The 54,981-nt window shown below is 61.9% G+C and carries 58 protein-coding genes and 1 tRNA gene (1 of these 59 cut by a window edge); 41 read left to right on the forward strand and 18 right to left on the reverse strand.

Annotated features, from left to right (window positions below; translation table 11 throughout):
- The 4 genes from GRI34_RS04970 to GRI34_RS04985 all read right to left on the reverse strand — a co-directional run.
- Nucleotides 1-201: the 5' portion of an acyl-CoA dehydrogenase C-terminal domain-containing protein gene (locus GRI34_RS04970; RefSeq protein WP_160594998.1), read on the reverse strand. The gene continues 1,605 nt to the left of window position 1, outside the view; the window shows 201 of its 1,806 coding nt (coding positions 1-201); the start codon lies at nucleotides 199-201; the stop codon falls past the left edge of the window.
- Nucleotides 202-263: 62 nt separating this feature from the next.
- A complete protein-coding gene (locus GRI34_RS04975) occupies nucleotides 264-719 on the reverse strand; it encodes a MerR family transcriptional regulator (RefSeq protein ID WP_160594999.1) in 456 nt (151 codons plus the stop codon).
- A 32-nt stretch (nucleotides 720-751) separates the two neighbouring features.
- Nucleotides 752-1,126: a phosphoribosyl-AMP cyclohydrolase gene (gene hisI, locus GRI34_RS04980; protein ID WP_160595000.1), complete on the reverse strand. Its 375-nt coding sequence runs from the start codon at nucleotides 1,124-1,126 to the stop codon at nucleotides 752-754.
- 345 nt (nucleotides 1,127-1,471) lie between these two features.
- On the reverse strand, nucleotides 1,472-2,260 hold the full coding sequence (locus GRI34_RS04985; RefSeq protein WP_234028150.1) for a ComF family protein: 789 nt from the start codon (nucleotides 2,258-2,260) through the stop codon (nucleotides 1,472-1,474).
- A 54-nt stretch (nucleotides 2,261-2,314) separates the two neighbouring features.
- On the opposite strand from GRI34_RS04985, the gene GRI34_RS04990 reads away from it, so the two are divergent.
- Nucleotides 2,315-3,073, forward strand: a complete 759-nt coding sequence (locus GRI34_RS04990; protein ID WP_160595002.1) for a methyltransferase domain-containing protein — start codon at nucleotides 2,315-2,317, stop codon at nucleotides 3,071-3,073.
- On the opposite strand, the gene ppdK is transcribed toward GRI34_RS04990, so the two are convergent.
- From ppdK to GRI34_RS05005, 3 genes are all read right to left on the reverse strand, one after another.
- Nucleotides 3,070-5,733, reverse strand: a complete 2,664-nt coding sequence (ppdK, locus tag GRI34_RS04995; protein ID WP_160595003.1) for a pyruvate, phosphate dikinase — start codon at nucleotides 5,731-5,733, stop codon at nucleotides 3,070-3,072. The genes GRI34_RS04990 and ppdK overlap by 4 nt on opposite strands.
- A 119-nt stretch (nucleotides 5,734-5,852) precedes the next feature.
- Nucleotides 5,853-8,195 carry a glycine--tRNA ligase subunit beta gene (gene glyS, locus GRI34_RS05000; RefSeq protein ID WP_160595004.1) on the reverse strand — a complete coding sequence of 781 codons (2,343 nt, stop codon included), beginning with the start codon at nucleotides 8,193-8,195 and terminating at the stop codon, nucleotides 5,853-5,855.
- A complete protein-coding gene (locus GRI34_RS05005; protein WP_160595005.1) occupies nucleotides 8,192-9,091 on the reverse strand; it encodes a glycine--tRNA ligase subunit alpha in 900 nt (299 codons plus the stop codon). The genes glyS and GRI34_RS05005 overlap by 4 nt, the downstream gene beginning before the upstream one ends.
- Before the next feature lie 192 nt (nucleotides 9,092-9,283).
- Between GRI34_RS05005 and GRI34_RS05010 the strand changes: the two genes are divergently transcribed.
- The 10 genes from GRI34_RS05010 to GRI34_RS05055 all read left to right on the forward strand — a co-directional run bounded on the left by GRI34_RS05010 (nucleotide 9,284) and on the right by GRI34_RS05055 (nucleotide 16,166).
- Complete coding sequence (locus GRI34_RS05010; protein WP_160595006.1) at nucleotides 9,284-9,604, forward strand: UrcA family protein; 321 nt, start codon at nucleotides 9,284-9,286, stop codon at nucleotides 9,602-9,604.
- Between the two features lie 68 nt (nucleotides 9,605-9,672).
- A complete protein-coding gene (locus tag GRI34_RS05015) occupies nucleotides 9,673-10,098 on the forward strand; it encodes a hypothetical protein (protein WP_160595007.1) in 426 nt (141 codons plus the stop codon).
- An 11-nt stretch (nucleotides 10,099-10,109) separates the two neighbouring features.
- Nucleotides 10,110-10,307, forward strand: coding sequence for a helix-turn-helix transcriptional regulator (locus tag GRI34_RS05020; protein ID WP_160595008.1), 198 nt, complete (start codon nucleotides 10,110-10,112; stop codon nucleotides 10,305-10,307).
- A 1-nt stretch (nucleotide 10,308) separates the two neighbouring features.
- Entirely contained in the window at nucleotides 10,309-10,947 is a 639-nt protein-coding gene (locus GRI34_RS05025; protein ID WP_160595009.1) for a hypothetical protein, read from the forward strand.
- A 33-nt stretch (nucleotides 10,948-10,980) separates the two neighbouring features.
- Nucleotides 10,981-11,898: a TraB/GumN family protein gene (locus tag GRI34_RS05030; protein ID WP_160595010.1), complete on the forward strand. Its 918-nt coding sequence runs from the start codon at nucleotides 10,981-10,983 to the stop codon at nucleotides 11,896-11,898.
- Nucleotides 11,898-12,779, forward strand: a complete 882-nt coding sequence (locus tag GRI34_RS05035; protein WP_160595011.1) for a TraB/GumN family protein — start codon at nucleotides 11,898-11,900, stop codon at nucleotides 12,777-12,779. The genes GRI34_RS05030 and GRI34_RS05035 overlap by 1 nt, the downstream gene beginning before the upstream one ends.
- Before the next feature lie 114 nt (nucleotides 12,780-12,893).
- The gene (locus tag GRI34_RS05040; protein WP_160595012.1) at nucleotides 12,894-13,592 is read left to right on the forward strand and encodes a 50S ribosomal protein L25/general stress protein Ctc; all 699 of its coding nucleotides are present in this window, start codon (nucleotides 12,894-12,896) and stop codon (nucleotides 13,590-13,592) included.
- A 113-nt stretch (nucleotides 13,593-13,705) separates the two neighbouring features.
- Nucleotides 13,706-14,701: an SDR family oxidoreductase gene (locus GRI34_RS05045; protein WP_160595013.1), complete on the forward strand. Its 996-nt coding sequence runs from the start codon at nucleotides 13,706-13,708 to the stop codon at nucleotides 14,699-14,701.
- Between the two features lie 45 nt (nucleotides 14,702-14,746).
- On the forward strand, nucleotides 14,747-15,319 hold the full coding sequence (gene pth, locus GRI34_RS05050) for an aminoacyl-tRNA hydrolase (protein WP_160595014.1): 573 nt from the start codon (nucleotides 14,747-14,749) through the stop codon (nucleotides 15,317-15,319).
- Between the two features lie 193 nt (nucleotides 15,320-15,512).
- Complete coding sequence (locus GRI34_RS05055; protein WP_160595015.1) at nucleotides 15,513-16,166, forward strand: cistern family PEP-CTERM protein; 654 nt, start codon at nucleotides 15,513-15,515, stop codon at nucleotides 16,164-16,166.
- Nucleotides 16,167-16,235: 69 nt separating this feature from the next.
- Here the strand turns inward: GRI34_RS05055 and GRI34_RS05060 are convergent, their stop codons facing one another.
- Entirely contained in the window at nucleotides 16,236-17,759 is a 1,524-nt protein-coding gene (locus GRI34_RS05060) for a tetratricopeptide repeat protein (protein WP_160595016.1), read from the reverse strand.
- Nucleotides 17,760-17,859: 100 nt separating this feature from the next.
- Between GRI34_RS05060 and ychF the strand changes: the two genes are divergently transcribed.
- The 5 genes from ychF (at nucleotide 17,860) to GRI34_RS05085 (ending at nucleotide 22,383) form a co-directional block, all read left to right on the forward strand.
- Nucleotides 17,860-18,960: a redox-regulated ATPase YchF gene (ychF, locus tag GRI34_RS05065; RefSeq protein WP_160595017.1), complete on the forward strand. Its 1,101-nt coding sequence runs from the start codon at nucleotides 17,860-17,862 to the stop codon at nucleotides 18,958-18,960.
- 16 nt (nucleotides 18,961-18,976) lie between these two features.
- Nucleotides 18,977-20,257 (forward strand): alkaline phosphatase family protein, encoded by a 1,281-nt coding sequence (locus tag GRI34_RS05070; protein ID WP_160595018.1) that lies wholly within the window; start codon nucleotides 18,977-18,979, stop codon nucleotides 20,255-20,257.
- Between the two features lie 65 nt (nucleotides 20,258-20,322).
- Complete coding sequence (locus tag GRI34_RS05075; protein WP_160595019.1) at nucleotides 20,323-21,132, forward strand: DUF1206 domain-containing protein; 810 nt, start codon at nucleotides 20,323-20,325, stop codon at nucleotides 21,130-21,132.
- 36 nt (nucleotides 21,133-21,168) lie between these two features.
- A complete protein-coding gene (locus GRI34_RS05080) occupies nucleotides 21,169-21,909 on the forward strand; it encodes a MauE/DoxX family redox-associated membrane protein (RefSeq protein ID WP_160595020.1) in 741 nt (246 codons plus the stop codon).
- 15 nt (nucleotides 21,910-21,924) lie between these two features.
- On the forward strand, nucleotides 21,925-22,383 hold the full coding sequence (locus tag GRI34_RS05085) for a MaoC family dehydratase (RefSeq protein WP_160595021.1): 459 nt from the start codon (nucleotides 21,925-21,927) through the stop codon (nucleotides 22,381-22,383).
- A 1-nt stretch (nucleotide 22,384) separates the two neighbouring features.
- On the opposite strand, the gene GRI34_RS05090 is transcribed toward GRI34_RS05085, so the two are convergent.
- Nucleotides 22,385-22,882: a hypothetical protein gene (locus GRI34_RS05090; protein ID WP_160595022.1), complete on the reverse strand. Its 498-nt coding sequence runs from the start codon at nucleotides 22,880-22,882 to the stop codon at nucleotides 22,385-22,387.
- The gene (gene mutL, locus GRI34_RS05095) at nucleotides 22,882-24,684 is read right to left on the reverse strand and encodes a DNA mismatch repair endonuclease MutL (protein WP_160595023.1); all 1,803 of its coding nucleotides are present in this window, start codon (nucleotides 24,682-24,684) and stop codon (nucleotides 22,882-22,884) included. Before mutL ends, GRI34_RS05090 begins: the two co-directional genes overlap by 1 nt.
- Before the next feature lie 195 nt (nucleotides 24,685-24,879).
- Here mutL and GRI34_RS05100 point away from each other — a divergent pair, with 195 nt between their 5' ends.
- From GRI34_RS05100 to ribH, 8 genes are all read left to right on the forward strand, one after another.
- Nucleotides 24,880-25,923 carry a rod shape-determining protein gene (locus GRI34_RS05100; RefSeq protein ID WP_090483000.1) on the forward strand — a complete coding sequence of 348 codons (1,044 nt, stop codon included), beginning with the start codon at nucleotides 24,880-24,882 and terminating at the stop codon, nucleotides 25,921-25,923.
- Nucleotides 25,924-25,937: 14 nt separating this feature from the next.
- Nucleotides 25,938-26,828 carry a rod shape-determining protein MreC gene (gene mreC, locus GRI34_RS05105; RefSeq protein WP_160595024.1) on the forward strand — a complete coding sequence of 297 codons (891 nt, stop codon included), beginning with the start codon at nucleotides 25,938-25,940 and terminating at the stop codon, nucleotides 26,826-26,828.
- A complete protein-coding gene (locus GRI34_RS05110) occupies nucleotides 26,828-27,379 on the forward strand; it encodes a rod shape-determining protein MreD (protein ID WP_160595025.1) in 552 nt (183 codons plus the stop codon). Before mreC ends, GRI34_RS05110 begins: the two co-directional genes overlap by 1 nt.
- Nucleotides 27,379-29,523, forward strand: a complete 2,145-nt coding sequence (mrdA, locus tag GRI34_RS05115) for a penicillin-binding protein 2 (protein WP_160595026.1) — start codon at nucleotides 27,379-27,381, stop codon at nucleotides 29,521-29,523. The genes GRI34_RS05110 and mrdA overlap by 1 nt, the downstream gene beginning before the upstream one ends.
- A complete protein-coding gene (rodA, locus tag GRI34_RS05120) occupies nucleotides 29,520-30,638 on the forward strand; it encodes a rod shape-determining protein RodA (protein WP_160595027.1) in 1,119 nt (372 codons plus the stop codon). The genes mrdA and rodA overlap by 4 nt, the downstream gene beginning before the upstream one ends.
- A 107-nt stretch (nucleotides 30,639-30,745) precedes the next feature.
- A tRNA-Lys gene (locus GRI34_RS05125) sits at nucleotides 30,746-30,821 on the forward strand.
- A gap of 109 nt (nucleotides 30,822-30,930) precedes the next feature.
- Nucleotides 30,931-32,169 (forward strand): 3,4-dihydroxy-2-butanone-4-phosphate synthase, encoded by a 1,239-nt coding sequence (gene ribB / locus GRI34_RS05130; protein ID WP_160595028.1) that lies wholly within the window; start codon nucleotides 30,931-30,933, stop codon nucleotides 32,167-32,169.
- A 6-nt stretch (nucleotides 32,170-32,175) separates the two neighbouring features.
- Nucleotides 32,176-32,598 (forward strand): 6,7-dimethyl-8-ribityllumazine synthase, encoded by a 423-nt coding sequence (ribH, locus tag GRI34_RS05135; protein WP_160595029.1) that lies wholly within the window; start codon nucleotides 32,176-32,178, stop codon nucleotides 32,596-32,598.
- Here the strand turns inward: ribH and GRI34_RS05140 are convergent.
- From GRI34_RS05140 to eno, 3 genes are all read right to left on the reverse strand, one after another.
- Nucleotides 32,595-33,686 (reverse strand): hypothetical protein, encoded by a 1,092-nt coding sequence (locus GRI34_RS05140; protein ID WP_160595030.1) that lies wholly within the window; start codon nucleotides 33,684-33,686, stop codon nucleotides 32,595-32,597. The two genes, ribH and GRI34_RS05140, sit on opposite strands and share 4 nt — an antisense overlap.
- Nucleotides 33,686-34,744: an aminoglycoside phosphotransferase family protein gene (locus tag GRI34_RS05145; protein WP_160595031.1), complete on the reverse strand. Its 1,059-nt coding sequence runs from the start codon at nucleotides 34,742-34,744 to the stop codon at nucleotides 33,686-33,688. Before GRI34_RS05145 ends, GRI34_RS05140 begins: the two co-directional genes overlap by 1 nt.
- 244 nt (nucleotides 34,745-34,988) lie before the next feature.
- Nucleotides 34,989-36,266: a phosphopyruvate hydratase gene (gene eno, locus GRI34_RS05150; RefSeq protein WP_160595032.1), complete on the reverse strand. Its 1,278-nt coding sequence runs from the start codon at nucleotides 36,264-36,266 to the stop codon at nucleotides 34,989-34,991.
- A gap of 172 nt (nucleotides 36,267-36,438) precedes the next feature.
- On the opposite strand from eno, the gene GRI34_RS05155 reads away from it, so the two are divergent.
- The 6 genes from GRI34_RS05155 (at nucleotide 36,439) to GRI34_RS05180 (ending at nucleotide 39,226) form a co-directional block, all read left to right on the forward strand.
- Entirely contained in the window at nucleotides 36,439-37,077 is a 639-nt protein-coding gene (locus GRI34_RS05155) for a hypothetical protein (protein WP_199800114.1), read from the forward strand.
- 21 nt (nucleotides 37,078-37,098) lie between these two features.
- The gene (locus tag GRI34_RS05160) at nucleotides 37,099-37,530 is read left to right on the forward strand and encodes a phage holin family protein (protein ID WP_160595033.1); all 432 of its coding nucleotides are present in this window, start codon (nucleotides 37,099-37,101) and stop codon (nucleotides 37,528-37,530) included.
- Nucleotides 37,523-37,834, forward strand: coding sequence for a hypothetical protein (locus GRI34_RS05165; protein ID WP_160595034.1), 312 nt, complete (start codon nucleotides 37,523-37,525; stop codon nucleotides 37,832-37,834). Before GRI34_RS05160 ends, GRI34_RS05165 begins: the two co-directional genes overlap by 8 nt.
- A gap of 60 nt (nucleotides 37,835-37,894) precedes the next feature.
- Entirely contained in the window at nucleotides 37,895-38,404 is a 510-nt protein-coding gene (locus GRI34_RS05170) for a hypothetical protein (RefSeq protein WP_160595035.1), read from the forward strand.
- A gap of 107 nt (nucleotides 38,405-38,511) precedes the next feature.
- Entirely contained in the window at nucleotides 38,512-38,742 is a 231-nt protein-coding gene (locus tag GRI34_RS05175) for a DUF4170 domain-containing protein (RefSeq protein ID WP_160595036.1), read from the forward strand.
- Between the two features lie 7 nt (nucleotides 38,743-38,749).
- Complete coding sequence (locus GRI34_RS05180; RefSeq protein ID WP_160595037.1) at nucleotides 38,750-39,226, forward strand: GNAT family N-acetyltransferase; 477 nt, start codon at nucleotides 38,750-38,752, stop codon at nucleotides 39,224-39,226.
- A 12-nt stretch (nucleotides 39,227-39,238) separates the two neighbouring features.
- On the opposite strand, the gene greA is transcribed toward GRI34_RS05180, so the two are convergent.
- From greA to carA, 4 genes are all read right to left on the reverse strand, one after another.
- Nucleotides 39,239-39,706 (reverse strand): transcription elongation factor GreA, encoded by a 468-nt coding sequence (greA, locus tag GRI34_RS05185; RefSeq protein WP_160595038.1) that lies wholly within the window; start codon nucleotides 39,704-39,706, stop codon nucleotides 39,239-39,241.
- 113 nt (nucleotides 39,707-39,819) lie between these two features.
- Nucleotides 39,820-43,143 (reverse strand): carbamoyl-phosphate synthase large subunit, encoded by a 3,324-nt coding sequence (carB, locus tag GRI34_RS05190; RefSeq protein WP_160595039.1) that lies wholly within the window; start codon nucleotides 43,141-43,143, stop codon nucleotides 39,820-39,822.
- Nucleotides 43,143-43,367 carry a hypothetical protein gene (locus GRI34_RS13265; protein WP_234028151.1) on the reverse strand — a complete coding sequence of 75 codons (225 nt, stop codon included), beginning with the start codon at nucleotides 43,365-43,367 and terminating at the stop codon, nucleotides 43,143-43,145. Before GRI34_RS13265 ends, carB begins: the two co-directional genes overlap by 1 nt.
- Nucleotides 43,367-44,551, reverse strand: coding sequence for a glutamine-hydrolyzing carbamoyl-phosphate synthase small subunit (carA, locus tag GRI34_RS05195; protein ID WP_160595040.1), 1,185 nt, complete (start codon nucleotides 44,549-44,551; stop codon nucleotides 43,367-43,369). Before carA ends, GRI34_RS13265 begins: the two co-directional genes overlap by 1 nt.
- 151 nt (nucleotides 44,552-44,702) lie before the next feature.
- Between carA and GRI34_RS05200 the strand changes: the two genes are divergently transcribed.
- From GRI34_RS05200 to GRI34_RS13190, 10 genes are all read left to right on the forward strand, one after another.
- Nucleotides 44,703-45,155, forward strand: coding sequence for a GatB/YqeY domain-containing protein (locus GRI34_RS05200; RefSeq protein WP_090482949.1), 453 nt, complete (start codon nucleotides 44,703-44,705; stop codon nucleotides 45,153-45,155).
- Complete coding sequence (locus GRI34_RS05205) at nucleotides 45,152-45,835, forward strand: hypothetical protein (RefSeq protein ID WP_160595041.1); 684 nt, start codon at nucleotides 45,152-45,154, stop codon at nucleotides 45,833-45,835. The genes GRI34_RS05200 and GRI34_RS05205 overlap by 4 nt, the downstream gene beginning before the upstream one ends.
- Nucleotides 45,836-45,867: 32 nt before the next feature.
- Nucleotides 45,868-47,769, forward strand: coding sequence for a DNA primase (gene dnaG / locus GRI34_RS05210; protein ID WP_160595042.1), 1,902 nt, complete (start codon nucleotides 45,868-45,870; stop codon nucleotides 47,767-47,769).
- 9 nt (nucleotides 47,770-47,778) lie between these two features.
- Nucleotides 47,779-49,785, forward strand: coding sequence for an RNA polymerase sigma factor RpoD (gene rpoD, locus GRI34_RS05215; protein WP_160595043.1), 2,007 nt, complete (start codon nucleotides 47,779-47,781; stop codon nucleotides 49,783-49,785).
- A 74-nt stretch (nucleotides 49,786-49,859) separates the two neighbouring features.
- Nucleotides 49,860-50,297 carry a ribose 5-phosphate isomerase B gene (rpiB, locus tag GRI34_RS05220; RefSeq protein ID WP_160595044.1) on the forward strand — a complete coding sequence of 146 codons (438 nt, stop codon included), beginning with the start codon at nucleotides 49,860-49,862 and terminating at the stop codon, nucleotides 50,295-50,297.
- Nucleotides 50,298-50,299: 2 nt separating this feature from the next.
- Nucleotides 50,300-51,613, forward strand: a complete 1,314-nt coding sequence (gene glyA / locus GRI34_RS05225; protein WP_160595045.1) for a serine hydroxymethyltransferase — start codon at nucleotides 50,300-50,302, stop codon at nucleotides 51,611-51,613.
- Nucleotides 51,614-51,624: 11 nt separating this feature from the next.
- Complete coding sequence (locus tag GRI34_RS05230; RefSeq protein WP_160595046.1) at nucleotides 51,625-51,849, forward strand: hypothetical protein; 225 nt, start codon at nucleotides 51,625-51,627, stop codon at nucleotides 51,847-51,849.
- A gap of 1 nt (nucleotide 51,850) precedes the next feature.
- Nucleotides 51,851-52,321 carry a transcriptional regulator NrdR gene (nrdR, locus tag GRI34_RS05235; protein ID WP_100258923.1) on the forward strand — a complete coding sequence of 157 codons (471 nt, stop codon included), beginning with the start codon at nucleotides 51,851-51,853 and terminating at the stop codon, nucleotides 52,319-52,321.
- The gene (locus tag GRI34_RS05240; protein WP_160595047.1) at nucleotides 52,308-53,039 is read left to right on the forward strand and encodes an RNA methyltransferase; all 732 of its coding nucleotides are present in this window, start codon (nucleotides 52,308-52,310) and stop codon (nucleotides 53,037-53,039) included. Before nrdR ends, GRI34_RS05240 begins: the two co-directional genes overlap by 14 nt.
- 75 nt (nucleotides 53,040-53,114) lie before the next feature.
- A complete protein-coding gene (locus tag GRI34_RS13190; protein ID WP_199800115.1) occupies nucleotides 53,115-53,339 on the forward strand; it encodes a hypothetical protein in 225 nt (74 codons plus the stop codon).
- 12 nt (nucleotides 53,340-53,351) lie between these two features.
- On the opposite strand, the gene GRI34_RS05245 is transcribed toward GRI34_RS13190, so the two are convergent.
- Entirely contained in the window at nucleotides 53,352-53,675 is a 324-nt protein-coding gene (locus GRI34_RS05245) for a chorismate mutase (RefSeq protein ID WP_160595048.1), read from the reverse strand.
- Nucleotides 53,676-53,766: 91 nt separating this feature from the next.
- On the opposite strand from GRI34_RS05245, the gene trpB reads away from it, so the two are divergent.
- A complete protein-coding gene (gene trpB / locus GRI34_RS05250) occupies nucleotides 53,767-54,981 on the forward strand; it encodes a tryptophan synthase subunit beta (protein ID WP_160595049.1) in 1,215 nt (404 codons plus the stop codon).

Consider the following 54,981-nt stretch of genomic DNA (forward strand, 5'->3'; position numbering starts at 1 on the left):
GCGCACGCAGCCGTGCTCATCGCCGATGCGATTGAGCGGAGCCAGCACTTCGGCACAGAACTTTCCGCCTTCGTTGATGACTGCTTCGGTCACATCTTCGCTGACCATTTCGAAACCTGGCAGGTTTCCGTAGCTGCCGAGTTCCAGCAGCTCGTTCACGACGAAGCGGGTGTCACGGGTGGGTGCGGTGTAGATTGGCATGTCTAGTCCTTGGAGAGATATCTAATCGTGTGGCGGAAGTCTCGCCGGGGAGGTATTGGAAACTACTCGACCTGGTCTTCGACCAGGCTGATGAACTCGGTCAGTTCCTTTATGGAACTGTCGATGTCCGCGCGCTGCGCTTTGAGCTTTGCAACATGGCGGCGGCACTTCTCGAGCGTGACACGGCGCTGTTCGGCGCGTCCGTCATCGAGATCGTATAGATCGATCATTTCGCGGATTTCTGTGAGCGAGAAGCCGACGTTCTTCGCCCGCATGATCCAAGCGAGGCGCGCGCGATCACGCTTGGAATAAATCCGCGTCAGGCCGACCCTGGAGGGAGCGATAAGCCCCTCGTCCTCGTAGAAACGCAGCGCCCTAGCCGTGCACTCGAACTCGCTCGTCAGATCGGAGATTGAGTATTGCTCACGTTCGAGCTTGTCCGGACGTTCGAGGTGGGCACCGGCATGACGGCGATCGGAATCTTCGTTTGCGGTAGGACTTCTGAGAGGCTGGGACATACCCCTCTTCTAACGCAACGTTTACGTAAGCGTCAAGTGTTGACGGGTTGGAGAACGCCATCCTCAAGCTTGCGATAAAAACAGCGGGTAGCCCCTGTGTGGCACGTCGGACCGGCGGGGCTGCATTCCAGGACCAACGCATCCTGGTCACAGTCGACCATTATCTTTCCCACTCGCAGCACATTCCCGGACGTTTCGCCTTTCAGCCAAAGCTTGCCCCGAGACCGGGAATGAAAGTGCGCCAACCCGCTATCCAGCGTCTTGTCGAGGGCCTCCGCGTCCATGAACGCGACCATCAGGACCTCGCGATTCGCTGCGTTCACGACGACCGCGGTAAGTAATCCGTTCGCATCGAACTTGGGCGCGAAGACCTTTCCCTGCTCACGTTCGGTCTTGGAAATGCTCATGGAATGGTCCGTTTTGTAAAAATACGACAGCTTGTTGCACGATAACCACAAGGGTGTTTCAAAATCGACCCAAATTTCGAATGCCTATTCAATGAACGCCGGGTTTGGGTGATGTTCCCTCTCGCAGGCAATGTGAAGTCTGCCAACCGGATCACGGGTATCGCGAGATAGCTCAGGTTCAGGGGGTCCCGGGTCCGCTGCCGCATGGGGGTACTAATGCGGCGCATCCGGTAACGATGAGGGATAGGACCCGATGCACACTGGGGGGTTTGCATCATGTCGCAAGACGGGTCCGGTGTATTTCGTCACGTGGCGCCCGGGACCGGAAGGTTCCGGGCGTTTCGGTTATTGGGAACGACGCTTTTGCGTGGCGCTTCCAAGTGCCTCGTCGAGGACCCGCGAGAAACAACAGATCACGACCGACTTCGCTCCTGCCCGCTTTAAGACGCGGACGCAGGCCTCGCTTGTCGCGCCGCTGGTCAGCACGTCGTCGACCAGAAGGATATCCCGACCTTCAAGCTGAGCCACCATTGGTGCGCGCACCTTTATCGCACCGCCGACAACCTTCGCACGGGCTTTAGCGCCCATTCCGCCGAGGCTGGGTGTCGCCCGGGTGCGTTCGAGCGCCTCAACCAAGAGCCTGCCCCGCCCTGCCCGTTCAAGTTCCCTCCCCAACAGTGCCGCCTGGTTGAAGCCGCGTGTCCACAGGCGCCAGCGATGCAGGGGTACGGGGACGATCAGCCGTCTTTCCGACCCCGTCGGGACACGCGCCGCCATTAACCGGGCAAGCAAAGGCGCGAGGCCGATCTTGCGTCCATGCTTGAAGCCGAGGACGAGCTTGCGCGAAACGTCCGTGTACAGCGTTCCGGCAGCGATACCGTCGTGGATAGGCTTCTTGCCGAGGCATGGTGCGCATATCCGCTCCTGCTCGGGCGAACCTTCGCCGAATGGGCGCTGGCACAGGCTGCAACACGGATCGCCGGGTATGGCTAGATCGCTCCAGCATTCCTGACACAGACCGCCATGTTCACCGATCGCATCACCGCAAGCGGGACAGCGCGGCGGATAGACAAGGTTTACGACGGGAGCCGAGCCTTCGCGCAGATGCTTCCCGATTATGGCTAATCTCCCCATGCCGATGTCGTGCCGCGCTTGCATCGCGCTGGCAAGAGCGGCAGTGCGCCCAGCATGGAAACACGGTCGCCTCCCCGCATTTTCTCGCGCCAACGCCGGATCGCCGGCCTGCGCCGCCTGCTAGTAAGCCAGTCCCAGCGCGATGCGGCGCGCTACGTCATGGACGACATGGTCGAGGACGTACTCGAGCGCCTCGAGTTTATGCGACTTGCGCCGAAGCGCGTGCTGGTGATCGGAGACTGGACCGGGACGCTGGCCCTGTCGTTGAGGGGCAACGGCGCAGCGGTCGAAGAAACGGACGTGCGCAGCCTCGATGAAGAGGCGCCGCTACCCAACGGACAGTTCGAACTGATCGTCAGCCTGGCCTCGCTCGGCCGGGTGAACGACCTGCCGGGCGCCCTGCTCCACCTGCGCGCCGCACTGGTTGAGGATGGCATCCTGCTCGCCAGCATGATCGGCGCGGGAAGCCTTGCGAACCTGCGCCGTGCCATGATCGCTGCCGAACCGGATCGCCCCTCGGCACGGATGCATCCGCTGGTCGATAACACTTCGGCATCGGGGCTCATGCAAAGAGCCCTGTTCCGCCGCCAGGTGGTCGACAGCCGGAGCGTGGAGGTCGCCTTCTCCTCGCTCGATCGCCTGGTGCAGGACCTTCGCGACCAGGGCCTCGGCTCCAGCCTTGCTTCTGCGCCCCCGCCGCTCGGCAAGGCAGCTCTGGAAAGAGCGCGAGAGGCGTTCCTCGCCGGCGCGAACGATCAGGGCCGGGTCATCGAAACTTTCGAGATTTTAACCCTAACCGGCTGGAAAGACTAGCGCAGGTTCGCCTGCGCCGCTGCCAGCCTTGCGATCGGCACGCGGTATGGCGAGGCGCTGACGTAATCGAGCCCGGTAGCCTCGCAGAACGCGATACTGGCCGGATCGCCACCGTGTTCGCCGCAGATGCCGAGCTTGATATCGCCGCGCGTCGCCCTGCCCCGCTCTGCCGCCAGTTCGACCAGCTGGCCCACGCCATCGACATCGAGGCTGACGAAGGGATCGCGCGCGAAAATGCCCTTGTCGACATAGGTCGTGAGGAAGCGGCCAGCATCGTCGCGGCTGACGCCGAGCGTGGTCTGGGTGAGGTCGTTCGTCCCGAAGCTGAAGAATTCACCGACTTCGGCAATTTCGCCCGCCATCAGCGCCGCACGCGGCAGTTCGATCATCGTGCCGACAAGGTAATCGACCGTGCAGCCGGAGGTTTCGAAGACCGACTGGGCCGCCTTGTCGACGATGTCCTTGAGCAGTTCCAATTCGCGGCGGGTGGCCACTAGCGGGATCATGATTTCCGGGACAGGAGCCTCGCCGCTAGCCTTGGCGACTTCGCAGGCCGCCTCGAAAATGGCGCGCGCCTGCATCTCGTAAATCTCGGGATAGGTAATTCCGAGACGGCAGCCACGATGACCCAGCATCGGGTTGAATTCGTGCAATTCGCCCGCGCGGCGGCGCAGCTTTTCGACGTCGAGACCGGTGGCCCTCGCCAGTTCCTCGAACTCCGTATCGCCATGCGGCAGGAATTCATGCAGCGGCGGGTCGAGCAGGCGGATGGTGCAGGGAAGCCCCGCCATGACCTCGAAAATCTTGACAAAATCGCTGCGCTGTTCGGGCAAAAGCTGGTCCAGCGCCGCGCGGCGTCCGGCCTCGTTTTCGGCCAAAATCATCTGACGCACCAGGCTGATGCGGTCCGCATCGAAGAACATGTGCTCGGTCCGGCAAAGACCGATGCCTTCCGCACCGAACTGGCGCGCCATACGGCATTCGGTTTCCGTCTCCGCATTGGTCCGCACGCGCATCCGGCGGTGCTTGTCGGCCCATTCCATCAGCGTGCCAAAGTCGCCGGCAAGCTCGGGCTCGATCGTCGCGACTTCGCCCGCCATGACCTGGCCGTTGGCGCCGTCGATCGTGATCGTATCACCTTCCTTCAGCTCGCGATCGCCGATGGTGAGCGTGCGCCCTTCCCGCGCAATCGCCACCTGCGAGGCACCGGAGACGCACGGACGGCCCATTCCGCGAGCGACGACTGCCGCATGGCTCGTCATACCCCCGCGCGCGGTCAGGATGCCGGTCGCCGCATGCATGCCGTGAATGTCTTCCGGACTGGTTTCGACGCGCACGAGGATGACCTTCTCACCGCGATTGGCCCACAGTTCCGCCGTATCGGCATCGAGCACGATCTTGCCGCTTGCCGCACCGGGCGAGGCAGGCAGGCCGGTGGTCAGCACATCGCGCGGCGCCTCGGGGTCGAGCGTGGGGTGGAGCAGCTGGTCCAATGCCATGGGATCGACGCGCAGGATCGCGGTCTTCTCGTCGATCAGCCCTTCGCCGACCATGTCCACTGCCAGCTTCAGCGCGGCCTTGGCCGTGCGCTTGCCGTTACGGGTCTGCAGCAGCCACAGCTTGCCCTGCTGCACCGTGAATTCGATGTCCTGCATGTCGGTGTAATGCCGTTCCAGCAGGTCGAACAGGCGCGCCAGTTCGGCATAGGCTTCGGGCATCGCCTCTTCCATGCTCAGCGGCTTGGCACCTGCCGCCTCGCGCGCAGCCTTGGTCAGGTATTGCGGCGTGCGGATACCGGCTACCACGTCCTCGCCCTGCGCATTGACCAGCCATTCGCCGTAATATGCTTTCTCGCCGGTCGACGGGTTGCGGGTGAAGGCGACGCCGGTCGCGCTGGTGTCGCCCATATTGCCGAACACCATGGCCTGCACATTGACGGCAGTGCCCATGTCGTGCGGGATGTCGTTGAGCCGGCGATAGACCTTCGCGCGCTCGCTGTCCCAGCTGTCGAACACGGCGCGGATGGCACCCCACAATTGCTCGGTCGGGTCCTGCGGGAACGGCGCGTCGTGCTCTTCGGCGACGATACGCTTGTATTCGGCGACCAGCACCTTCCAGTCATCGGCCGACATTTCCGTGTCGGCGTAGAAACCGTTGTCTTCCTTCGTGATTTCGAGCGCTTCTTCGAACAAGCCGTGATCGAGACCGAGCACCACGTCGGAATACATCTGGATGAAGCGGCGGTAGCTGTCCCAGGCGAAGCGTTCGTCGCCCGACGTCTTCGCGAGGCCTTCCACCGTCTCGTCGTTGAGGCCGAGGTTGAGGACGGTGTCCATCATACCCGGCATCGAAACCGCCGCGCCCGAACGTACCGAGACGAGCAGCGGATCGGCCGCATCGCCAAACCCCTTGCCCACCGTGCGTTCGATATGGGTCAGAGCGTCTTCGATCGCCTTGCGCAGTTCGGGCGCGAACTCGCCGCCATGCTCGAGGTATTTGAGGCATTCCTCGGTGGCGATGGTAAAGCCGGGAGGGACCGGCAAGCCGATGCTGGCCATTTCGGCAAGGTTCGCGCCCTTGCCGCCGGTGACTGTCTTGTCCTTCTGCCGGGCATTCGTATGCGGAGCATCGCCGCCGAAGGTGAAGACTGTATCCGTCACGTAATATCCCTCAAAGTTTACAAAGGCGACAGCGTGTCACCTGCATTTTCTGCCTTCGAACCCGCGGAATTCCGCGGCTGAGCGGCGGTTTGCCGAAGGTGACACTCGCATCGAAGAAGTTAGCCCTCGATACGAGAAAAGTCGGCGACTTTGTGCACTGCAGCACGGAAAGCCGCAAGCAGGTCAAGGCGATGTGCCCGCTTGTTTTCTTCATCCGCATTTACCGTCACTTCATCGAAGAAGCGGTCGATGGGTGCGCGCAGGGAAGCAAGAGCCGCCATCGCGCCGGAGAAGTCTTCTGCCTCAAGAGCCCTCGCCGCCGCCGGTTCCGATTTCGCCAGGGCATCCATCAGCGCCTTTTCGGCCGGTTCCGGTTCGTAGGAAAGCTCCTTGGCATGGCGCTCGTTCATCTTGGCATCGATCACCGCCTTCATGTCGGGATCGTCGACCAGAGCCAGCGGATCTTCCTCGCCGGTGCGCGCGATCTCGCCCTCGGCACCGTGCCAGTCTTCCTTCTTGAGGATATTGGCAGCGCGCTTGTAGCCGGCGAGGAGGTTCGCACCGTCTTCGGTATCCATGAAGGACTGGAGCGCTTTCACTCGCGCTCTAAGACGAACGACATTAGCTTCTATTCCGTGTTCTCCGATCGACTTAGACGCGCGGACTAAATCGACTGGAATGCCCTCACCACGCTGCAAGACCTCAAATCGCTCTAAAACAAAATCGCGAACTGGTGCGGCTACTAGCAGCGCCCTTTCCAAATCTCGAAAAACCGCATCCGCAATTTCCTTTTTCGGATTTGCATTTCGAAGGCTTGGGGCCCACCCTTTCAATAGACCCATTGCGGCTTCATGGCCTAACTCGTCGATTACCTGCTCAATCAACCGTCCCTTATTATCTTGCGAAGCACGCAGCTCTTTAACTGCGAAGTCCCGATCCATATGGGATTTGGTCGCGGACAATAGGATATCTAGTGGAAGCAAGTTTTCGAGTGCCAATTGGATTATGCCAATAGCAGCGCGACGCAGAGCGAACGGGTCCTTCGACCCCGTAGGTCGCTCATCAATGCCGAAAAAGGACGTAAGTGTATCGAGCTTATCCGCCAAACTTACCGCCACCGTGACCGGAGCAGTCGGCACCTCGTCGCCCTGCCCGACCGGCTTGTAGTGATCGCGGATCGCGTCGGCGACCGCATCGGGCAGACCCTCGGCGCGGGCATAATAGCCGCCCATCAGGCCCTGCAATTCGGGAAACTCGCCGACCATTTCGGTCACGAGGTCTGCCTTGGCGAGGCGCGCGGCCTGTTCGGCCATGTCCGGGTCGGCGCCCTTGATCACGCCTTCCTCGACCAGCCAGCGGGCCAACTTGACCACGCGGTTCACCTTGTCGGCGACGGTGCCCAGCTTTTCATGGAAGGTGATGCGCTCCAGCCCCTTGGCGTGTTCGGCGAGGGTCTTCTTGCGATCGACATCCCAGAAGAAGCGCGCGTCAGACAGGCGGGCGGCGAGGACCTTGCGGTTGCCGTCGACCACACGCGCGCCGCCGTCTTCCGCCTCGATATTGGCCGTGCAGATGAAGGCATTGGCAAGTTCGCCAGCCTCATCTTCGCAGACGAAATACTTCTGGTTCACGCGCGCGGTGAGCTGGATCGTCTCGGGCGGGACTTCGAGGAAGTCCTCCTCGAACCGGCCGAGCAACGGGACCGGCCATTCGGTGAGGCCGGCGTTCTCAATCACCAGCCCTTCGTCCTCGACCAGCTTGAGGCCGGCTTCGGAGGCAACCTTGGCCGCGCCTCCACGGATGAGGTCCTGACGCTCTTCATGGTCGACGATGACGTGGCCGGCACGCAGCTTCATCGCATAGTCGTCGGCATTGCCGATGGTGATGTCGCCCGAATGGTGGAAGCGGTGTCCCAGCGTGACCGAGCCGGAGGTAACGCCATGCACCTCGCATTCGACCACGTCGTCGCCTAGCAGCGCGACGATGCCCGACAGCGGGCGCACCCAGCGCAGGCTCTCGGTGCTGATCGAGGCAGCGCCCCAGCGCATCGACTTGGGCCAGCTGAAGTCGCGGATGATCGCGGGGATTGCTTCGGCGAGCAGGTCCTTGGTCGCGCGGCCCGGGATGTTCTTCACGGCGAAGTAGGTCGCCCTGCCCTTCACGTCTCGCGTTTCCAGATCGCCCTTCTCGACGCCCGCCTTGCGGCAGAAACCGTCAAGCGCCTGGTAGGGAGCACCGACGGGCGGGCCTTTCAGCTCCTCGCTGACCGCTTCGGTCGCTACCGGCAGGCCGCGCGCAATCAGCGCGAGGCGGCGCGGGGTCGACCAGACGGTGATCTCGCCGCATTCGACACCGGCGGCATCCATCTCGCGGCGGAACAGCTTTTCGAGTTCGGCGCGCGCGCCAGCCTGCATGCGGGCCGGGATTTCTTCGCTGCGCAGTTCGAGGAGAAAGTCGCTCATTTCGACCACTCCGGATATTTCTCGGCCCACACGGGCGCTTCCTTTTCCATGTGCGCTTCACAGCTGCCGCGCGCGAGGTCGCGCACCCGGCCCATGTAGCTGGCGCGTTCCTGCACGCTGATCACGCCGCGCGCCTGGAGCAGGTTGAAGATGTGGCTGGCCTCCACCGCCTGCTCGTAAGCGGCGATCGGGACGTTGGCGCTGAGCGCGTTTTTGCACTCGGCCTCGGCCTTGTTGAACAGGTCGAACAGCGCATCGGTCTCGGCGACCTCGAAGTTCCACTTCGACATCTGCTTCTCGTTTTCCAGGAAGACGTCGCCATAGGTGACGCCCTTCCCGTTGAAGTCGAGATCGTAGACGTTGTCGACGCCCTGGATGTACATGGCGAGGCGCTCGAGCCCGTAGGTCAGCTCGCCCGCGACCGGCTTGCAATCGAAGCCGCCCATCTGCTGGAAATAGGTGAACTGGGTGACTTCCATCCCGTCGCACCAGACTTCCCAGCCAAGGCCCCATGCGCCCAGCGTCGGGCTTTCCCAGTCGTCTTCCACGAAGCGGATATCGTGCTTGAGCGGATCGATGCCGATTACGCGCAGGCTTTCGAGGTAAAGGTCCTGGATGTCCGGCGGGCTCGGCTTCAGGATCACCTGGTATTGGTAATAGTGCTGCAGCCGGTTCGGGTTCTCGCCATAGCGGCCATCGGTCGGGCGGCGGCAGGGCTGCACGAAGGCCGCATTCCACGGCTCGGGCCCAAGCGCGCGCAGGGTGGTCGCGGTATGGAAGGTGCCTGCGCCCATACGCATGTCATAGGGCTGGAGAATCAGGCAGCCATGCGCGCTCCAGAAATCGTGCAGCGCTAGGATCATATCCTGGAAGGATTTTTGGGGATTGCGGTCCATGCGCGGCGCAATGGCGCAAGGGCGAAATGCGGTCAATGGCCGCCGTGATTTCGGCGAAAAATGACAGCTCATCGCGACAAGATGTCAGGTAGTGTTGACATAGTCAGCGAATCGTTACATATAGTCAGGACAACCTGACATAACGGAAGGTTGACCTACCACTGGACCCTACATCCTAGCTGGAGACCTGACATGAAACTGACCTTTGCACTTGCCGCCCTGTCCTTCGCCATCGCCGCCCCCGCTGCTGCCAAGGCCGAGACCCCCGCAGCGAGCATCTCCGTCGCCGACCTCGACCTGACCAAGCGCGTGGACCAGGACAAACTCGATCGCCGTATCGACCTGACCGTGCGCCGGATGTGCCGCGTCGATGCCTTTGAGGCCAAGGCCCGCAAGCTTGAGCGCAATTGCCGTCTCGCCGCGAAGGCCGACGCCGCGCCCAAGGTCGCGCTGGCGATCGCCAATGCCCGCACCGAACGCTTCGCCGCCCTCAATCTCGACATCCAGGGCTGAGCCATTTGCCGGGACGGCGCGCGACACGGCCTCCCGGCACCCAACAGTTCTCGTATGAAAGACGCACTATGCCCGACAAACCATTGACCCCACGAGAGAAGTCGGTTCGCCGGCATAATATTTCCACCGTGCTGTCGGCTGCTGCGTTCGCAGTTTATGCGGCGGGGGTCTTGCCCGGCGTTACAGTGCCTTCTGCAGCGCGCCTCATCGCACTGCCGATCCTCTTCGTCGGCGTCATCGTGATGTACCGGACCCGGAACGCGGACGAGTATATCGCGGCGATCTGGCGCTCCGGCACCAGCGTCGCCTTCGTCGCCACGGTTGCGGTGATGTTTTTCGCACCCGCGCTCGAAGGCTTTATCGACGGCATCACGGAATCCCTCACCGAACAGCCGACCGGACCCGATCTGCCCTATGCAGAACTGCTCGCGCCAGTCGCGATCGCATCCTTCTATATCGCCAACCTGTGGGCCCGCTTGCGCGGTACATACTGAGGAGATGACGCTTGAATAATCGCCTCAAGGTCCTGCGCGCGATGAACGACTGGAGCCAGGCCGAACTGGCCGCCCAGCTGGACGTCTCGCGCCAGGCCGTCAACGCCATCGAAACGGGAAAACACGACCCTTCCCTGCCGCTGGCCTTCCGGATCGCCCGCCTTTTCAACATGCCCATCGAGGAGATTTTCGATGACGGACACGAATGATATGATCGAACAATCGCCTCCCGGACTAATGAGCAAGATTATTCGCTTTGCAGCCATGATCGCATTGGGCCTGGTGTTTGTTTATGCACTCGGCTTCCTGGTAGGGGTTTCAGCCGCTGCGTTGGACAATGGACGCCTTACGCTGAAAACTGTCGGCCTTTTGCTCGGCTGCCTCGCAGTCCTCGGCCTCAGTGGCTACGGTTTCTATCGCCTGTGGCCGCGACGCGACAGGGAAGAGCCTGTTTCACCCAAGGTCGAGCGGACACGTTGGTCCTTGATCGCAGCCCTTGGCCTGGGGATGGCAATTGGCGTTGCCCTGACGATCCCTATGCTTAGCGGAGAATCCGGTGGTGTATTCAGCAATGACCCAATTCCAGCGACCACTGCTCTAAGTATTGTCATCGCCTATGCGGTGCTGACGCCGATTGGTTCCTACTTCTGGCACCGCAATGCCGACGAATTCGAACGCGAGGCTTCGGGTCGCGGGGCATTGCTCGGCATGTATGCCTACAGCGTCGTCGCGCCGTCCTGGTGGCTGCTCGAGCGTGCAGACCTTGTGCCGGAACAAGACCCCATGATCGTTTTTCTGCTTGTCATGACCGTCTGGGGCGTGGTCTGGCAGATCCGCCGGAGCGATTGAGTATTTGCTCGAATAGAATTGGACGAAAACGAAATGAACCTTCGCAAGACTTTTACCTCCGCCGCCTCGGTACTTGGCCTCCTGTCTTTCTCGGCGTGCGCCTATAGCGCCCCGGTCGAAACGGCTGCTTCGCCAGTAGAAGAAACCTCGCAAGGTCCGGCCATCTGGAGCGTGTCGGACGCCGATACGACTATTTACCTCTTCGGCACCGTTCACGCACTGCCTGAAGATGTAGAATGGTTCGACGAAGAGATTTCGAGCGCGCTCGCTGCCTCGGACACGGTCGTCATGGAGATCCTGCCAGAGGAAATGAACGATCCTGCCAGCCAGATGGCGATTGCCAGGAACGCCATGCTTCCGGCCGACCAGTCCTTGCGTGACTTGCTGAACGAAGAGGACCGCACGGCCTACGAGAACGCACTGGGCACCCTTGGCATGCCTCCCGGCGCCTTCGATCGTTTCGAGCCCTGGTTCGCCGGGATGACCATGGCCGTGCTGCCCTTGCTGAAGCAGGGATATGATCCGGAAAGCGGGGTCGAAAAGATCATCGACACCAATGCAGGCACGGAGCGCAAACGTGAGGCGTTCGAGACGCTTGCGGGGCAGATCGCCATTTTCGACAACCTCCCGCAGGATGCGCAGATCGAATTTCTGATGACCTCGGCCCGCAATCCCAACGCCATGATCGAAATGGTTGACGAGATGGTTGCGCAGTGGATCGAAGGCGATGTCGAAGAACTCGCCGAGATCATGAATGCGGGGCTGTCGGACGAAACCCTTGCGGCCGCGCTGCTTTACGATCGCAACGCCAACTGGGCGGAATGGATCGATAACAGGATGGAACAGCCCGGCACGGTCTTTGTCGCGGTCGGTGCCGGTCACCTCGCTGGCGAAAAGAGCGTGCAGTCTTACCTCGAGACCCGCGGCATTCCCGTCAATCGACTGCGCTGATGGCACGCTGGGTCCTGCTTCTGCTTACCTCGATCGCACTGGCATCGTGCCAAGGCGAAGCCGACGAGGACGGCAAGAGCCGGGACTATCCTGCCCTGTGGGAAATCACCGGTGCTGAAGGCCGTACCGAAGGCTGGCTCTTCGGTACGGTACACGCCCTGCCCCGCGATCTGGAATGGCAATCGGCGAAGCTGGAAGAGATCGTCGAAACGGCCGACATGCTGGTGGTCGAGGTATCGGGCCTCGACGATCGCCTCGGCCTGGAAGAGCTGTTCCGCTCGCTCGCTTATGACGCTCCGCCCTCCGTGCCGATCTATTCGCGCCTCGATCCGCTCTCCCGTGACCAGTTGCGCGCTATCGAAGATGAGCAAGAGATCGAATCCGGCACTTTCGATGCAATGGAGACATGGGGCGCAGCACTCGCACTGGCAGAATTCGGGCGGACCCATTCGAGCGAATTCGGAGCGGACAAGGTGCTTCTCGCCAAATTCGGCAATCGCGAGATCGTCGAGCTGGAAGGTGCAGCGCTACAGCTCTCGATATTCGACCGGCTGCCCGAACAGGAGCAGCGCGATCTGCTGAGGGCGATCATCGAAGTGGTCGCGAAAGATCCTGGCGATCGCGTCGATCTTGCGACGATCTGGTCCCGTGGCGACCTCTCGGCGCTGGAACGCACGACGCTTGAAGGTCTTTTAGCCGACCCGGAACTCAATGAGGCACTGCTGGTCCGCCGGAACTCTGCCTGGGCAGCCCAAATCGAAAACCTGCTTAGCGCATCGGACAAGCCGCTGATAGCAGTGGGCGCAGGCCATTTGCTGGGCGAAGGCAGTGTGCAGTCTCTACTTGAAGAACGTGGCTTCGCGATAAGGCGCATCCAGTAGGCTTCACGCTTGCTTTTGCGCGCGATGCCGCTATACGCGCGCCCTTCGGCGTCATGGTCATCCCTGGAGGCGTGGCGGACCGAAGTACTCAAATGCATTCGAAAGGTAAGCGACATGAGCGATGCTCTGACACTTCCGGCCGAGGCGCGCGAACGGGCTGGCAAGGGAGCCTCCCGTGCACTGCGTCGTGAAGGCCGCGTCCCCGCCGTAATCTATGGCGGCAAGGAAGAACCCACCCTGATTCACGTTGAAGCCAAGGAGCTGGTCAAGCAGCTCGACACCGGCCACTTCATGAACTCGATCGTCGAAATCGAACTCGGCGGCAAGAAGATCAAGACTCTTCCCAAGGACGTGTCGCTCCACCCCGTCAACGATCGCCCCGAGCACGTTGACTTCTTCCGCATGGTCAAGGGCGGCAAGATCGAGGTTTCGGTCCCCGTCGTCTTCACCAACGAAGAAGCTTCGCCGGGCCTCAAGAAGGGCGGCGTTCTCAACGTTGTCCGTCACGAGCTGGAACTGGTCTGCGAAAACGACAAGATCCCGGGCGAAATCGAAATCGACGTCACCGGCAAGGAAGTCGGCGATTCGATTCACATCAGCGAAGTCACGCTGCCCGCGGGTAGCGAAAGCGCGATCACCGACCGCGACTTCACTATCGCCACCCTCGTTGCTCCGTCCGCTCTGAAGAAGTCGGAAACCGAAGGCGGTGACGAAGACCAGACCGGCGAAGACATGGAAGCTGGCGAAACCGCCGCTACCGAGCAGGGTCCGGACGCCGACGCTGCCGAGGAACAGGAAGACAAGAGCGAGTAATCGCCTCTCCTTCCTTTCCGGAAAAATCGAAACGCCGGGCTTCACCACGAAGTCCGGCGTTTTCGTTTTTACCAAGGTTGCGTTAGGTGGCTCTTGAACAAGGAGCCACGCCCATGCCAGCCATCAATCGCCGCACTCTCCTCGCAGGTGCCGCCGCAACCGGCGCCCTTGCCGCTGCCGCTGCGCGCGCACAATCCGACACCGTGAGCGGAACGCCCGACCTGACCGGCCAAGCAATCCTCATTACCGGCTGTTCCAGTGGCTTCGGCCGGCTCAGCGCGATCCATTTTGCACAGCTCGGGGCAAAGGTCTTTGCGACCATGCGGAACCTGCCGCGTCCCGAAGGCGACGATTTGCGCCAGGTCGCCTCGGAAAAGGGCCTCGACCTCCATGTTATCGAACTCGACGTGCTCGACGACACCATGGTCCTTGCCGCAGTTGCCGAAGCGGAGCGCACCAATGGCGGCCCCATGGATGTGCTCGTGAACAATGCGGGCATCGGGATTACCGGCCCGGTGGAAGTGCAGGACATGGAAGCGACAAAGCTCGCCTTCGATACGAATGTCTTCGGCTATCACCGGCTGGTCCGCGCGGTGCTGCCCGGGATGCGGTCGCGCAGGAGCGGCCATATCTTCAGCATCTCCAGCCAGCTTGGCCGGGTTATCATCCCGTTCGGCGGGCATTATTCGGCGACGAAGTTTGCGGTGGAAGCGATGGGCGAACAGCTCGCCTACGAGCTGGTGCCGCACAATATCGAAGTCACCGTGATCGAGCCAGGCGGCTATCCCACGAAGGTCTGGGTCAATCGCAACCGCTATTCCGGCGACCTCGCTGCCCGTGCGGACGCGCGGCATACGGACGGGTATCCGCAGGTAGTTGCCCGCATGGGCGAGGAAGACGGTTCGGGCCGGTCCGCCGATCCGATGGACATTCCCCGGGTGATGGCAAGGATCCTTGCAATGCCGCCAGGAACGCGCCCGGTGCGACAGCCGGTCAGCGGAGGAAGCATCCCGCAGACCGCGATCAACGAGGTCAGCGCGAAGACACAGGTCGACTGGCTCGGTGGCTCGCCCTTCCTCGGCCCCCTGGTGAAGGCCGTGCACGAGTGACGCTGCGACTTGCCCTGTCGCGCGCAGGCTTTATGGCCCTCGCCCATGCAGATCTGGACTGGCCTAGGAAATCCCGGACCCAAATACGCCCTTCACCGGCACAATATCGGGTTCATGGTGTGCGATGTAATCGCGGAAATGCACGGTTTCGGGCCGGTGCAGAAGAAGTTCTCCGGCTGGGCGCAAGAAGGCCGCATCGGGACCCAGAAGGTCCTGCTGCTCAAACCTGCGACCTATATGAATGAAAGCGGGCGCTCGGTGGGCGAGGCGCTACGGTTCTACAAGCTGGGCGTAGAAGACCTGACCGTCTTCCATGACGAGCTCGACCTGGCGCCGTTCAAGATCAAGGTCCGGCGCGGCGGCGGCCTAGCCGGACACAATGGCCTGCGCTCCATCAACCAGCATCTCGGCCCGGATTTCCGCCGTGTGCGAATCGGTATCGGCCATCCCGGCAGCAAGGACCGCGTCACCGGTCACGTCCTTGGCAACTACGCCAAGTCCGAAATCGACGACCTGACGGATATGCTGGGTGCCATCTCTGCGGAAGCGGACTGGCTCGCGAGGGGCGATGATGCCCGATTCATGAGCGAAATCGCGCTTCGTCAGCAGGCGGTCTGACAGCCCTGGGAGAAAACGTGTCTCCAAATGAAACAGCCTGTCCAAACTGTTTCACGAAATGCAATTTTAGTGACAGGACGGATGAACTTGGCTAAAGGCAGGTTTACCTTTCGGTGGGGATGGTATGATGAATACGCGTAATCTTGTGTTTTCGGCAGTTGCAGGTCTCGGCCTCCTGGCCTCGACTCCTGCAATGGCAGAACCCATTCTCCTCGATGCCAACGAAGTCGGCGAAAGCTTCACCATCGATTTCGATGGCTTTGTGAACGGTGATGTCACCGTGCCCGGCCTGAGCTCGCAGCTCATCCTCACGCTCACTTCGATCGTCGGCAACGTCTACAATTTCGACTATTCGATGACCAACACGAGCGACACCGGCTCCGGCGTCGATGCTCGCGTTTCCAGCTTCGCGTTCAACACCGATCCGCAGATCAGCGGCGCGACCAGCACGGGCACTTACAACTACACCAACACCGACAGCAATTATCCGAACCAGATCGGCACCGTCGATGTCTGCTTCCAGGCCGCGAACACCGGCTCGTGCGCAGGTAACAGGGGTGGCGTGTTCGGTGGCGAGACCGGCACCGGCACGCTGGCACTTTCATTCGACAGCGCGCTCAGCAGCCTCACTCTTGACGATTTCTTCGTCCGCTATCAGTCAGTATCCGGCGCAGGCGACATCACTTCCGCCAGCGGCCGCCAGGTCACGACCAGCACCAGCTCGGGCAATGAAGTTCCCGAACCGAACATGATGCTGCTCTTCGGCCTTGCTGCCCTGATGATTTTCGCCGGCACCCGCCGCCGCCGCGAAGTGAAGCCGGCGCTCGCGACCGTCACCTACAGCTAAACCAGTTCATTGAGGGTAAGCGGCACGCCAACTCCGGTTGGTGTGCCGTTTGCTTTTGGGCGTTCCTGATCAGGGTTTGCGCGCTGCCGCAAGCCGCCGGGCAATACGCGCATTGTCGGGTTCTAGCGCCGCGGCCTTGTGCAGCATTGAGACCCCGCGCTCGCGCGAGCCGGTTTCGACCAGCAAAGTTCCGGCCGTATCCAGAATAGCAGCATTCTCGGGCGAGGCTTCGACAGCCTCCAACGCAAGTTTGAGCGCTTCATCCTTCTTGCCCAGTCGCGACTTCGCATAGGCAAGATTGTTCAGCACCATGGCATTGCGAGCACTCCCGCGATCGAGGATCGCTTCGTAACTCGCCTCCGCACTTTGCCACTGCCGGTTGCGCAAGGCCTGGTCTGCCTTTGCAAGTTCACCGCCGACCCATTGAGGCGTGATCTCTCCTGCGCGCGTACGATATTCGGCCGCCTTCGGGCTGCCGAGCGCCTTGGCCGCTTCCGACGCGAGGGTGAGTTCCTCGGCGCGCGCATCGGGCCGGATGGCCACCAGCTCGATCGTATCGAGGGCCTCTCTCGCATTACCCGATGCCAGGTGCGCGCGCGCGACCAGCATTCGAAGCTCACGCTGCGACTGGTTCGCATTGAGCATCGGCTGTAGCAAGGCGAGAGACTGCACCGGATATCCGAGCTCCAGTTGCGCCTCTCCATAAGCCAGTCTCAACCCGGGGCTTTCATCCATTTCCGGCTCGTATCGCTGCAGAATGTCGCGCACCTCTGCCCAATCCTCGTCGCGAGCGGCCAGCTTTGCACGCAGCAATTCGATCGACCGATTCTCGGGAGACTCCTTTGCCAGGTTGGCAACCAGTGGCTTGGCGGACTGGAAATCCTCCATCTCAACAAGGACCTGCGCCTTGCCGAGCCGCGCCTCGAAGTTGGCCGGGTGCAGGCCAAGCGCCTTTTCATATGAACGCAATGCTGCGGGCAGCTTGCTTCGGGAACGCGACACAATCGCGCTCGCCAGGTACGCATCGATCGATGCATCGTCAGCTCGCAAGGCCTTTGCGGCAAGGTTGGCCGCCCTTTCCTTGTCGCCGCGTGCCAGCTCGAATCGTGAGTAGGAGGCCAGCAGCCGCGCATCCGGCGTACTGCGGCTTTCACCGGTTGCGAATGCATCGGCAGCGGCGTCGATGTCCCCGGCGGCCAGCAGTGATAGTGCCCTGATCCGGTCTGCCCCTGCCAGTGCGAGCCCCTCGACCGCGTTTGCGGCCTCTTCGTAACGGCCGCGCAGGATTTCCGCTTCGCCGCGCAGGATAGTGTGTTCCGGCCGATCATCCCCGAGCGCGGACAGCCGATCCAGCGACACCACTGCGCCCTCCCCATCGCCAAGGGCAATCTGGGTCCGCGCCAGCATGGCCAGCATTTCGCCATTTTCCGGGCGTTCCCGCAGGCCGGCGATCAGCGCTACACGAGCCGTGCGGTAGTCATGCTGGGCAAAGGCCTCCTGCCCGCGGGCGAAGCTGCTTTCCGGATCGGGCGAGCAGGCGGCCAGCGAGGCAGCAAAGGCAAGCAGAGACAGTACGGAATTCGGTCTAGTCATTCTTCGCGCTTACCAAACAAGGTTAAACCGATCGTGAAGCTGGCAATCGAGTGACCTCACGGCTAAGGGCAGCGGCATATCACTATTTCCGGAGTTTTCGATGGGTTTCCGTTGCGGGATCGTCGGCCTGCCCAATGTCGGCAAGTCTACCCTTTTCAATGCACTGACCGAAACGCAGGCCGCACAGGCCGCGAACTATCCGTTCTGCACGATCGAACCGAATGTCGGCCAGGTCGCCGTCCCTGACGAGCGGCTCGACAAAATCGCCGCGATTGCCGGTTCGGCCAAGATCATCCCGACGCAGCTGGCGTTCGTGGACATCGCCGGCCTGGTGAAGGGCGCCAGCAAGGGCGAAGGTCTGGGCAACCAATTCCTCGGCAACATCCGCGAAGTCGATGCGGTCGTGCACGTCCTGCGCTGTTTCGAAGATGACGACATCCAGCACGTCGACAACAAGGTCGATCCGATCGCCGACGCCGAAGTGGTCGAAACCGAGCTCATGCTGGCCGATCTCGAAAGCCTCGAAAAGCGCGTCCCCAATGCGGAGAAGCGCGCCACGGCAGGCGACAAGGAAGCCAAGCTGATCGCCAGCGTGCTCGGCCAGGCCCTGGCTCTGCTGCGTGACGGCAAGCCTGCACGCCTGACCGAACCCAAGGACGAGGAAGAAGCGCGCGTCTTCGAACAGGCCCAACTGCTGACTGCCAAGCCAGTCCTCTATGTCTGCAATGTCGGTGAAGAAGACGCCGCCAAGGGCAACGACTTGTCCGCGCTGGTCTTCGCCAAGGCCGAAGCAGAAGGCGCGCAGGCAGTGGTGGTTTCCGCCGCCATCGAAAGCGAACTCGTCGCGATGGACCCCGAGGATCGCGCCGAATACCTCGCCGAACTGGGTCTCGAAGAAAGCGGCCTCAGCCGTGTGATCCGAGCGGGTTACCGCCTTCTTGGCCTCAACACCTTCTTCACCGCCGGTCCGAAGGAATCGCGCGCCTGGACTTTCCCCGAAGGAGCAAAGGCTCCGCAGGCAGCAGGTGAGATCCACACCGATTTCGAAAAAGGCTTCATCCGCGCCGAAACGATCGCGTACGACGATTACGTCGCGCTTAATGGCGAAAGCGGTGCCCGCGAAGCTGGCAAGCTGCGCCAGGAAGGCAAGGAATACCTCGTCCAGGACGGCGATGTCATGCTGTTCAAGTTCAACGTCTGATACCGGAGTACCCGGAATGAAGCGCTCGCTCACGACCGCCCTCGCCCTTGCCATCCTTCCGCTCGCGGCAGGCTGCGCACAGCAGGTCGAAACTATCGCCTCCGCTCCGGCGGCTGTCGCGGAGCAGCGCGAGCGCATGACGATCCTCGTCTCGATCGACGGGTTCCATCCCGACTATCTTGGCCGCGGCTTGACGCCTACTCTGTCCGCCCTTGCCGATGGCGGCGTCACCGCTTCGATGCGTCCGTCGTTCCCGACCAAGACTTTCCCGAACCACTGGACGCTGGTGACCGGCCTCGTTCCCGACCATCACGGGATCACGGCCAACCGGATGGAAGACCAGGGTCGACCCGCAGAGCCCTTCACCATGGCGACGGTCGATCCCTATTGGTGGAACGAAGCCAAGCCGGTCTGGGTCGAGGCGGAAGAAGCCGGCATTCGCAGCGCGGCAATGTTCTGGCCGGGCTCTGCCGTTCCATGGGGCGGCACGGCACAAGGATGGGGTCCGGTCTCCGACGGCGTCCTGCCGAGCGACTGGCAGCAGTTCTCGATGCAGATATCGAACACCCAGCGCGTGAACGCGGTCCTCGACTGGGCAAGGCGTCCTGCCGATATCCGTCCCGAGTTCGTGACACTCTATTTCGATACGGTCGACACCGCCGGACATGATGGCGGCCCCGACAGCGAAGAAGTAAACGCAGCGCTGCGCGACGTAGACGGCCACATCGCCCGGCTGACGGCCGAATTGCGCAAGCTCGGACAGCCGGCCGATCTCGTCATCGTTTCGGATCACGGCATGGCGGCAACCAGCTCCGAACGCGTTATCGCGCTCGACGAGGTACTCGACGAAAGCCTCTATCGCCTCGTCGAAGCAGGCGCATACGCGACTTTCGAACCGACCGCGGGCAATGAAGAAGCGCTGGTGAAGGCACTGGTCGACACCGATCACGCCAACATGGAATGCTGGGAAAAGAGCGCGATCCCGGCAAAGTACCAGTACGGAACGCACGGCCGCATTCCGCCGATCTTCTGCCTGCCGGACACGGGATGGACCATCACACGCTCGCGCCCGAAGAATGCATGGACAGGCGGAAATCACGGCTTCGACATGTACGCGCCGGAAATGGCTGCGCTGTTTATCGCCAACGGGCCCTCGTTCCCCGCGGGCCGCGAACTCGCCAGCTTCCAGAACACCAGTATCGCGCCGTTGCTGCGCCATCTGGTCGGACTACCGCAGGCCGATCGCGCGGATGGTACGCTGGAGCCGTTCCTGCCGGTTCTTCCGCAAGCTAAATAAGCGCAGCTACGGAACGCATCGCCCCCTCCTGCCGTTAGGCATGCAAAACACAGGGAGCTTTGCGCGTGGTAGACAAGTCCGAGAAATTCAACTGGTTGGTGCGTGTCGGCTATTTCAGCCGCGCAATCCTGTATTTTGTCCTGGGACTGATCGCCCTCACGAGCTCCAGCAAGATCGCGGAAGGCACGAACGGCATTTTCCGCGCTATCGAGGAATATCCCGCCGGGACGATTATCCTCTGGATCATGGTCATCGGCCTGATCGCCTACGCCCTCTTCCGCTTCTGCTCGCTGTTCTTCGATATCGAGAACAATGGCTCGGACGCCAAGGGCTGGGGCAAGCGCATCGGTCATGCCGGTAGCGGCGTGGCCCACCTTGCGCTGGCGTACTCGGCCTACAAATTCGCCAGTAGCGAAGGCTCGGGCGGCGGATCCGGCAGTGGCGGAGCGCAGGAAGCCGCCTCGGGCGTGCTGTCCTTCGAACTCGGCGGTTTCGTGCTCGGCGCACTTGGCATCGCACTTTTCATCGCAGCCGTGCACCAGGCGAAGAAGGGCCTTACCGGCAGCTTCATGAACCGTATCAGCGCGCAGGCCCCCGATGCCACGCGTTGGCTCGGCGGAGCAGGCTTCCTTGCCCGTGCGGTGGTCTATCTCGTGATCGGCTGGTCGCTGATCCAGGCCGGCTTCATGTCGGGCGGTGCAGAGCAGATCAAGACGCTCGGCGACGCGGTGGCCAGCCTTGCCGGCGAAGGTTTCGTCTTCACCCTTACCGCGATCGGCCTGATGCTGTTCGGGCTCTTCAGCCTGATCCTTGCCCGCTACCGCATCATCCCGGAACTCGATTCCAGCGCAGGAGTGCCGAAGTTCCGGGCGTGACTTGAAACATACCCCTAGGGGGTATATTTGCCAGCTATGACCAAGACGGCAAAACTTTATCGGATGGTGATGGACAAGCATGTCTGTCCCTACGGCATCAAGTCGAAATACCTGCTCGAAAGCGAAGGGTATGAGGTGGAAGACCACCACCTCACCACCCGCGAAGAGACTGACGCGTTCAAGGCGGAGCACGGGGTCCAGACGACCCCGCAGACCTTCATCGACGGCAAGCGCATCGGGGGTCACGAAGACCTGCGCCGTTTCTTCAATCGCAAGGTCAAGGAAAAGGGCGAGACGAGCTATCAGCCCGTGATTGCGGTCTTTGCAGTCGCTGCGGGCCTCGCCTTGGCCATGAGCATGTTCGTCTACGGATCGCCCGTCACGGTGCGCGGTGCGGAATGGTTCGTCGCATTCTCAATGGCGATGCTGGCCATGCTCAAGCTGCAGGATGTCGAACAGTTTTCGAGCATGTTCGTCGGTTACGACCTGCTCGGTCGTCGCTTCGTCCCCTACGCCTATGCCTATCCATTTCTGGAGGCGTTGACGGCAATCCTGATGGCAGGCCGCCTGTTACCGGCTGTCTCGGTTCCTATCGCCTTATTCATCGGCACAGTGGGTGCGGTCAGCGTGTTCTACGCCGTCTACATCCAGAAGCGCGAGATCAAATGCGCCTGCGTGGGCGGCAGCGGCAATGTGCCGCTCGGCTTCGTTTCGCTCACCGAAAACGTTGCCATGATGGGCATGGGCATTTGGATGTTGCTTCGCCCCGCCCTGTGATCCAGACGGTCAGGCATGAAATTCTACGAAGACATCCAGGTCGGCGACCGCCGCGAATTCGGCCACTACGAAGTCACGCGCGAAGAGGTGATGGACTTTGCCCGCAAGTACGATCCGCAGCCGTTCCATCTCGATGACGATGCGGCCGCGGCAACGCATTTCGGTCGGCTTTCGGCGAGCGGGTGGCACACCTGCAGCATGACGATGGCCATGATGGTCGAGAACATGAAGACCGAGAAATCGGCCGGTCTCGGCTCTCCAGGCGTCGACCAGCTGCGCTGGAAAAAGCCGGTCTATCCGGGCGACACCTTGCGTTGCGAGACCGAGATCATCGAGAAACGCCGCAGTGCTTCACGACCCGAGATGGGCATCTTCAAAAGCCGAATTCGCACCTTCAACCAGAATGGCGACATGGTGCTGGAGATGGTGTCCAACGCCCTGATCGCGACCCGCGAACCCGGCGGATCGGACTAGATCACGCCCCGCACTGCGTTGTGCCGCTCTCGCGGTAGACCACACGGTCCTGCGCATCCCTGATGGTGAGCACGGACGGGTAGTCGATCGTCTCGTCACCCGACTGCTTCCCGGCGTCCTCGTCGATTTCGAGCCGCATGGAATAGGCCAACCCGCTGTATTTCTCGCGGCCAAGGTAAGGCAGCTCCTTGCTGCCGGCATCCGCCGCCATGCGGATGATTTCGTTTTCCCGTTTGAAGTAACCGGCGTCGGACTGGGCCACGGCAATGGCAATCCCGCCCGCGCTGCCTGAATTCGGCAGGACATTGCACCCTGCACCGAACATGTCGGCGTTTTCGACATCCGCGAAAGTGATCACGCCAAGAGCGAGCTCTTCGGGCGGCGGTTCCTGGTTCGCCTCCACCTCGGCGACAGCCCTTGCATCAGCAGCGGCCTTCTGTGCCGGCGTCGGGCCGCAAGCCGCGAGGACTAGTGGCGCAATCGCGATAATCCAGCGCATCAATGCCTCCCGAACAGTTTCTCGACGTCTTCCATCGAGAGCTTAACCCACGTGGGGCGCCCATGGTTGCATTGGCCCGAACGCGGTGTGCGTTCCATTTCGCGCAGGAGCGAGTTCATCTCGTCCACCCGGAGCGTGCGCCCTGCCCTGACCGATCCGTGGCAGGCCATCGTCGCCAGCACGAGGTCGAGCTTCTCACCGAGCAGTAGCGCTTCCCCATTCAGCGCCAGATCGTCATCGATATCGCGCAGCAGCTTTTCCGGATCGGTGCGCGCGATGGCGTGCGGCAGGCTCCGGACCAGCATAGCGGACGGCCCGAACCGTTCGATGGTGAGGCCGTGGGATGCCAGCGCATCGGCCGCGCTTTCAAGGCGGTCACAGGAGACTTCGTCCAGTTCGACCACTTCAGGGATGAGCAGCGCCTGGCTGCGCGCGACCGCCTCTTCCGCCCCCGCGGCCTTGAGCCGTTCCAGCACCAGCCTTTCGTGCGCAGCGTGCTGGTCGACAAGCACGAGCCCGTCCTTCGCCTCCGCCACGATGTAAGTGTTGGCCACCTGCCCGCGCGCGATCCCGAGCGGGAAGTCCTGCTCCTGAGCGCTGACCGGAGCCGCTTCTTCGGCACGACCTCGCGGTGCGGCCATGATACCCGCCTCGGCGCCGCGCCATGCAGCGTTCGCTTCGGAAACGCGTGATTGCGGTGCCGACCAGTCGCGTCTTTCGAAGATCGAACGTAACGCGGGCGATGGCTCGTCGCGTACCGGCTCCTGCTGCCAGCGCGACATTGCACCCGCATCAGGCGATTGCGCGCTGCGCTTGTCGCCGGTCGCCAGTGCCTGGCGCAGGCCGGAGACGATGAAGCCGCGCACTGCCTGGGCATCGCGGAAACGCACCTCTGTCTTGGCCGGGTGGACGTTCACATCCACATCCTCTGCCGGAAGATCGAGGAACAGCGCGAGGACGGCATGACGATCGCGCGCAAGCATGTCGGCATAGGCCCCGCGTACGGCGCCCGTCAGCAAGCGGTCCTTCACCGGCCTGCCGTTCACGAAGAGGTACTGGTGGTCCGCGATGCCGCGATTGTAGGTCGGCAGGCCCGCGATGCCGGTGAGGCGCATCGTCCCCCGGTCGAGGTCGATGGCGACGCCATTGTCCTTCAATTCGCGCGCGATCACCTGCGCCACGCGGTTGGCCAGCCCCTCACCCCCTTGCAGCCCGAGGATCCGGCGGTCCCCGTGATCGAGCGTTATCGCTATATCCGGGCGCGCCATGGCGAGGCGGCGCACGACGTCGAGGCAGGCCGCGTATTCGCTGCGCGGGGTGCGCAGGAATTTTCGCCGTGCCGGAATTTTCGCAAACAGGTTCTCGACCCTGACGCGGGTGCCGGGCGGTAGCGCAGCGGGCCCTTCGGAAACGACTGCTCCGTGGTCCACCACGCGCTTCCAGCCCTGTTCCGCACCGGCGGGACGGCTTTCCAGGCTGAAGCGCGCCACGCTGGCAATGCTCGGCAAGGCCTCTCCGCGAAAGCCGAGAGTGGCGACCTGCTCGATCGCCTCGTCGGGCAGTTTGGACGTCGCGTGACGCTCCAGCGCAAGCGCCATTTCGTCGGGCGTCATGCCGCAGCCGTCGTCGGTAACTTCAAGGCTGGTCAAACCACCCTCGACCAGCTTGACCGCAATCCGCGTCGCCCCTGCGTCGATGGCATTTTCGACCAGTTCCTTGAGTGCGGAAGATGGCCGTTCGACCACCTCGCCAGCGGCGATGCGATTGACCAGATTGTCGGGCAGGCGGCGGATTGTTGGCATGGAAAAACCAACCTAGCGACGAATCGCCGGAAATCCGAGACGGCACGTGTGGGTAATCCACGCCAAAGGCTCGGAAATTTTTGGCATTCGGAGCGTAATATCGCTAAGGACCCCGCACCATTTCCCCCCGGAACAGGTGCGAGCGGCCCCGACCGCCCCTCGCCTCTTCAAATTCTAACGGAAAATCGCGTCAAAATGGGCTTCTGGAACAACATCTTCAAATTCGGCGTGCAGAACATGGCGATCGACCTCGGCACCGCCAATACGCTGGTCTACGTCCAGGATCAGGGCATCGTCCTGAACGAGCCTAGCGTGGTCGCGCTGGAAACCATCAATGGGATGAAGCGCGTGAAGGCCGTGGGCGACGACGCGAAGATGATGATGGGCAAGACGCCCGATTCCATCGAAGCCATCCGTCCGCTTCGCGACGGCGTGATCGCCGACCTCGACGTGGCCGAGGAGATGATCAAGCACTTCATCCGCAAGGTGAACGGCCGCAAGAGCCTGATGCGCTATCCGGAAATCACCATCTGCGTTCCCTCGGGCTCGACCTCGGTAGAACGCCGCGCGATCCGCGATGCGGCATCGAATGCCGGCGCATCGCAGGTGTACCTCATCCTAGAACCTATGGCGGCCGCTATCGGTGCCGACATGCCGGTCACCGAACCGGTCGGCAGCATGGTCGTCGACATCGGCGGCGGCACGACGGAAGTCGCGGTCCTCTCGCTGCGCGGCCTTGCTTACACCACTTCGGTCCGCACGGGCGGCGACAAGATGGACGAAGCCATCGTGTCCTACGTCCGACGACACCACAACCTGCTGATCGGCGACTCCACGGCAGAGCGGATCAAGAAGGATTACGGCATCGCCCGCGCCCCCGAAGACGGCATCGGCGAACAGATCACGATCAAGGGCCGCGACCTCGTGAACGGCGTGCCGAAGGAAATCACGATCAACCAGGGCCACATTGCCGAAGCGCTCAACGAACCGATCGGCGCCATCGTCGAAGGCGTACGTATCGCGCTCGAGAATACCGCTCCCGAACTGGCAGCCGACATCGTCGACCAAGGCATCGTCCTGACCGGCGGCGGCGCGCTCATCCAGGGGCTCGACGAATACCTTCGCGACGAAACCGGCCTACCCGTGACCATCGCGGAAGATCCTCTGTCCTGCGTGGCCATCGGCACCGGCCGCGCGATGGAGGACCCGATCTATCGCGGCGTCCTGATGACGGCTTGAGGAAGGCTTAGGATATGGCGCCGAGCGGCACACGGCGCTCGAGCTATTCGCGGCGGGCGCAGTACAATCTCTTCACCGGCTATATCATCGCCGGGATCGGTGCCCTCATCGGCGCCGTACTGCTTGGCCTATCGTTCTTCCAGCCCAGCTTTTTCGGCGGACCGCGCTCGGCTGCGCAGGATGCGGTCAGCCCGGCTACCGAAACCGCGGCAACCGTCCGGACCAGCAGCAAGTCGCTGTGGGATTCCATCAGCGGTTACTATCGTGCCGGGTCCAAGAACGCCGAACTCAAGCGCGAGATGGAACTGGCCCGCATCCGGCTGGAAGAAGCGGAAGCGGTTCGTCAAGAAAACGTGCGCCTGAAAGGCTTGCTGGACCTGCAGGACCAGGAACGCACGCCGGTGGCGGTCGCGCGCCTGATCGGCTCGACCGCTTCGAGCACTCGCCGCTTCGCCTATGTGGGTGCAGGCGAGGATGACGGCGTGGAGGTCGGCATGCCCGTCCGTTCACCACGCGGTGTGGTCGGACGCATCCTTGAGACCGGCAGCGATTCCTCCCGCGTGCTCCTGCTAACAGACAGCGAAAGCGTACTGCCTGTGCGCCGAGCAGGGGACGAGGTCGTCGCCTTCGCAGAAGGTCGCGGCGACAGCCTCCTGCGGATCAAGCTCATAAACCTCGGCATCAATCCTCTCGAAGTGGGCGATCTCTTCGTAACCTCCGGCGCGGGCGGCTATTATCCTCCCGGCATCGCTGTCGCCATCGTGACCGAACTGACCGACGATGGCGGGGTCGCCCGCATCGTCAGCGATCCCGCAGCGACGGATTTCGTTGCGATAGAACCGATCTTCGAACCCGACGCAGCCAGCGGTGCGACGACCCCGGTCGAAGAGGAGTTGACCGACTGATGGAGCGGATGGAGCCGCGCGCCCGTAGCGATGCCTATGGCAGCCGCATCAATCGTTCGCATTCCCCCCTGCTTGCCAATGTGATCCCGTGGCTTTCGATCCTGCTGGGTTCGCTGCTGCCCGTCTTCGCGATTGCGGCCGCCCTTCCGATGGTCCCACCGCTCGGATTCCTGACCCTGTTGGCCTGGCGTCTTGTCCGGCCGGGCCTCCTGCCGGTGTGGGCCGGTTTTCCACTCGGCCTGTTCGATGATCTCTTCAGCGGCCAGCCATTCGGCTTCGCGATACTGCTGTGGTCGATGACCATGCTCGTGATCGAGTTCGTCGAGCTCCGCCTTCCCTGGAGAGCGTTCTGGCAGGACTGGTTCACGGCCGGTTTACTGGTCGTGGTGTATCTCCTCGCCGGCTGGCTCCTGAGCGGTGCGACCCCGACCTTGCCGGCTCTTGTTGCCCTGATCCCGCAGTTGCTAATGTCCGTCCTGATGTTCCCTATCGTCGCGCGTATCGTGGCCCGTCTCGACAGGCTGCGGCTGATGCGCTGGAAGCGGGTCTGATGGGGATTTTCTCACGCCGGAGCGGTATTAGCCGTCGCACGAAGGATCTGGTCAGCCAGACCACTCTCGAAAACGCGTTCGACCGCCGCACGTTCGTGATCGCTGCCGGAATGGGTGGCCTGGGCACGATCCTGGCGGCGCGCATGGCGTATATCGCCATCGCGGAGAACGAGCGCTGGGTCCTCGAGTCGGAAAGCAACCGCGTAAACCTGTCGCTGATCCCACCGCGCAGGGGCTGGATCCTCGATCGCAATGGCGCCCCGCTGGCATCGAACCGTGCGGATTTCCGCGTCGATGTGATCCCGGACCGGATGAACGATCCGGAAAAGACCATCGAGGAACTCGCGAAAATCCTCGATCTCGAAGCGACCACGATTGCCGATATCACCAAGCGGATTGACGATGCGCGCGGCTTCCAACCGATCGAGGTTGCGACCGGCCTCGACTACGATCAGTTCGCGGCGATCAGCGTGCGCCTGCCCGATTTGCCGGGCGTCGTTCCGCAGCGGGGTTTCTCGCGCTTTTACCCCACCGGCCCCAGCGTAGGGCATCTCATCGGTTACGTGGGGCCTGCCTCTGCGGAGGAATACGAAGAAAATCCCGATCCCATCCTGATCACTCCCGGCTACAAGATCGGCAAGGATGCGCTTGAAAAGCAGTTCGAGCAGGATCTGAGAGGCGAACCAGGGGCGCGCCGCGTCGAGGTTACCGCCTCGGGCAGGATCGTGCGGGACCTCGAAACGCGCGAAGATATCCAGGGCGATCCGGTTCGCCTGACCATCGATGGTCCCTTGCAGGATTACGCCGCCCGCCGCATCGGACTGGAAAGCGGGTCCTGCGTGGTCATGGACTGCGAAACCGGCGATGTCCTGTGCATGGCATCCATGCCCAGTTTCGATCCCAACAGCTTCTCGGCTGGGATTGGCCGAGTCGAATATTCCATGCTCCGCGATGACGAGCGGGTTCCCTTGCGCAACAAGGTCCTGAAAGGACTGTACCCGCCCGGTTCCACAGTAAAACCAATGCATTGCATGGCCTTCCTCGATGCAGGTGTGAAGCCGGAAGAATCCATCATGTGCAATGGCGGGCGGCGCATTGGCAATCGCTTCTTCAATTGCTGGAGCAATCACGGCCGCGTCGACATGGCCAAGGCGATCTACCAGAGCTGCGACAGCTATTTTTATCACTTTGCCCAGCAGATCGGTTTTGCGAAAGTGGCGGAATGGGCGAAGAAAATGGGGCTCGGCGAGGAGTTCGATCTCCCCGTGACGAGCCAGTTTTACGGCACCGTCCCCTCGCCCGCCTGGAAAGAACGCAAGTTCGAACGGGAGTGGCAACCCTTCGACACCGTGAACTCCTCGATTGGCCAGGGCTATTACCTTACAAATCCGCTGCAACTGGCGGTAATGGCGGCCCGCCTCGCCACTGGTGACCGTGTCCTGCCTCGCCTGCGTCTGACCGATGACAAGCCCAAATTCGAACATTTCGACTTCAGCCCGGAAGAGATCGGGTACGTCCGCCAGGCGATGAGCGATACCGTAAACGGCCCAGGCACCGCAGGACGCGCGCGCCTGCCGTTCGACGACATCCTGATGGCCGGCAAGACCGGTACGGCCCAGGTCGTGTCGCTTAGCGTCTCCGACGGCCGGACCGGACCATGGAAATACCGTGACCACGGACTCTTCGTCTTTTTCGCGCCCTTCGATAAACCGAAATATGCCGGCGCAGTCGTCATCGAACATGGTGGCGGTTCGGGCGCGGCCTATCCGATCGCCCGCGACGTGATGACCTTCATGTTCGATCCCGCGAAAGGTATCGAGGCTCTGCGCGCGCTGGAAGAACAGTGGGGCGGCACCGCGCAGGAACGTCTCGATGCCAAATACCGTGCCTATGCGGCAGCCAGCGGCGAGGCGGTTCCGCCAGTCCCCACGCGCGACGAGGATATTTTCGACCAAGTCGAGGCAGAAGCGCGGGTCGCAGCGCGGCAGCCAGAGCAACTTGCGGAGGAGGCAATCCAGCCTCGGGTCGACACGCGGACCGCGCAAGAGGTGCAGGAAGCATCGCCCCCTCCCCAAGCCGTGCCGACGCCGACAAACATCCCCTCGCCTGATCCGGCCGACGTTCCGGGTGCAATTCCGGAATGAGCAGCATCGTCCCAGCACCGGTAGCGCGCCAGCCCTGGCAGATGCTTTTTCCGCTGTTCGGCCTGATTGCCTTCGGCGCGCTGGTGCTAACCTCGGCGGCGGCTGGCGATTTTTCGCGCTATGCCGAATCGCATCTCGTCAGGTTCGGGATTTTCTTCGTAGCGGCGATTGTCATCTCGCGGTTTTCCAAGGACCTGGTGAAGTTTTTTGCTTATCCGGGATATGTCGTCGTCCTGCTGTTGCTCATGGCCGTGGAGATCATGGGTACGCTGGGCGGAGGTAGCCAACGCTGGCTCGAAGTCGGTCCCATACGCATCCAGCCCTCCGAGCTTATGAAGCCGGCGGTCGTCGTGGCGCTTGCCCGTTTCTATGAAAGCCTGCCAGTCGGAGTGATCCCCACCTGGCGCGCGCTCATTCCGGCAGGTGCCATAATCGCCTTGCCGATGGCGTTCGTTCTCTTGCAGCCCGATCTCGGCACATCGCTCGCCATTGCTTTTGGCGGGGGCTTGGTGATGCTGTTTGCAGGTTTGCCGCTCAGATGGTTCATTATGGCTGGCGCGGCCGGGCTGGCAGCGATCCCCCTTGCCTTTTTCTTCGCGCTCAAGCCCTACCAGCAAGATCGCGTAACGACATTTCTCGATCCCGAAAGCGACCCTCTTGGCGAGGGCTACCAGATTACCCAGTCGAAGATCGCGATCGGATCCGGCGGCCTGTTCGGCAAGGGTTTCAACGAAGGCTCTCAAAGCCACCTCAACTACCTGCCAGAACCGCACACAGACTTCGTCTTCGCGACGATGGCCGAAGAATGGGGCTTTGCCGGCGGCCTGTTCGTCATCGGCGCCTTTGCAATTATCCTGGGCTGGGGCTTCAAGGTCGCGCGCAACAGTGCGGACCGCTTTGGGAAGCTGCTGGCGGCAGGCATGACTGCGACGATTTTCTTCTACGTCGCGATCAACCTGATGATGGTCATGGGCCTTGCCCCGGTCGTCGGAATCCCCCTTCCCTTCGTCAGTCATGGCGGCAGTTCCATGATGACGAACATGATCTGTATCGGCATCCTCATGATGGTTCACCGGTGGAACCTGGACGCGCCGAAACGCGGGTTGATGGCCTGATTGCGATTTAGGTCTTTTATTCCGAACGACAGCCGCTATATGAGCGCCTCCCCCGAGTCGGGGGCCGCCCGCACCACCGGGCCGGAGCGCGGGCAGACCGTGAGAGTGGACGCATAGCTCAGTTGGTAGAGCAGCTGACTCTTAATCAGCGGGTCCTAGGTTCGAGCCCTAGTGCGTCCACCATTTCCCACCCTATCGACATAGCGAATTAATCATCGCGTTTGCCCGCGCAGACCATTCACGTGTGCGCCGCAAATTTGACATCACATTTGAATGTGATTAGGCGAGCGACATGAACACAATCGAGAAAGTCCGCACCCTCGTATCCCAAGGCCTGATGACCCGTGCCGGTCTGGCCCGCGCCGCAGGTTTGCACGCCAATACCTTGCGCGATTGCACCGACGACAGCTGGAACCCCACTGCCGACACCCTGGCCAAGCTGGAAGCATTCCTCGAGGCGAATGACGAGACGCCTGTCATTGTCGGCGCGGAAGAGATCATCGACGAAGCGCGCAATGGCCGGATGTTCATCCTCGTCGATGACGAAGATCGCGAAAACGAAGGCGACCTCATCATTCCCGCACAAATGGCGACGCCCAACGCCATCAATTTCATGGCCACCCACGGTCGCGGTCTCATCTGCCTCTCGCTGGATCGCAAGCGCGTGGAGGAACTCGGCCTCGAGCCCATGAGCCGCGACAATCGCGAGAGCATGCAGACGGCCTTCACCACCTCGATCGAGGCCAAGACCGGCGTCACCACCGGCATCAGCGCGGCCGACCGCTCGCGCACGGTTTCGGTCGCCATCGACGCCACCAAGGGCCCCGACGATATCGTGACCCCGGGTCACGTTTTTCCTCTCACTGCGCGTGATGGCGGGGTGTTGGTTCGCGCCGGTCACACGGAAGCGGCCGTCGACATCTCCCGCCTCGCCGGCCTCAACCCCTCGGGCGTGATCTGCGAGATCATGAACGAGGATGGCACCATGTCCCGGCTGGACGACCTGGTGACCTTCGCGCGCAAGCACGACATGAAGATCGGCACGATCCGCGATCTGATCGAATACCGTATGCGTCACGACCATCTGGTCGAGCGGATCGCCGAGGACACGTTCGAGTCCGACTATGGCGGCGACTGGAAAATGCTGACCTATCGCAACACGGTCGATGGCAGCGAATCCTATGTCCTGCAAAAGGGCGACGTGAAGGAAGGCGAAGCCACTCTCACGCGCGTGCACCCCATCTCGATCTTCGACGATGTGCTGGGCAAGCCGGGACCGCGCAAACGTACCCTGCAGCGGGCCATGCAGGCCGTAGGCGAGCATGGTTCGGGCATCATCGTCATCATTACCGGTAGGCCGGCAAGCGGCTACGGCGAAAACGAAGCCCAGCGCAATGTCGGTATCGGGTCGCAAATCCTTGCCGACCTGGGTGTCGAGGACATGATCCTGCTCAGCAATTCACAACCCAATGTCGTCGCGATCGAAGGCTATGGCCTCAACATCGTCGATCACCGTCCTATTCCGGAGTAAGCACAGATGGCCAATTTCCTTATCGTCGAAGCGCGTTTCTACGACCATCTGAACGACATGCTCGTTGCAGGCGCGACTGCGGCGCTCGAAGCTGCGGGCCATTCGGTCGAAGTGCTGACCGTCCCCGGCGCTCTCGAAATTCCGGGCGCGATTTCCATGGCAGCCGACAGCGGACGCTACGACGGCTTCGTCGCTATCGGCGTAGTCATCCGGGGCGAAACCTATCACTTCGAGATCGTTGCGGGCGAGAGCGCACGCGGGATCATGGCACTGACCATGGATGGCATCGCCATCGGTAACGGCATCATTACCGTCGAGAACGAGGAGCAGGCGCTCGCGCGGGCCGATTCAAGCCGGAAGGACAAGGGCGGCGAGGCTGCAAAGGCAGCTATTGCCCTGCTCGAACTCCAGGGCCGGTTTGCAGGTTAGGACGCCCCGTCGAGCATTTCGGTCAGTCCCAGTGGGGCAAACCGCCCCATGATAAGCTGTTCGAATATACCGATCCCGCTCCTGCCGTCGCTGCCGGTTACCCGGATCGGGATTTGCACGTGAATGTTTTCCGGCTTTAGCGGGTCAAGCGTCGCAAGATCGATGTCCTCACGTGATACCCGCAATGGTCCATGGTGCAGGCCATGGCCCCACTCGGGGTGCGTATAGCCGATCCCGCGCATCTGGAACCGGCCGAGCGGTTCGAAGGTCACCTGCTCCGGTGCGCCCTTCAGGGCGAGCGATAGCGTGCCCCCCGATGGCCAACGAGTGTCAGGGGCGAGCCGGGTTCGCATGCTCCCCACTCCCTCGTTGATATCGCGGGCGTCGGCTCCGTCCGGGGCCCATGCCGCACGGGTATTCCACGCCTCTCCATGCTCGTCGTTATTCACATGGAAGAACAGGCTGCCATCGTCGAAATTGATTGGCGTCCACTGCCAGAAAAACCCGGGCAATTGATGGCCGGGTATCGGCTGAGGATCGCTGGCACCGATCGGTCGAATTCCCCAACTGCGGTCGCGTGTTCCCGCAGTCCCCTGCGCTAGGGAGTGGCGCTCCCCGTCGAGCGAAATCCAGCCCGTAAGGTGCCCGTTCTGCGTCATGCGCGTGCAATCCATGAACGCTCGCGGGCCGAGCCGATGGGTGAAACGCGGTTCCTCGATTGGGAATGCACGACCGGTGAAAGTGAATTCGGCGGCGATGCCTTCGGTTTCCTCGACCTTCACTTTCAATGCATGCAAGGGTTCGACGATTTCGATGGAAATGGGTCCGCAGCTCAAGGCCATGCGTTCCATGCCCATTTCGGCCGAGGCGTGAACGCAATGCTGCGTATCGCCTCTGATGAAGCTGAAGTGCGCATCGACGATGTCGAGTTGTGGGTAAATCCCGAATGCCAGGGCAAAGAAACCGCTGCCGTCGGGCGCATAGCCATTGAAGAAATAGCGGTCGTAGAAATTCCGGTCCGTGCCCGAATAGGCGATCGGTTCGGGCGTCTGATGGATCGGATAATCGTCCCCGCGCGATAGAACCATCAATTCGCCTCCTTTAACGCCGCTATGCTGTCATGCCGAAGTGCCATCGCGCAAGCGCCGCGCGCCATCGACAGGAAATTTGCATCGCCCCGCTCGGTCCTCTCGACGAATGCCGCGCTGAAGACTGCGGTCGAAACACCGTGCAGTATCCCTGTGCGAAAGTCGGTAGCAATGTCCGCGCGGCTCAGATCGACGCCACGAGCCTTCATGTCGTAGAGGTAGAGATCGAGCAGTTCGTCCTCGTGCTCGAGGCCGAGGTCGCCGATGCCGCAGCCCATGAAATATCCGATGTCCGTCATCGCTTTGCCGACCGTGACTGTCTGCCAGTCAAGGATCGCAATCGGCTCCGCTCCGCCGTGGATATCGAACAGCATGTTATCGAGCCGGAAATCCCCATGCACCAGGCACTGGGGATCGCCGTTCCTTTGGTGATATAGGGACGACACTTCGGCGAGCTCGTCGCACAGAGCCATGTATTCCGGCTCGAGCTGAGAGGCGTACCTTTCGCGAAACACCGCTTGCGCCTGCGGGTACATCGCCGCGATCTTTTCTCCCAGGTCGGGTGCGGGCTGAATCCAATCGGCCGAAAGCAGGTCCTTGTTGCCCCAGCTGGGCGCGTGAATTGCAGCCGCCTGCCTGATGGCAGCCTTCGCGTCGTCAAGCGAGCATCCCCGGATCTGGTCGCCCTGCCGGGCCGGTCCAAGATCTTCGAAGATCAGGCAAAACCTTTGCCCGTTGTCACAAACATCAGCGAAATGAACCTTAGGCACCCTGACATCCAGCTCGGGTGCTGCCTCGCGATAAAAGTGAACTTCTTTGCTATAGAGTCCGAATAGCGCCGCCGTTGCGCGGCTGGTCTCGTCCGCTGCAGGAAACTTGGCGGCGAGTGTCGCAGGAACGCGCCCGCCGACATCCGGTCCTTGCAGCGCAATCCGGACACTGTCGCCGACTTGTCCGGTGCCGATCGGTGTCCAGCCAAGGTCGGTTACTTCCGTCCCGAGCAACTCACTGAGCCAGGCCGCAGTAATGTCGTCCGGGTGACCCGGAATATGGTCCATGCGAAAACTGCCCTCTCCCTAGGTAGGAAAGGCTAGCCAGACCATCACCGCATGGCAATCTGCATCGTGCATTCCTGTCCACCGAAATGCACGACACGACACACGACGCCCGGCTCGCCGCAATCATAGATCAGCTCGAACACTGTTTAATCCAGCTCGACGCACTGGAGGTGCGCGGCGCGGCTCTCCGACTCGATCACGCTATCGAAGAGCTGCGCAGCGCCAGGGAGCGCAGGCTTGGGTCTCAGCCGAAGCAGGAGCGCCCGGCGTAGACTGCGCTATCGCCCAGCTCTTCCTCGATCCGGATCAGCTGGTTGTACTTGGCAAGCCTGTCCGAACGGGCGAGCGAGCCGGTCTTGATCTGTCCGCAGTTGGTGGCGACCGCCAGGTCAGCGATGGTCGCGTCTTCCGTCTCGCCGGAACGGTGCGACATGACCGCAGTATAGCCCGCGCGATTGGCGATGCTTACTGCATCGAGCGTTTCGGAAAGCGTGCCGATCTGGTTGACCTTGACCAGCAGCGAATTGGCTAGGCCCTGTTCGATGCCGTCAGTCAGGCGCTGGGGGTTGGTCACGAAAAGATCGTCGCCCACCAGCTGCACCTTGTCGCCGACGAGGTCGGTCAGGGCCTTCCAGCCTGCAAAGTCGTCTTCGCCCATACCGTCCTCGATCGAGCGGATGGGATAATCGGCACACAGCTTTGCAAGATACTCGGCCATTTCGTCACCCGTCAGCGCGAGGTTCTCGCCCGAGATCATGTATTTGCCGTCCTTGAAGAATTCGGTCGAGGCGCAGTCGAGCGCCAGGACCACATCGTCTCCGGGCGTGAAGCCGGCCTGCTGGATCGAGCCCGTGATGAAATCGAGCGCGTCGCGCGTGCTAGCAAGATCGGGTGCGAAGCCGCCTTCGTCGCCCACTGCCGTCGCGAGACCTTTCTGCGAAAGGTTCTTCTTCAGTGTGTGGAAGATCTCCGCACCCCAGCGCACCGCTTCGGCAAGGCTGTCGGCGCCGACCGGCATGACCATGAATTCCTGGATGTCGATAGGGTTGTCGGCGTGTTCGCCGCCATTGATGATGTTCATCATCGGCACGGGCAGCACATGGGCCGAGACACCGCCGATGTAAGAATAGAGCGGCAGGCCCCGCGCATTGGCGGCCGCTTTGGCGACAGCCATGCTGGTGCCCAGGATCGCGTTCGCACCCAGGCGGCCCTTGTTGGGCGTATCGTCCAGCGCGATCATGGCGAGGTCGATGTCCCGCTGGTCCTCGGCATCGAAGTTGCCAATGAGCAAATCGCTGATCTCGCCATTTGTGGCGTCCACTGCCTTGAGGACGCCCTTGCCGAGGTAACGGTCCTTGTCGCCATCGCGCAGTTCCACTGCTTCGTGGGCGCCGGTCGATGCGCCCGAAGGCACGGCGGCGCGGCCGAAACTGCCGTCTTCGAGCAGCACATCCACCTCGACCGTGGGATTGCCACGGCTGTCAAGAATCTCGCGGGCGTGAATGTCGATGATGGCGGTCATTTCGGAACAAACTCCTCGGCGGGGTGTTGTAATGGTATAGGACACCACTAAATCGGTGTACGGGCAGCGCTGTATTCGCCGGAACATGTCGGCGCAAGCGACGTTGCAAAAAGGAATACCGGGCCTCGTCTGTAGTCCCGGATGAATACGAATTGACGGGAAGGACGAGGCTATGGCCGAAGAAAACACATCCACTGGCTCCAAGAAGCGAGCCATTACCGCACCCAAGAAATCCACCACCCGCAAGGCGCCCAAGAAAACCGTGGCGAAAAAGGGTGTAGCAAAGGAGAAAGCTCCAGTGACCAACACAGCAACCAGCAACACCACCGAAAGCACCAACCCGCACCGCGCAGAAGCCAAGAGCCGCTTCAACGCAGCGCTTGAGGAAGCCAAGGCTGGTGCAGCCGCCCTTCGTGCCGAAGGCAAGGAACGCGCCACCGCAGTGCGCGGCCAGGCCGCCGACAAACGCGAAGACTGGGTCGGCGAAGCCAAGGCGTATGGCGCGGAAGCACGCGTGAAAGGCAAGGAACTCGCCACCGAAGGCAAAGTGAAAACCAGCGAAGGTCTGCGCGCCCTGAGCCGTACGATCAGCGACAACGCCTATCAGGTCGATGAAAAGCTTGGCGCCAAGTATGGCGAATACGCCCGTTCCGCTTCGACCGCGCTTGAAGACTACGCCGGCAAGCTCGACGAAAAGAACGTCGACGACCTGGTCGAAGACGGTCGCGAATTCGTCCGCAAGAGCCCCGGCCTCGCGATCGGTATTGCGGCTGCGGCAGGTTTCGTGCTTTCGCGCATTTTCCGTCGCTAATCGGTGAGCAAGGGGGGCTCGATGCTCGAAGAAGAAGAGCGCGACAACGCGCCGTATGATGGTCCGGTAGACTTGCCGGACGATTATGAGCCCGAAGAAGAGCACGACGAAGCAGTCGGCCCTTCCCTAGCCGACGATGTCATCGCGCTGCTTGAAGACGGCAAGACTTATGCCGAGGCCGAAATGGCCTACCAGAAGAGCCGCGCGGGATTTGCAGCAAACAGGATCAAGGGCGCCATTGCCTTCGGGCTTGGCGCCTTTGGCGTTCTCCACCTCGCCTTGATCGCCATGACTGTGGGATTGGTGATCGCACTGGCGCCCATCGTCGGCCCGTGGATCGCGACTGCTATCGTTACGATTGCTCTGGTCGCAATCGGCATTCTCTTCCTCAGCCTGTTGAAAGCACGGATCGACGAGGTTCGCGACGCTTTTTCGGAAGACAATCATGAGTGATCGCAAGGCACAGATGCTGGCCGACCGCCACTTGCGCAATTCTGCCAAGGCGCTGGTCGATGCCGACGTCCAAAACCTGAAAACGACCTTCCGCGGAAAGTCGCTTGGAGAACGCGCAATGGATCGCGTCCGTGAGGGCGCAATCGACGTCTACGAAGAAGCCGTGGAGGTTGCCGAGAACAATAAGGGTGCACTTGCCGCCCTGGTCGCAGCAATCGCGGTCTGGTTTGCGCGTAACCCGATCCTTTCCATCTTCGGCCTCGAGCCAGAAGACGACGAAGAGACAGCGCAGAACGACGAGTAGGCGGAACGACCGCCCCCCTCAAATCGTTGACTCCACGAACACAAATTCCGGAGAAAACTCATGGCAGACAACGCCACCACCAACGTCACCCCGATCAGCGCCGATAGCCAGCTAAGCGACGAGCAGAAGCGTGAGCGTCTTCGCAAGCGGATCGAAGCTGGCGAAAAGCGCAATGAAGAACGCAGCTTCGCCGACCAGGCGAAGGACGTTGCAGACAGTGCGGTCGACTTCGCCAAGAAGCACCCCGTCGCAACCGTCGCCGGTGCAGTCGTGGTAGGACTCGCCATCGGCGCAATGACGCGCAGGGGCCGCGAGCTCGGTCGCCGCGGCGGATCGCTCGCTTCCTATGCAGCGGATGCGGCGCTCGCCTACGGCCTCTCGATCATCGACGAGGTCGGCGACAAGTTCGAAGACTACAGCGATGCCGCAGGCACGCAGGCACGCAGGCTCAAGCGTGATACAGCCTATCGTGCCGATTCGCTCGGCGATGCGCTGAGGTCCGGTGGTCGCAAGGCGAGCCGCAAGTCCTCGCGCACTGTGCGCGATCTCAAGGCACGCGTCGGTCGCTAAGACATAAGTAGCAGTTCGATGCCAAAGCGGCGCGACGGGTTTTCCTGTCGCGCCGCTTTCGCTATGGGCGTCGCAAATCTCCTCCCCAAGATTGGAAAACAAACATCATGGAAGAAAAAGAGAGTAAGCAGACGCTCTACCTCGTCATGGGCGGCCGTGTGACCGACCCGCGCAGCGTGACCTTTAGCGATCCCGAGAGCATCCACGTGGCAGGCGTCTATTCGACTTACGAAAATGCCGAAAGCGCATGGCGCGGCAATGCCCAGCGCACGGTCGACGATGCCGAGATGAAATACGTCATCGTACACCTGCACAAACTGCTCGACCCGGAAGCCTGACACAGCCGTGGCCTATTCGATCCGGCCATACCAGGATTCGGATGCCGAGGCTCTGGCGTCGGTCTGCAGGGCCGCGATCAAGGGCATTGGACCCGAAGCCTATTCGGACGAACAGGTGGATGTCTGGCTATCGCGGCACCCTGGTGCCGAACTTTATCGTGAACGAGTAAATAATGGCGCTACGATCTTCGTCGCCGCCAATGAAGCAGACGATCCGGTCGCCTATGCGTTGCTGGAGCCGGACGGGCATCTGGATCACCTCTACAATGATCCGGCGCACACCCGCAAAGGACTGGCGCTGAACTTGCTGGCGACTGCATCGCTCTTCGCCAAGCACCACGGCATCACTCGCCTCTACACCGAGGCGAGCGACCTCGCCCGCCCCTCATTCGAAGAGGCAGGTTACGTGGCTACAGAAAAGCGCGAGTTCGAAATCGACGGTGTGCCGATCCACAACTGGGCGATGGAAAAAGCCATCGACTGACGGCGTGTCGCCTCAGATGAATTCGATCTTGTCGATCAGGTAGAACTTGTCGCCCGAAGGAACCGTCACTTCGACCTCTTCCTCCACCTGCTTGCCGATCAGCGCGCGAGCAATCGGCGAAGTATACGAAATCCGGCCCTGGGCAGCATCTGCTTCGGTCTGGCCGACGATCTGGTATTTCACCGGTTTGTCGTCTTCGTCGAGCAGGGTCACGGTCGCTCCGAAAACGATCTTGTCGCCCGAAAGCGTGCTCGGGTCGATAATCTGTGCGCGGCTGATCTTGTCTTCCAGGTCGCCGATCATGGCCTCGACCTGCCCCTGACGTTCTTTCGCGGCGTGATATTCGGCGTTTTCAGAAAGATCGCCATGCGCGCGCGCTTCCTCGATCGCGTCGACGATCCTCGGCCTTTCGGCACGCAGCACCTTCAGATCGGCAGTGAGCTTCTCGTAGCCCTCGGCCAGCATCGGCACTTTATCCATGGAACCCCAAATCCTTCCTGCTTGCCCTGCCCCCCCGGGACAATTCGAACCCAGCCGCAGGAAAAGCGGGCCTTGGAATGTTCGTATGTCGGGAAGGTGGGCGTGTGTTCTTGTCAGCTATAATAGTCTTGCAATGAACGCACTTCAAGCTGCTCGGTGGAAACCTCTGCAATCGCCCGCGCCGCAGCTAGGCTGGCTGCCGCCGTCGTGTAGTACGGAACCTTCTTTTCGAGGGCCGCCACACGGATCGACTGGCTATCCAGAAGCGACTGCCAACCCTCGGTAGTGTTGAAGATCAGGTCCACTTCACCGTCGATGATCGCATCGACGATGTGCGGGCGACCTTCGGCCACCTTGTTGACTGGCTCGACGTTCAGACCCTGCTCCACCAGGAAGCGCTGCGTCCCGCCCGTCGCGATGACGCGGAAGCCCTGCTCCAGCACGGTCGCGACTGCGGGGAGGATGACTTCCTTGTCGCTGTCCTTGACCGACACGAACAGCGTGCCGCCTTCGGGAAGGATCATGCCCGCACCCAGCTGCGACTTCAGGAACGCCGCCGGGAAATCGCGGTCGATCCCCATCACCTCGCCGGTGCTCTTCATCTCAGGCGACAGGACCGGATCGGAACCTGGGAAGCGGCTGAAGGGGAATACGGCTTCCTTCACCGCCATGTGGTCGGGCCGCAGGTTGAACGGTTCGAAATTGGAAAGCGGTTCGCCCGCCATGACGCGCGCGGCGACCTTGGCGACGGGCTGGCCGATGGCCTTCGCCACGAAGGGCACGGTTCGGCTGGCGCGCGGATTGACCTCGATCAGGTAGACCCCGCCGTCCTTCACCGCGAACTGCACGTTCATCAGGCCGCGCACGTCCAGCGCCTCTGCCAGGGCGGTCGCCTGGCGCTCCATCTCCTCGACGATGTCGTCAGGCAGACTGTAAGGCGGAAGGGTGCAAGCGCTGTCGCCCGAGTGGACGCCGGCTTCCTCGATGTGCTGCATGACGCCGGCGATGCGCACTTCATTGCCATCGGCAATCACATCGACGTCGCATTCCACCGCATCGCGCAGGTACTGGTCGACCAGCACGGGGCTGTCGCCGGACACGTTCACTGCCGTGTTGATGTAGTCATCGAGCTGCGCTTCGCTGTCGACGATCTCCATCGCGCGGCCGCCGAGGACGTAGCTCGGGCGGAGCAGGACCGGATATCCGATCCGCGCGGCGACGGCTGCGGCCTCGTCCCGGCTCTTGGCGATGCCATTGTCCGGCTGCATGAGATCGAGCTTCGAAACCAGCTTGGCGAAACGTTCGCGGTCTTCGGCAAGGTCGATTGCATCGGGCGACGTGCCGAGGATCGGGATGCCTTCGCGTTCGAGCGCAGCGGCCAGCTTGAGCGGGGTCTGCCCGCCGAACTGGACGATCACGCCCACGACTTCACCTTTGGACATTTCGACGCGAAGGATTTCCAGCACGTCCTCTTCCGTCAACGGCTCGAAATAGAGGCGGTCGGAGGTGTCGTAGTCGGTCGAAACGGTCTCGGGGTTGCAATTGACCATGATGGTCTCGAACCCGGCTTCGGCAAGCGCGAAGCAGGCGTGGACGCAGCAATAGTCGAACTCAATGCCCTGCCCGATCCGGTTCGGGCCGCCGCCGAGGATGACGATCTTCTTGCGATCGCTCGGCTCCGCCTCGTCCTCGGGCTCCCCGAAGCTGGGCGCTTCGTAGGTAGAGTACATATACGGCGTGACGGCCTCGAATTCGGCCGCGCAGCTGTCGATGCGCTTGAAAACGGGGTTCACGCCGAGCTTCTGGCGCAGCTTGCGCACTTCCTGTTCGCTGGTGGCGCCGGCCATGGCGCGCAAAGCGTCATGCAGTAGGCCGGAGCGGCGGGCCTGCGTTTCCGCCATGCCGCCGGCAACGCCGACCGAACGGACCGCCAGCGTGGCGAGGCGCTTGTCGGAGAAGCCCATGGCTTTGAGGCGGCGCATCTCGGCCGCATCGCGCGGCAGGCCGTTGTGCCCAAGCATCTGCTCTTCGTAGATGATCGCTTCGATCTGGCGCAGGAACCACGGGTCGAAACCGGTGATCGGCTGGATTTCATCAACGGTGAGGCCTTCGCGGAAGGCCTGCGCGATCTTGAGGATCCGATCGGGCGTGCGCTGCGAGAGCGCCGCGGTGATCTTGTCGCGGCTCACGCCTTCCAGTTCGGGGACGCGGTTGAACCCGTCGAGGCCGGTTTCGAGGCCACGCAGTGCCTTCTGCATGCTCTCGGCAAAGCAGCGACCGATCGCCATGACCTCGCCCACCGACTTCATGGCCGTGGCGAGTTCAGCCTTCGCTCCCTTGAACTTCTCGAATGCGAAGCGCGGGATCTTGGTGACGACATAGTCGATGGTCGGCTCGAACGAGGCGGGCGTTGCGCCGGTGATCTCGTTGTCGATTTCGTCGAGCGTGTAGCCGACCGCCAGCTTCGCCGCGACGCGCGCGATCGGGAAGCCGGTCGCCTTGGATGCCAGCGCCGAGGAGCGCGAGACACGCGGGTTCATCTCGATCACGATCAGGCGGCCATCCTTCGGATTGACTGCGAACTGTACGTTCGAACCGCCTGTTTCCACGCCGATTTCGCGCAAAACCTCGATAGAGGCAGTGCGCATGATCTGGTATTCCTTGTCGGTCAGCGTTAGCGCCGGTGCTACGGTGATGGAATCGCCCGTGTGCACGCCCATCGGATCGACGTTTTCGATCGAGCAGATGATGATGCAATTGTCCTTGCGGTCGCGCACCACCTCCATCTCGTATTCTTTCCAGCCGAGCAGCGATTCCTCGATCAGGACTTCGGTGGTGGGCGATGCGTCGAGGCCTTCGCGCACGATGCGCTCGAACTCGGCCTTGTTGTAGGCGATGCCCCCGCCCGTCCCGCCGAGCGTGAAGCTCGGGCGGATGATGGAGGGCAAACCGGTGCGTTCGAGCACTGCAAAGGCCTCGTCCACCGTGTTCGCGATACCGCTGCGGGCGCTTTCGAGGCCGATCTTGTCCATCGCCTCGCGGAAACGCTGGCGGTTTTCCGCCTTGTCGATGGCGTCGGCCTTGGCGCCGATCATCTGGACGCCGTACTTCTCCAGCACACCCAGCCCGTCGAGCTTGAGCGCGCAGTTCAGCGCGGTCTGCCCGCCCATTGTCGGCAAGACCGCATCGGGTCGTTCCTTCTCGATGATCTTGGCGACGATTTCCGGCGTTATCGGCTCGACATAAGTCGCGTCGGCCATTTCCGGATCGGTCATGATCGTGGCAGGGTTGGAGTTGACCAGGATGACCCGGTATCCCTCCTCCTTCAGCGCCTTGATCGCCTGCGTGCCGGAATAGTCGAACTCGCAAGCCTGGCCGATGATGATCGGACCGGCGCCAATGACGAGGATCGAGGAGATGTCAGTGCGTTTGGGCATCAAAGGTGCTTTCTAGCCAGTTCAGCAAGCTGTTCGACAGCTTCTTTGCTAAGCCGCAATGTCTGAGAGACCTTCCCAGGAATCTCTCTGTCAGCCGAACCCACAGTGTTTATTTGGAGAAACTTTTCGCCGTCTTGGCCCTGTATGGACCAGCCACCGTGCGTTTCCGAGTGACGAGCGTTTGCCTTTAAATCAAGTTCATCGATTTTCCGGATAATAGCCATTACGTCGCTCCCAACATCCCCACGAACTTCTCGAACAGGTAGAAGCTGTCCTGCGGCCCTGGGCTTGCCTCGGGGTGGTATTGCACGCCGAACGCCTTCTTGCCCTTGATCGAGATGCCGCAATTGGTGCCGTCGAACAGCGAGACGTGGGTCTGCTCTACGCCATCCGGCAGGGTGTCGACATCGACCGCGAAGCCGTGGTTCATGCTGGTGATCTCGACGAGGCCTTCGCTGGCGCCCCACTCTCCGCCGACACGCTGGACGGGGTGGTTGGCGCCGCGGTGGCCCTGGAACATCTTGGCGGTCTTCGCGCCCGCCGCGAGGCCGAGCATTTGGTGACCGAGGCAAATGCCGAACAGCGGCACGTCGGCATCCAGCAGGCCCTTGATCACCGGCACGGCATATTCGCCGGTTGCCGACGGATCGCCCGGGCCGTTCGAGAGGAACACGCCATCGGGCTTCAGCGCCATGACCTCGTCCAGCGCGGTTCGTGCGGGCACGACAGTGACCTTGGCTCCCGCCTTCACGAGATTGCGGAAGATATTGTCCTTAGCGCCGTAATCGATAGCGACGACGTGCGGTTTGTCAGCAGTACCCTCGGTATAACCGAAGCCGAGCTGCCAGTGACCGCCCTTCCAGTCTTCCTGCCCTTCGCGGGTCACACCGGGGACGAGGTCGAGGCCTTCCAGCCCGCTCCATTCGGCGGCCTGCTTCTTCAGCGCCTTCATGTCGAACTCGCCGCGCGGATTGTGCGCGATGACCGCATTCGGTGCGCCGTTGAGGCGAATGCGGCGGGTCAGCGCGCGCGTGTCCACGCCCGACAGGCCGATCTTGCCGTGGGCGGTCATCCAGTCGACAAATTCCTGCTGTGCGCGGAAATTGGACTGCGGCGTGACTTCCTGGCGCACGATGCAGCCGACGGCACCGAGCCCGCGGCTTTCGTGGTCTTCCTCGTTCGCACCGACATTGCCGATATGCGGGAAAGTGAAGGTGACGATCTGGCTGTCGTAGGAGGGATCGGTCATCACCTCCTGGTATCCGGTCATCGCCGTGTTGAAGCACACTTCGCCGACGGCCGATCCGGAAGCGCCGAAGCCCTTGCCCCAGATGCAGGTTCCGTCCGCGAAGACGAGGACTCCCGTCGCGCCTTTGGGTTGCGCGTGCGAGAATGCGGGCAGGGCCATGGGGGCTCTCCGAGTCAGGGGTTTCCGGCGATGTCGCTAAGCCATGGCCGCTATAGGTGCTGCGCCTCCCCGTCAAGCGGAACACTTGGCTTTGCGTCAGCTTGCCTTACATGGGACCCGAACCATCCACAGTTTAGCGTTAAGAGGCCTCATGCTCCGCGAAAAGATCCAGACCGAAACCGTCACTGCCATGAAGGCCAAGGACAAGGAGCGCACCGCCGCGCTCCGCCTGATCGGTGCGAAGATCAAGGATCGCGATATCGAACTGCGCACTTCGGACAAGAAGCCGGAGGATGACGAGCTCGTTACCGACGTGCTGATGAAAATGGCCAAGCAGCGCCGCGAATCGATTGCCATGTACGAAGACGGCGGCCGGCAGGAACTGGCCGACAAGGAAAAGGCCGAACTCGTCGTGATCGAGGAATTCCTGCCCAAGCAGATGAGCGAGGACGAAACCCGCGCCGCCATCGCCCAGATCAAGGCCGATACCGGTGCCGAAGGCATGAAGGACATGGGCAAGGTCATGGGCGAATTGAAAGCCCGCCACGGCGCAACGCTCGATATGAGCAAAGCCAGCGGCCTCGTGAAGGAGGCGCTGTCGTGAAGCGCCTTTTGCTGATTGCCGCGCCATTCGCCCTCGCCGCCTGCGGTTCGAGCGAGCCCGAACCCGCGCCGACGCTCACGCCAACGCCTGCGCAGCCGCGCACGCTGGTCGCCGCCGATCTCGACCTGTCGACGCTGGGTGCGAAGATTGTCGGTCCGCAAGGGCCCGAGGTCGAAACGATCCTAAGCGCAGGCAGCGCACAGATCGGCGAGATGGTCAGCTTCGTCGCGTGCCCCGAAGGCGTTGAAACCTGCGAGCCTGGCCAGATGCCGGAAGGCACGATCTATACGTACGTCCACCAGGTGACCCTCGACGGCGTAAGTACTGCTCAGCCTGAAGCAGGTCCCGAAGTGGTCGAAGCGCCGCCTACCCTGTTCAGGACCACCGAGCGCGCCCACGGCTTCAACGGCTCGCTGGGCTATTCGCGCAGCCAGGCGCAGGCCGCTTTCGGTAGCGAGGAGGCAATCGGCGTAACGATCGACGATGGCCGTCTCATATGGAGAGTTGTCGACGGGCAGAGTTGGCGGGAAAACGCCACCGTCACTGTTTGGTGGCAGTCGACTGAGCCTCCCGCTGGTCCTTCCGATGCGTTCTTGCTGGAAGTCCTGGGCGATCAGGCCGTTGCGCGAGGACCCTTCCCGGCGGAAGAAAAACCGGCAACGGAAGTGCCCGCCAACTAGCGGCTTTCGCCTTCAGGCAGTAGGGAGAGGAGATGGCCCTCTCACCCCAATGGCTGGATGAATTGCGCATGCGGACGACCCTGTCCGCCGTGATCGGCCGCACCGTGCGCCTGACCAAGGCGGGGCGTGAGTTCAAGGCGTGCTGCCCGTTCCACAATGAGAAGACGCCCAGCTTCTACGTCAATGACGAAAAAGGCTTCTACCATTGCTTCGGGTGCGAGGCGCATGGCGATGCCATCCGTTGGCTGACCGACCAGCGCGGCATGCCCTTTATGGATGCGGTCAAGGAACTGGCGGCGGAAGCGGGCATGGAAGTCCCTGCCCCCGATCCCCAGGCCGCCAAGCGCGCCGAAAAGCGCGCCAGCCTGCACGACGTCACGGCAGCTGCGCAGGACTGGTTCGTCAATAACCTCCGATCAGCCGACGGCGCGCAGGCAAGAAGTTATCTTGGTAGGCGCGGGTTCTCGGACTCGATCATCCGGGAATTCGGTTTCGGATATGCTCCACAGGACAGGCAGGCCTCGAAAGCGGCCTTGTCGCGCTTTAAGGAGCAAATGCTGATCGAAGCCGGCATGCGGATCGAGGTCGAGGGCAAGGATCCCTACGATCGCTTTCGCGCGCGGCTCATGCTCCCGATCCACGATGCGCGCGGCCGGGTCATCGCTTTCGGCGGACGCATTCTCGATAGCGACAGCAATCCCAATGCGCCCAAGTATCTCAACTCGCCCGACACCCCGCTCTTCGACAAGGGCCGCACGCTCTACAACTTGCACCGCGCCGCGCCCGCGTCTCGCCAGACCGGGCGGATTATCGTTGTCGAGGGGTACATGGACGCGATCGCACTGGCGAACGCCGGCATCGCGGAAGCCGTCGCACCGCTCGGCACGGCCCTGACCGAGAACCAGATCGAGCTCCTGTGGCGGCAAGTCGAGCGGCCGATCCTGTGTTTCGACGGTGACAATGCCGGGCAAAGGGCGGCCATGCGCGCCATCGAACGTGCCCTCCCCATGCTGCGTCCCGGGCATTCACTCTCCATCGTCAGACTGCCTGCCGGAATGGACCCCGATGACCTGATCCGCGAGAAGGGCGTGTCTGCCATCGAAGAGCTGCTCTCCAGCCCGGCAAGCCTCCTCGACACTTTGTGGGAGTTCGAAAAGGCCGCCGCGCCCCTGACTTCACCGGAAGAGAAAGCCGGGTTGAAAGCGCGCCTGATGCATCACGTCGAGGCCATCGAGCATCCCGACATCCGGGCGCTCTACAAGCGCGAATTGACCCAGCGGTTCTCCGACTTCGCATTTCCGCCCCGCCCCCAGCGCGAATTCAAACCACGTGGGGAATGGAAAAAGGGAAGCTTCAAAGCACCTTCTCCCCAACTTTCGGCCGATGCCGAGCGGCGCTTGAAAAGAGCGATCGAAGGCGGGTCGCGTGATACACTGGCGAGCGCTGTAATCCACGGAATGCTGCGCCATCCGGGCGAGATCGCCCGCCATGAGGCGGCGCTCGCCCGCGTGGCACAGAGTGACCGAAATGTCGGTTCGGCGATAGATTCGCTTCTTGCCGCAGCGGAAACGCTTGATTCGCGCGCGCAATCGCCCATATCGCTACCCGAAGGCCTACCCGCCCCACCGGCTAACATCCGTTTCGCCTTTCTTGATGAAGGCACCGACCCGGTAGATGCGCGCGAGGAACTGGCCGAAGCCGTGTCTCTGCTGGTCGAAAGGCCGGCACTCGAAGCCGCGTTGGCAGCAGCGACCGCGCGTTTCGAGAGCGACCCCGAAGGGGCTTTCGTCGAACAGCAGCAATTGCTGAAACGGAAGCTGGAATTCGAGGCGCGACTCGGGCAAATGGCAAGCCGCAAGGCCGCTTCGGCGACCGCAAAAGATTCAGATGCCGCACAGGACCCGGAACCTGGCAGCGGCGCAAGTACGGACTGATTGCTCTTTATGGCCACCAAGACCAAGTCGGGCGACAAAGACGACGCACCGCTGATCGATCTCAACGAAGCGTCGGTCAAAAAGCTTCTTACCAAGGCGAAGAAGAAGGGCTACGTCACCTATGACGAGCTCAACGACGCCTTGCCCCAGGGCGAGATGAGCTCCGACCAGATCGAAGACATCCAGTCTGCCCTGTCCGAAATGGGCGTCCAGATCGTCGAGAACGACGAGGATGCGGAGCAGGAAGACGAAGTCGAAGAAATCGCTCCGGCGCCTTCTTCGGGGGAGAAAGAGCCCGCCAAGAAGCCGACCGGGCCGAAGAAACTGGCAGCTGGCGAGCGTACGGACGATCCGGTCCGCATGTACCTGCGCGAAATGGGCGCGGTCGAGCTGCTCAGTCGTGAAGGCGAAATCGCCATTGCCAAGCGCATCGAGTCCGGGCGCGACATGATGATCATGGGCCTTTGCCAGAGCCCGATCACCTTCCACGCTATCATCCAGTGGTCCGAAGCGCTCAATGCCGAGGAAATGCAGCTGCGCGAGATCCTCGATCTCGACGCCATGCTCTCCAAGGAACCGCCGGCAGACAAGCTGAACGACGACGCCGAAGACGATGATGACGACGGCGAAATCTCGGAAGAAACCGCCGGCCCGACCATTCGTGACGAAGACGACGACGATTCCGAGGAATCGGAAGACGAGGACGGCGAAGAAGGTTCGAAGAAGGACGACGAAGAGGAAGAGGACAACACCATGTCCCTTGCTCAGATGGAAGCCGCCCTCAAGCCGGACGCCATCGAACGCTTCGCCCGTATCGCAGACCTGTTCGGCAAGTTTGAAAAGCTGCAGACAGAGCGCGTCGAAGTTCTCGGCCGCGGTGACGATTTCCCGGCCGCAAAGGAAAAGAAGTACGAAGCGCTTTCGGAACAGCTTACTGCCGAGGTGGAGAGCGTCCAGTTCCACGCGACCAAGATCGAATTCCTGGTCGACAATCTCTACGCCTTCAACCGTCGCCTGACCGCTCTCGGCGGCCAGATGCTCCGCCTGGCGGAACGCCACAAGGTCAAGCGTGTCGACTTCCTCGATTCCTATATCGGGAACGAGCTCGACGACACGTGGATGGACGACAAGGTCAAGAAGGATAAGAAGTGGGCCGCCTTCGCCGAGAAGGAAGCCGATGCGATCGACCGCATCCGTGCGGAAATCGCCGATATCGCCGGCGCTACCGGCATGGCCCTGCCCGAATTCCGTCGTATCGTGAATATGGTCCAGAAGGGCGAACGCGAAGCGCGTATCGCCAAGAAGGAAATGGTCGAGGCTAACCTGCGCCTCGTCATCTCGATCGCGAAGAAGTACACAAACCGCGGCCTGCAGTTCCTCGACCTCATTCAGGAAGGCAACATCGGCCTGATGAAGGCGGTCGACAAGTTCGAATACCGTCGCGGCTACAAGTTCAGCACCTACGCAACCTGGTGGATCAGGCAGGCAATCACCCGCTCGATCGCCGATCAGGCACGCACGATCCGCATCCCGGTCCACATGATCGAGACGATCAACAAACTGGTCCGCTGCTCTCGCCAGTTCCTGCATGATCAGGGCCGCGAACCGACGCCCGAAGAGATGGCGGAGAAGCTCTCCATGCCGCTCGAGAAGGTGCGCAAGGTGATGAAAATCGCCAAGGAACCGATCAGCCTCGAAACGCCCATCGGCGACGAGGAAGATTCGCACCTTGGCGATTTCATCGAGGACAAGAACGCGATCATCCCGGTCGATGCAGCGATCCAGGCGAACCTCAAGGAAACGGTCACCCGCGTCCTTGCTTCGCTCACCCCGCGTGAGGAACGCGTTCTGCGCATGCGTTTCGGCATCGGCATGAACACCGACCACACGCTCGAAGAAGTCGGCCAGCAGTTCTCCGTTACGCGCGAACGTATTCGGCAGATCGAGGCAAAGGCGCTGCGCAAGCTCAAGCATCCGAGCCGCAGCCGCAAGATGCGCTCCTTCCTCGACCAGTAAAATTTGCCGCTCAATCGGTGATTTCAGGTTCGGCCCGCTGGCAATCAGCGGGCCGTTTCCGTAAGGGGATGGCCATGCGTATCGCTATTGCCTCCGACCACGCCGCGATCGACCTGAAGGCCGAACTGCGCGATTGGCTCATCGAACAGGGACACGAGGTCGCCGACCTCGGCCCGGACACGACCGACAGCGTCGATTACCCCGACTTCGGCTTTAAGCTGGCGAGTGTCATAGCCGATGGCACGGCAGAGCGCGGCATTGCCCTGTGCGGGTCGGGCATCGGGATTTCGATGTCCGTCAATCGCAATCCCGCCGTGCGCTGCGCGCTTGTGTCCGAGCCTCTCTCGGCTTCGCTGTGCCGCGAACATAATGACGCGAACTGCATCGCGATGGGCGCGCGCCTCACAGGTAGCGATATGGCCAAGGCCTGCGTGACCGCATTCCTCGAAACCGAATTCGCAGGCGGGCGCCACCAGCGCCGCGTCGACAAGCTCTCCAACCCGGAAAACTGATCATGGCAACCCAGGCAGCACACACCCAACGCGACCCGATGGACCGTTTCTGGCACGACACGCTGGAACAGGCGGATCCTCAAGTTCACGCAGCGATCCGCAACGAATTGGCCAGGCAGCAGGACAAGATCGAACTGATCGCAAGCGAGAATATCGCCTCGACGGCCGTGCTCGAGGCTACCGGCAGTGTCTTCACTAACAAGTATGCGGAAGGCTACCCGGGCAAGCGCTATTACGGCGGGTGCGACTATGCCGATGTCGTGGAAACGCTGGCAATAGAGCGGGCCAAGCAATTGTTCGGCTGCAACTTTGCCAATGTTCAGCCCAATTCCGGCAGCCAGATGAACCAGGCCGTTTTCCTGGCCCTGCTGCAGCCTGGCGATACTTTCATGGGTCTCGACCTGAACTCGGGCGGTCACCTCACCCACGGCTCGCCGGTCAATATGAGCGGCAAATGGTTCAATCCGGTCAGCTACGGCGTTCGCAAGGACGACGAGCTGATCGACATGGACGAGGTGATGGCGACGGCAAGGGAGCATAAGCCCAAGCTCATCATCGCAGGCGGTACCGCATACTCGCGCGTGTGGGACTGGGAAGCATTCCGCAAGGTAGCCGATGAAGTCGGCGCGATCCTGATGGTCGACATGAGCCACATTTCCGGCCTCGTCGCCGGCGGCGCCCACCCCTCGCCCTTCCCCCATGCCGATGTCGTCACCACGACCACCCACAAGAGCCTGCGCGGACCGCGTTCCGGCGTCATCCTGTGGAACAACGAAGAGCTGACCAAGCCGCTCAACATGGCCGTATTCCCGGGCATGCAGGGCGGTCCGCTGATGCATGTGGTCGCAGCCAAGGCGGTCGCATTCGGCGAAGCCCTGCGTCCCGATTTCAAGGACTATGCGCACCGCGTCGTCGAAAACGCCCGCGCTCTTGCCCGCGGCATCGAGGCGAACGGCCTGCGTGTCGTTTCCGGCGGCACGGACAACCACTCCATGCTGGTCGACCTCACTGCAAAAGACGTCACTGGCAAGGCAGCCGAAGCCGGTCTCGACCGCGCCTGGCTCACCTGCAACAAGAACGGCATACCTTACGACACGCGCAGCCCCTTCGTGACAAGCGGCATCCGCCTCGGCACGCCAGCAGGAACTACGCGCGGCTTCGGACCGGCGGAGTTCGAAACCATCGGCAAGCTGATCTGCGAAGTCGTCGACGGCCTTTCGCGCAATGGCCCCGAAGGCGACGGCCAGGTCGAAGAAAGTGTGCGCGCTCGCGTGTCCGAACTGTGTGCGAAATTCCCGGTCTACCCGGGCCGCTGAGGAAACAGACGATGGACGACAAGGAACCCAAGCACCAGGACCATGACCTGCTCCCCGACGCGCGGGACGAGCTCAAGGCAATGATGAAGGAAGGGGGCGATCATCCTTCGACCGCGCCCGTCCTAACCGGGGCGGCCATCGGTGCGGTTGCCGGATGGGTCCTGCCTGTGGTCGGACCGGTCATCGGCGGCGTCGCCGGTGCCGGCCTGATGCTCTATAAGCGCCTGAGACCGTAAAATGCGCTGTCCTTTCTGCGCTTTCGACGACACCCAGGTTAAGGATAGTCGTCCGACCGAGGATTCGACCTCGATCCGCCGTCGCCGCCAGTGTTCCAGTTGTGGTGCGCGTTTTACCACCTTCGAACGCGTGCAATTGCGCGAAGTGACCGTGGTCAAATCCGGCGACCGGCGCGAAGCGTTCGAGCGCGCGAAGCTTGAACAGTCGATTTCCCTCGCCTGCCGCAAGCGCGATGTGTCGCCAGAACGGATCGACCAGCTCGTCTCCGGCATCCAGCGCCAGGTTGAAACCGCCGGCGAGGCCGAAATCGCATCGCAGCGTATCGGCGAAATGGTCATGGACGGACTGCGCCAGCTGGATTCGGTCGCCTATATCCGCTTCGCTTCGGTCTATCGCGACTTCAGTGAAGCCCGCGACTTCGAAGAATTCGCAAGCACAGTCCAGGAAGCCGCAGCCAATGAGCGGGGCTGACCTCCGCAAGCCGGTTATCGTTCTCGTCCGGCCCCAGCTTGGCGAAAATATCGGCAAGGCGGCGCGCGCCATGCTGAATTTCGGGCTTTCCGAACTGCGATTGGTCGAACCGCGCGACGGTTGGCCCAATCCATCGGCCGGTCCCGCCGCATCTGGCGCGGATATCGTGCTTGAAAATGCACACGTCTTCTCCACCACCGCCGAAGCCGTGGCCGATTGCGCCCATGTCTACGCCACCACCGTTCGCAAGCGCGGCGTGACCAAGCCCGTCGTGACACCGGAAGAAGCGGCCTCCGAAATTGCAGTCGCAGCCGGGCGCAGCGCGATTCTCTTCGGTCCGGAACGCTCCGGCCTCGAAACCGAGGACGTGGCGCTTGCCCGCGCAATCCTGACCGTTCCGATTAACCCCGAATTCGGATCGCTCAATCTCGCGCAGGCGGTGATCCTTTGCGCCTACGAGTGGAGCAAGCACGAAACGCTGGCCCAGCCGACGCAGGAAGACCTCTTGCCGCCTGCCCCCCAGGAAGAGCTGGAAGGTCTGATCGGCCACCTCGAAAGCATGCTGGAGCCGAACGGGTATTTTCTCCCCGAAGCTCGCGCCGATTCCACGCGGCGGACCTTGCGCGGTGTCCTGACCAAACCGGGCTGGAACCACCTTGAGATACGTACACTTCGTGGAGTGCTGTCATCGCTTCAGCGAAAACGTCGCGAAAATTGATTGCAAACTCATCGACAGTTCATGCTGTCATGAATATGCGCGGCACCGAACCTTTAGAAAACACAAGGATTTACTATGCGTTTTGCAGCGATTGCCGCTGGACTGAGCTTTCTTGCCGTTCCCGCCCTTGGCGGCCAGCCTGACGCGTCGACGGAAAACCGCACGCCGGCTTCCGAAGCTGACGCGAAGAAAAAGAACGAGAAGGTGTGCAAATATATCCGCACCGATATGAGCAGCCGCCGCAAAGAGAAGGTCTGCATGACCGCCGCCGAATGGATCGAATTCAATCGCGGCGAATAGGGCCGCGCCGGATCAGCCCTTGAGGCGGTCCCATTCACCCAATTCGTAGGCGATCGAGGTTTCTACGAGATCGTCCCAGATTTGCGCGATCTTCCCTGCCGGAAGGTCGCGCTTTTCTGCATCGGCGCGCGCGTTTTCAATGACTTCGGTCTTGCGCGCTTCGTCGCGGACGACTTTGCGATCGGTCTTGATGCGCGCTGCCGCCCGCATGTAGCCGAAGCGGCGGTCGAGCAATTCCATCAGCTCGCGATCGGTCGTATCGACGCCGGTGCGCACTTCGCGCATATCTTGGCAGTCTTCGGGCAGCTTGAAATCGGCAGGCTTTGAGGTGTCCATGGCCGCGCCGAATGGCGAAGCCAGACGCACTTGTCGAGCGCAAACCAAACCCTCTCTCGACATTGGCAATTCTCCCCGTCATGGAGGCGCCATGGCAAGCACGGCAAATACCTTCCGCAACCAGCCCGACGAACGCGGGCATTTCGGCGATTACGGCGGCCGCTATGTGGCGGAAACGCTCATGCCGCTGGTCCTCGATCTCGAGCGTGAATATCGCAAGGCGCAGGCCGATCCGGAATTCCAGCGCGAGTTCGACGACCTGCTGGAACATTACGTCGGCCGCCCCTCCCCGCTTTATCACGCGGAACGCCTGACAGAGGCGCTTGGTGGAGCGCAGGTCTGGTTCAAGCGAGACGAGCTCAATCACACCGGCGCGCACAAGATCAACAATTGCATCGGGCAGATCCTGCTCGCGATCCGCATGGGCAAGACCCGCATCATCGCCGAAACGGGCGCGGGCCAGCATGGCGTCGCAACGGCAACCGTCTGTGCGCGTTTCGGCCTGCCCTGCGTGATCTACATGGGTGCGGAAGACGTCCGCCGGCAATCACCCAATGTCTTCCGGATGAAGCTTCTCGGCGCGGAAATCGTGCCCGTCACCAGCGGACGCGGCACGCTCAAGGACGCCATGAACGAAGGCCTGCGCGACTGGGTCGCGAATGTGGAAGACACCTTCTATATCATCGGCACTGCGGCCGGTCCCCACCCCTATCCGGAAATGGTCCGCGACTTCCAGAGCATCATCGGCAAGGAAGCGCGCGCGCAGATGCTCGACCGTATCGGTCGCCTGCCCGATCTTGCCGTGGCGTGCATCGGCGGCGGTTCGAATGCGCTCGGCCTGTTCCATCCCTTCCTCGACGACCGTGAGGTCAAGCTGCTGGGTGTCGAAGCGGCAGGTCACGGCCTCGACGGCGACGAACATGCGGCCAGCCTCCTCGGTGGCTTCCCGGGCGTACTCCACGGCAACAAGACCTACCTGTTGCAGGACGAGGATGGCCAGATCACCGAAGGCCACTCGATCAGCGCCGGTCTGGACTATCCAGGCATCGGCCCCGAACACGCCTGGCTCAAGGACACGGGCCGCGTCGAATACACCGCCGTCACCGACGAAGAGGCGCTTGAGGCTTTCCAGCTCCTGTGCCGCACCGAGGGCATCATCCCGGCGCTTGAGCCCAGCCACGCCATCGCAGCAGTCGCGAAGCGGGCGAAGGAGATGCCGAAGGACAGCGTGATCCTCGCGAACCTGTGCGGACGCGGCGACAAGGACATCTTCACCGTCGCTGAAAGGTTGGGAGTGGAGATGTGA

This window comes from Qipengyuania aquimaris (assembly GCF_009827445.1).
GTDB lineage: Bacteria > Pseudomonadota > Alphaproteobacteria > Sphingomonadales > Sphingomonadaceae > Qipengyuania > Qipengyuania aquimaris.

Bases quoted from the DNA above. Each gene is read 5' to 3' on its own strand.
- GRI34_RS04975 (WP_160594999.1), bottom strand. From the start codon at position 719: ATGTCCCAGCCTCTCAGAAGTCCTACCGCAAACGAAGATTCCGATCGC.
- hisI (WP_160595000.1), bottom strand. From the start codon at position 1,126: ATGAGCATTTCCAAGACCGAACGTGAGCAGGGAAAGGTCTTCGCGCCC.
- GRI34_RS04985 (WP_234028150.1), bottom strand. From the start codon at position 2,260: ATGGGGAGATTAGCCATAATCGGGAAGCATCTGCGCGAAGGCTCGGCT.
- GRI34_RS04990 (WP_160595002.1), top strand. From the start codon at position 2,315: ATGGAAACACGGTCGCCTCCCCGCATTTTCTCGCGCCAACGCCGGATC.
- glyS (WP_160595004.1), bottom strand. From the start codon at position 8,195: ATGAGCGACTTTCTCCTCGAACTGCGCAGCGAAGAAATCCCGGCCCGC.
- GRI34_RS05005 (WP_160595005.1), bottom strand. From the start codon at position 9,091: ATGGACCGCAATCCCCAAAAATCCTTCCAGGATATGATCCTAGCGCTG.
- GRI34_RS05010 (WP_160595006.1), top strand. From the start codon at position 9,284: ATGAAACTGACCTTTGCACTTGCCGCCCTGTCCTTCGCCATCGCCGCC.
- GRI34_RS05015 (WP_160595007.1), top strand. From the start codon at position 9,673: ATGCCCGACAAACCATTGACCCCACGAGAGAAGTCGGTTCGCCGGCAT.
- GRI34_RS05025 (WP_160595009.1), top strand. From the start codon at position 10,309: ATGATCGAACAATCGCCTCCCGGACTAATGAGCAAGATTATTCGCTTT.
- GRI34_RS05030 (WP_160595010.1), top strand. From the start codon at position 10,981: ATGAACCTTCGCAAGACTTTTACCTCCGCCGCCTCGGTACTTGGCCTC.
- GRI34_RS05035 (WP_160595011.1), top strand. From the start codon at position 11,898: ATGGCACGCTGGGTCCTGCTTCTGCTTACCTCGATCGCACTGGCATCG.
- GRI34_RS05040 (WP_160595012.1), top strand. From the start codon at position 12,894: ATGAGCGATGCTCTGACACTTCCGGCCGAGGCGCGCGAACGGGCTGGC.
- GRI34_RS05045 (WP_160595013.1), top strand. From the start codon at position 13,706: ATGCCAGCCATCAATCGCCGCACTCTCCTCGCAGGTGCCGCCGCAACC.
- pth (WP_160595014.1), top strand. From the start codon at position 14,747: ATGCAGATCTGGACTGGCCTAGGAAATCCCGGACCCAAATACGCCCTT.
- GRI34_RS05055 (WP_160595015.1), top strand. From the start codon at position 15,513: ATGGCAGAACCCATTCTCCTCGATGCCAACGAAGTCGGCGAAAGCTTC.
- GRI34_RS05060 (WP_160595016.1), bottom strand. From the start codon at position 17,759: ATGACTAGACCGAATTCCGTACTGTCTCTGCTTGCCTTTGCTGCCTCG.
- ychF (WP_160595017.1), top strand. From the start codon at position 17,860: ATGGGTTTCCGTTGCGGGATCGTCGGCCTGCCCAATGTCGGCAAGTCT.
- GRI34_RS05070 (WP_160595018.1), top strand. From the start codon at position 18,977: ATGAAGCGCTCGCTCACGACCGCCCTCGCCCTTGCCATCCTTCCGCTC.
- GRI34_RS05080 (WP_160595020.1), top strand. From the start codon at position 21,169: ATGACCAAGACGGCAAAACTTTATCGGATGGTGATGGACAAGCATGTC.
- GRI34_RS05085 (WP_160595021.1), top strand. From the start codon at position 21,925: ATGAAATTCTACGAAGACATCCAGGTCGGCGACCGCCGCGAATTCGGC.
- GRI34_RS05090 (WP_160595022.1), bottom strand. From the start codon at position 22,882: ATGCGCTGGATTATCGCGATTGCGCCACTAGTCCTCGCGGCTTGCGGC.
- mutL (WP_160595023.1), bottom strand. From the start codon at position 24,684: ATGCCAACAATCCGCCGCCTGCCCGACAATCTGGTCAATCGCATCGCC.
- GRI34_RS05100 (WP_090483000.1), top strand. From the start codon at position 24,880: ATGGGCTTCTGGAACAACATCTTCAAATTCGGCGTGCAGAACATGGCG.
- mreC (WP_160595024.1), top strand. From the start codon at position 25,938: ATGGCGCCGAGCGGCACACGGCGCTCGAGCTATTCGCGGCGGGCGCAG.
- GRI34_RS05110 (WP_160595025.1), top strand. From the start codon at position 26,828: ATGGAGCGGATGGAGCCGCGCGCCCGTAGCGATGCCTATGGCAGCCGC.
- mrdA (WP_160595026.1), top strand. From the start codon at position 27,379: ATGGGGATTTTCTCACGCCGGAGCGGTATTAGCCGTCGCACGAAGGAT.
- rodA (WP_160595027.1), top strand. From the start codon at position 29,520: ATGAGCAGCATCGTCCCAGCACCGGTAGCGCGCCAGCCCTGGCAGATG.
- ribB (WP_160595028.1), top strand. From the start codon at position 30,931: ATGAACACAATCGAGAAAGTCCGCACCCTCGTATCCCAAGGCCTGATG.
- ribH (WP_160595029.1), top strand. From the start codon at position 32,176: ATGGCCAATTTCCTTATCGTCGAAGCGCGTTTCTACGACCATCTGAAC.
- GRI34_RS05140 (WP_160595030.1), bottom strand. From the start codon at position 33,686: ATGGTTCTATCGCGCGGGGACGATTATCCGATCCATCAGACGCCCGAA.
- GRI34_RS05145 (WP_160595031.1), bottom strand. From the start codon at position 34,744: ATGGACCATATTCCGGGTCACCCGGACGACATTACTGCGGCCTGGCTC.
- eno (WP_160595032.1), bottom strand. From the start codon at position 36,266: ATGACCGCCATCATCGACATTCACGCCCGCGAGATTCTTGACAGCCGT.
- GRI34_RS05155 (WP_199800114.1), top strand. From the start codon at position 36,439: ATGGCCGAAGAAAACACATCCACTGGCTCCAAGAAGCGAGCCATTACC.
- GRI34_RS05160 (WP_160595033.1), top strand. From the start codon at position 37,099: ATGCTCGAAGAAGAAGAGCGCGACAACGCGCCGTATGATGGTCCGGTA.
- GRI34_RS05165 (WP_160595034.1), top strand. From the start codon at position 37,523: ATGAGTGATCGCAAGGCACAGATGCTGGCCGACCGCCACTTGCGCAAT.
- GRI34_RS05170 (WP_160595035.1), top strand. From the start codon at position 37,895: ATGGCAGACAACGCCACCACCAACGTCACCCCGATCAGCGCCGATAGC.
- GRI34_RS05175 (WP_160595036.1), top strand. From the start codon at position 38,512: ATGGAAGAAAAAGAGAGTAAGCAGACGCTCTACCTCGTCATGGGCGGC.
- greA (WP_160595038.1), bottom strand. From the start codon at position 39,706: ATGGATAAAGTGCCGATGCTGGCCGAGGGCTACGAGAAGCTCACTGCC.
- carB (WP_160595039.1), bottom strand. From the start codon at position 43,143: ATGCCCAAACGCACTGACATCTCCTCGATCCTCGTCATTGGCGCCGGT.
- GRI34_RS13265 (WP_234028151.1), bottom strand. From the start codon at position 43,367: ATGGCTATTATCCGGAAAATCGATGAACTTGATTTAAAGGCAAACGCT.
- carA (WP_160595040.1), bottom strand. From the start codon at position 44,551: ATGGCCCTGCCCGCATTCTCGCACGCGCAACCCAAAGGCGCGACGGGA.
- GRI34_RS05200 (WP_090482949.1), top strand. From the start codon at position 44,703: ATGCTCCGCGAAAAGATCCAGACCGAAACCGTCACTGCCATGAAGGCC.
- dnaG (WP_160595042.1), top strand. From the start codon at position 45,868: ATGGCCCTCTCACCCCAATGGCTGGATGAATTGCGCATGCGGACGACC.
- rpoD (WP_160595043.1), top strand. From the start codon at position 47,779: ATGGCCACCAAGACCAAGTCGGGCGACAAAGACGACGCACCGCTGATC.
- rpiB (WP_160595044.1), top strand. From the start codon at position 49,860: ATGCGTATCGCTATTGCCTCCGACCACGCCGCGATCGACCTGAAGGCC.
- glyA (WP_160595045.1), top strand. From the start codon at position 50,300: ATGGCAACCCAGGCAGCACACACCCAACGCGACCCGATGGACCGTTTC.
- GRI34_RS05230 (WP_160595046.1), top strand. From the start codon at position 51,625: ATGGACGACAAGGAACCCAAGCACCAGGACCATGACCTGCTCCCCGAC.
- nrdR (WP_100258923.1), top strand. From the start codon at position 51,851: ATGCGCTGTCCTTTCTGCGCTTTCGACGACACCCAGGTTAAGGATAGT.
- GRI34_RS05240 (WP_160595047.1), top strand. From the start codon at position 52,308: ATGAGCGGGGCTGACCTCCGCAAGCCGGTTATCGTTCTCGTCCGGCCC.
- GRI34_RS13190 (WP_199800115.1), top strand. From the start codon at position 53,115: ATGCGTTTTGCAGCGATTGCCGCTGGACTGAGCTTTCTTGCCGTTCCC.
- GRI34_RS05245 (WP_160595048.1), bottom strand. From the start codon at position 53,675: ATGGACACCTCAAAGCCTGCCGATTTCAAGCTGCCCGAAGACTGCCAA.
- trpB (WP_160595049.1), top strand. From the start codon at position 53,767: ATGGCAAGCACGGCAAATACCTTCCGCAACCAGCCCGACGAACGCGGG.